At 34.6% G+C, this 57671-nt stretch carries 49 protein-coding genes (1 of these 49 running past the window's edge); 37 read left to right on the top strand and 12 right to left on the bottom strand.

Translation table 11 applies throughout. The annotated features are described in order from the left end of the window. Positions 1-431: the final stretch of a catalase/peroxidase HPI gene (gene katG / locus E0I26_RS14605; protein ID WP_131917180.1), read on the top strand. The gene continues 1819 nt to the left of window position 1, outside the view; 431 of the gene's 2250 nt are visible here — the last part of the coding sequence; the start codon falls outside the window, past its left edge; the stop codon is at positions 429-431. A gap of 219 nt (positions 432-650) precedes the next feature. Here katG and E0I26_RS16535 read toward each other — a convergent pair whose 3' ends face one another. From E0I26_RS16535 to E0I26_RS14575, 6 genes are all read right to left on the bottom strand, one after another. Then, complete coding sequence (locus tag E0I26_RS16535) at positions 651-1058, bottom strand: hypothetical protein (protein ID WP_165929458.1); 408 nt, start codon at positions 1056-1058, stop codon at positions 651-653. A gap of 271 nt (positions 1059-1329) precedes the next feature. Next, entirely contained in the window at positions 1330-2016 is a 687-nt protein-coding gene (locus E0I26_RS14595; protein ID WP_131917179.1) for a hypothetical protein, read from the bottom strand. A gap of 294 nt (positions 2017-2310) precedes the next feature. Continuing rightward, positions 2311-3306 carry a PorP/SprF family type IX secretion system membrane protein gene (locus E0I26_RS14590; protein ID WP_131917178.1) on the bottom strand — a complete coding sequence of 332 codons (996 nt, stop codon included), beginning with the start codon at positions 3304-3306 and terminating at the stop codon, positions 2311-2313. Between the two features lie 10 nt (positions 3307-3316). Further along, complete coding sequence (locus tag E0I26_RS14585) at positions 3317-10948, bottom strand: PKD-like domain-containing protein (RefSeq protein WP_131917177.1); 7632 nt, start codon at positions 10946-10948, stop codon at positions 3317-3319. A 236-nt stretch (positions 10949-11184) separates the two neighbouring features. Then, the gene (locus E0I26_RS14580; RefSeq protein WP_131917176.1) at positions 11185-12765 is read right to left on the bottom strand and encodes an NADP-dependent glyceraldehyde-3-phosphate dehydrogenase; all 1581 of its coding nucleotides are present in this window, start codon (positions 12763-12765) and stop codon (positions 11185-11187) included. 61 nt (positions 12766-12826) lie between these two features. Next, a complete protein-coding gene (locus tag E0I26_RS14575) occupies positions 12827-13138 on the bottom strand; it encodes a rhodanese-like domain-containing protein (protein ID WP_131917175.1) in 312 nt (103 codons plus the stop codon). Between the two features lie 284 nt (positions 13139-13422). Between E0I26_RS14575 and E0I26_RS14570 the strand changes: the two genes are divergently transcribed. From E0I26_RS14570 to E0I26_RS14540, 7 genes are all read left to right on the top strand, one after another. After that, positions 13423-14049, top strand: coding sequence for a Crp/Fnr family transcriptional regulator (locus E0I26_RS14570; protein WP_131917174.1), 627 nt, complete (start codon positions 13423-13425; stop codon positions 14047-14049). Positions 14050-14117: 68 nt separating this feature from the next. After that, positions 14118-14906: a sulfite exporter TauE/SafE family protein gene (locus E0I26_RS14565; protein ID WP_131917173.1), complete on the top strand. Its 789-nt coding sequence runs from the start codon at positions 14118-14120 to the stop codon at positions 14904-14906. 80 nt (positions 14907-14986) lie between these two features. Next, on the top strand, positions 14987-16402 hold the full coding sequence (locus E0I26_RS14560) for an MBL fold metallo-hydrolase (protein ID WP_131917172.1): 1416 nt from the start codon (positions 14987-14989) through the stop codon (positions 16400-16402). 23 nt (positions 16403-16425) lie between these two features. Further along, a complete protein-coding gene (locus E0I26_RS14555; RefSeq protein WP_131917171.1) occupies positions 16426-17262 on the top strand; it encodes a methyltransferase domain-containing protein in 837 nt (278 codons plus the stop codon). Positions 17263-17288: 26 nt separating this feature from the next. Continuing rightward, complete coding sequence (locus tag E0I26_RS14550) at positions 17289-17495, top strand: hypothetical protein (RefSeq protein ID WP_131917170.1); 207 nt, start codon at positions 17289-17291, stop codon at positions 17493-17495. Then, positions 17488-17790 (top strand): thioredoxin, encoded by a 303-nt coding sequence (gene trxA, locus E0I26_RS14545; RefSeq protein ID WP_131917169.1) that lies wholly within the window; start codon positions 17488-17490, stop codon positions 17788-17790. The genes E0I26_RS14550 and trxA overlap by 8 nt, the downstream gene beginning before the upstream one ends. 148 nt (positions 17791-17938) lie before the next feature. After that, positions 17939-18685, top strand: a complete 747-nt coding sequence (locus E0I26_RS14540; RefSeq protein ID WP_131917168.1) for an LOG family protein — start codon at positions 17939-17941, stop codon at positions 18683-18685. Between the two features lie 38 nt (positions 18686-18723). Here E0I26_RS14540 and E0I26_RS14535 read toward each other — a convergent pair whose 3' ends face one another. Together E0I26_RS14535 and E0I26_RS14530 are read right to left on the bottom strand one after the other, a co-directional pair. Further along, positions 18724-20838 (bottom strand): PAS domain-containing hybrid sensor histidine kinase/response regulator, encoded by a 2115-nt coding sequence (locus E0I26_RS14535; RefSeq protein WP_131917167.1) that lies wholly within the window; start codon positions 20836-20838, stop codon positions 18724-18726. Between the two features lie 121 nt (positions 20839-20959). Continuing rightward, a complete protein-coding gene (locus tag E0I26_RS14530; protein ID WP_131917166.1) occupies positions 20960-21445 on the bottom strand; it encodes a hypothetical protein in 486 nt (161 codons plus the stop codon). Positions 21446-22107: 662 nt separating this feature from the next. Between E0I26_RS14530 and E0I26_RS14525 the strand changes: the two genes are divergently transcribed. The 16 genes from E0I26_RS14525 to E0I26_RS14450 all read left to right on the top strand — a co-directional run bounded on the left by E0I26_RS14525 (position 22108) and on the right by E0I26_RS14450 (position 37888). Then, entirely contained in the window at positions 22108-22563 is a 456-nt protein-coding gene (locus E0I26_RS14525; RefSeq protein WP_131917165.1) for a MarR family winged helix-turn-helix transcriptional regulator, read from the top strand. Between the two features lie 13 nt (positions 22564-22576). Beyond that, the gene (locus E0I26_RS14520; RefSeq protein WP_131917164.1) at positions 22577-23209 is read left to right on the top strand and encodes an NAD(P)H-dependent oxidoreductase; all 633 of its coding nucleotides are present in this window, start codon (positions 22577-22579) and stop codon (positions 23207-23209) included. Positions 23210-23236: 27 nt separating this feature from the next. After that, positions 23237-23806, top strand: coding sequence for a YceI family protein (locus tag E0I26_RS14515; protein ID WP_131917163.1), 570 nt, complete (start codon positions 23237-23239; stop codon positions 23804-23806). Between the two features lie 248 nt (positions 23807-24054). Continuing rightward, entirely contained in the window at positions 24055-25332 is a 1278-nt protein-coding gene (locus tag E0I26_RS14510) for a hypothetical protein (RefSeq protein ID WP_131917162.1), read from the top strand. Between the two features lie 420 nt (positions 25333-25752). Beyond that, the gene (locus E0I26_RS14505) at positions 25753-27153 is read left to right on the top strand and encodes an anthranilate synthase component I family protein (protein ID WP_131917161.1); all 1401 of its coding nucleotides are present in this window, start codon (positions 25753-25755) and stop codon (positions 27151-27153) included. A gap of 87 nt (positions 27154-27240) precedes the next feature. Then, positions 27241-27807 (top strand): anthranilate synthase component II, encoded by a 567-nt coding sequence (locus E0I26_RS14500; RefSeq protein WP_131917160.1) that lies wholly within the window; start codon positions 27241-27243, stop codon positions 27805-27807. Positions 27808-27880: 73 nt separating this feature from the next. Beyond that, complete coding sequence (gene trpD, locus E0I26_RS14495) at positions 27881-28873, top strand: anthranilate phosphoribosyltransferase (protein WP_131917159.1); 993 nt, start codon at positions 27881-27883, stop codon at positions 28871-28873. A 56-nt stretch (positions 28874-28929) separates the two neighbouring features. Continuing rightward, a complete protein-coding gene (gene trpC, locus E0I26_RS14490) occupies positions 28930-29709 on the top strand; it encodes an indole-3-glycerol phosphate synthase TrpC (RefSeq protein ID WP_131917158.1) in 780 nt (259 codons plus the stop codon). A 52-nt stretch (positions 29710-29761) separates the two neighbouring features. After that, positions 29762-30463, top strand: coding sequence for a phosphoribosylanthranilate isomerase (locus tag E0I26_RS14485; protein ID WP_131917157.1), 702 nt, complete (start codon positions 29762-29764; stop codon positions 30461-30463). Positions 30464-30467: 4 nt separating this feature from the next. Next, positions 30468-31649, top strand: a complete 1182-nt coding sequence (trpB, locus tag E0I26_RS14480; RefSeq protein WP_131917156.1) for a tryptophan synthase subunit beta — start codon at positions 30468-30470, stop codon at positions 31647-31649. Between the two features lie 275 nt (positions 31650-31924). Next, positions 31925-32686, top strand: coding sequence for a tryptophan synthase subunit alpha (trpA, locus tag E0I26_RS14475; RefSeq protein ID WP_131917155.1), 762 nt, complete (start codon positions 31925-31927; stop codon positions 32684-32686). Between the two features lie 234 nt (positions 32687-32920). Next, a complete protein-coding gene (locus tag E0I26_RS14470; RefSeq protein WP_131917154.1) occupies positions 32921-33571 on the top strand; it encodes a DUF4145 domain-containing protein in 651 nt (216 codons plus the stop codon). A 502-nt stretch (positions 33572-34073) separates the two neighbouring features. Beyond that, positions 34074-34673, top strand: coding sequence for an REP-associated tyrosine transposase (locus E0I26_RS14465; RefSeq protein ID WP_131917153.1), 600 nt, complete (start codon positions 34074-34076; stop codon positions 34671-34673). A 225-nt stretch (positions 34674-34898) separates the two neighbouring features. Then, positions 34899-35339 (top strand): GNAT family N-acetyltransferase, encoded by a 441-nt coding sequence (locus tag E0I26_RS14460; protein WP_131917152.1) that lies wholly within the window; start codon positions 34899-34901, stop codon positions 35337-35339. Positions 35340-36042: 703 nt separating this feature from the next. Further along, entirely contained in the window at positions 36043-36642 is a 600-nt protein-coding gene (locus E0I26_RS14455) for an REP-associated tyrosine transposase (protein ID WP_131917151.1), read from the top strand. Between the two features lie 730 nt (positions 36643-37372). Then, complete coding sequence (locus tag E0I26_RS14450; protein ID WP_131917150.1) at positions 37373-37888, top strand: GNAT family N-acetyltransferase; 516 nt, start codon at positions 37373-37375, stop codon at positions 37886-37888. A 120-nt stretch (positions 37889-38008) separates the two neighbouring features. On the opposite strand, the gene E0I26_RS14445 is transcribed toward E0I26_RS14450, so the two are convergent. Continuing rightward, positions 38009-38566, bottom strand: coding sequence for a DUF4494 domain-containing protein (locus tag E0I26_RS14445; protein ID WP_131917149.1), 558 nt, complete (start codon positions 38564-38566; stop codon positions 38009-38011). 212 nt (positions 38567-38778) lie between these two features. Between E0I26_RS14445 and E0I26_RS14440 the strand changes: the two genes are divergently transcribed. From E0I26_RS14440 to E0I26_RS14425, 4 genes are all read left to right on the top strand, one after another. Beyond that, on the top strand, positions 38779-39405 hold the full coding sequence (locus E0I26_RS14440; RefSeq protein ID WP_369869774.1) for a TetR/AcrR family transcriptional regulator: 627 nt from the start codon (positions 38779-38781) through the stop codon (positions 39403-39405). Further along, positions 39395-40726 (top strand): TolC family protein, encoded by a 1332-nt coding sequence (locus E0I26_RS14435; RefSeq protein ID WP_131917148.1) that lies wholly within the window; start codon positions 39395-39397, stop codon positions 40724-40726. Before E0I26_RS14440 ends, E0I26_RS14435 begins: the two co-directional genes overlap by 11 nt. Before the next feature lie 11 nt (positions 40727-40737). Then, on the top strand, positions 40738-41817 hold the full coding sequence (locus E0I26_RS14430) for an HlyD family secretion protein (protein WP_131917147.1): 1080 nt from the start codon (positions 40738-40740) through the stop codon (positions 41815-41817). A gap of 79 nt (positions 41818-41896) precedes the next feature. Continuing rightward, the gene (locus E0I26_RS14425; protein ID WP_131917146.1) at positions 41897-43480 is read left to right on the top strand and encodes a DHA2 family efflux MFS transporter permease subunit; all 1584 of its coding nucleotides are present in this window, start codon (positions 41897-41899) and stop codon (positions 43478-43480) included. Positions 43481-43508: 28 nt separating this feature from the next. On the opposite strand, the gene yaaA is transcribed toward E0I26_RS14425, so the two are convergent. Continuing rightward, a complete protein-coding gene (gene yaaA, locus E0I26_RS14420) occupies positions 43509-44267 on the bottom strand; it encodes a peroxide stress protein YaaA (RefSeq protein WP_131917145.1) in 759 nt (252 codons plus the stop codon). 166 nt (positions 44268-44433) lie between these two features. On the opposite strand from yaaA, the gene E0I26_RS14415 reads away from it, so the two are divergent. The 4 genes from E0I26_RS14415 (at position 44434) to E0I26_RS14400 (ending at position 47522) form a co-directional block, all read left to right on the top strand. After that, the gene (locus E0I26_RS14415; protein WP_131917144.1) at positions 44434-44955 is read left to right on the top strand and encodes a GNAT family N-acetyltransferase; all 522 of its coding nucleotides are present in this window, start codon (positions 44434-44436) and stop codon (positions 44953-44955) included. Between the two features lie 3 nt (positions 44956-44958). After that, the gene (locus E0I26_RS14410; protein ID WP_131917143.1) at positions 44959-46236 is read left to right on the top strand and encodes an MFS transporter; all 1278 of its coding nucleotides are present in this window, start codon (positions 44959-44961) and stop codon (positions 46234-46236) included. Between the two features lie 26 nt (positions 46237-46262). After that, positions 46263-47036, top strand: coding sequence for a sulfite exporter TauE/SafE family protein (locus tag E0I26_RS14405; protein WP_131917142.1), 774 nt, complete (start codon positions 46263-46265; stop codon positions 47034-47036). 75 nt (positions 47037-47111) lie between these two features. After that, a complete protein-coding gene (locus E0I26_RS14400; protein ID WP_205728804.1) occupies positions 47112-47522 on the top strand; it encodes an iron chaperone in 411 nt (136 codons plus the stop codon). A gap of 24 nt (positions 47523-47546) precedes the next feature. Here E0I26_RS14400 and E0I26_RS14395 read toward each other — a convergent pair whose 3' ends face one another. Next, a complete protein-coding gene (locus tag E0I26_RS14395) occupies positions 47547-49079 on the bottom strand; it encodes a SulP family inorganic anion transporter (protein WP_131917141.1) in 1533 nt (510 codons plus the stop codon). A 391-nt stretch (positions 49080-49470) separates the two neighbouring features. Here E0I26_RS14395 and E0I26_RS14390 point away from each other — a divergent pair, with 391 nt between their 5' ends. Further along, positions 49471-50889 carry an amidohydrolase family protein gene (locus E0I26_RS14390; protein ID WP_131917140.1) on the top strand — a complete coding sequence of 473 codons (1419 nt, stop codon included), beginning with the start codon at positions 49471-49473 and terminating at the stop codon, positions 50887-50889. Between the two features lie 265 nt (positions 50890-51154). Continuing rightward, positions 51155-51943: a transglutaminase domain-containing protein gene (locus tag E0I26_RS14385; RefSeq protein WP_131917139.1), complete on the top strand. Its 789-nt coding sequence runs from the start codon at positions 51155-51157 to the stop codon at positions 51941-51943. Between the two features lie 295 nt (positions 51944-52238). Here the strand turns inward: E0I26_RS14385 and E0I26_RS14380 are convergent, their stop codons facing one another. Next, entirely contained in the window at positions 52239-54707 is a 2469-nt protein-coding gene (locus E0I26_RS14380; RefSeq protein WP_131917138.1) for a zinc-dependent metalloprotease, read from the bottom strand. 360 nt (positions 54708-55067) lie between these two features. Between E0I26_RS14380 and E0I26_RS14375 the strand changes: the two genes are divergently transcribed. The 3 genes from E0I26_RS14375 (at position 55068) to E0I26_RS14365 (ending at position 57657) form a co-directional block, all read left to right on the top strand. Continuing rightward, on the top strand, positions 55068-55595 hold the full coding sequence (locus E0I26_RS14375; protein WP_131917137.1) for a hypothetical protein: 528 nt from the start codon (positions 55068-55070) through the stop codon (positions 55593-55595). 295 nt (positions 55596-55890) lie between these two features. Further along, entirely contained in the window at positions 55891-56709 is an 819-nt protein-coding gene (locus E0I26_RS14370) for a hypothetical protein (RefSeq protein ID WP_131917136.1), read from the top strand. Positions 56710-56850: 141 nt separating this feature from the next. Then, positions 56851-57657, top strand: a complete 807-nt coding sequence (locus E0I26_RS14365; protein ID WP_131917135.1) for a hypothetical protein — start codon at positions 56851-56853, stop codon at positions 57655-57657. Positions 57658-57671: the final 14 nt, after the last annotated feature.

The raw sequence follows: 57671 nt of genomic DNA, 5'->3' as shown, positions 1-57671 counted from the left end.
AGACAAAATATACTGTTTCAGCAGAAGAAATGTTAGTTGACAAAGCACAATTATTAACTTTGACAACGCCGGAAATGGCAGTTCTTGTTGGGGGTATGCGTGTTTTAAGCACCAACTTTGATCAGTCTCAAAACGGTGTTTTCACAAAACGTCCAGAGGCGCTTACAAATGATTTCTTTGTGAACCTACTTGATTTAGGTACCACTTGGAAAGCAGTTTCAGAATCTGATGATGCCTTTGTAGGAAGTGATCGTATAGCAGGCGGACTAAAGTGGATTGGAACTCGTGTCGATCTTATTTTTGGTTCTAACTCAGAGTTAAGAGCGCTTGCGGAAGTGTATGGTTATAGTGATGCTCAGGAAAAGTTTGTGAAAGACTTTATAGCTGCTTGGACTAAAGTGATGAACTTGGACCGTTTCGACTTGGTTTAATTTTAGTGTTTTATAATTTGTTTAAAAAGGTGGTCTGGCAACGGATCACCTTTTTTATTTACAATTTGATTTGTTGCTTATTTTGCCTAAACAAAACTCAATCTTTCACTTCATTCCGCCTCACACTTAAATGTTAGTAACCAACATAAAATACTGATTTAAAATTTCTTAATTTTATATTTATTTCAGCACTGAAATTGCCATATTGCCAAACTGCGGTTAGTGGCTGGCATTATTAATTTTAGGATTGTTTTTTAATTTTCTTTTAAAGGAAAGAATCATATAAATAATAAGGCTTAAAGAAAGGATTACTATTGTAATAAACTTATGAATTCCTAAAAGAGGAATACAGATCATTATTCCAATACAAAAAAACAAAACTGCTAGAAAGTCAATTTTATTTTTTCTAAATCTCATAGTTATTAGTACAATTAAAGTGGCAAAAAAATAGATTATACCCTTCACTGCATCTCCAAATCCATCATGAAGCCTATAATTATCATTATCAATTATTCTATCAACTAATACCGGTAATGTGTCGCCGAGTATGATTAAATTTAAAAATATTAATACAAGAAATTGCCCTCTATTTATTTCAAGATTATTTTCTTTTGGTGAATTTTTCATACCTGTTTTTTTATGCTTGTCACTAACTCATATATATCAGCCATAAAGTGGCACTAATCCAACCGGTTTGGATGGCTTCGTGCCATTAAATAGCTTTTGCTAAAGTATAGATAATTAACCACAATAATCTATACCTACAAATCTAAAAGTTTCGTTATTCATTACTTTACGGTTTCCCGTAAACCAACTGTTTTAATTAAAAAAAACTAAACCCCATAAAAAACCGTCTTATTTCAATAAATAAGACGGTTTCTTTATATTTTAAAACGTATCAATAATCCGTTATCTTATAAAAAAACATTTGTGGAGCGCCTTCAACACCGGCATCCATCATCAGTTTCTTCTTTGCTTCGGAGGTGATGTTTTCTTTTGCTTTTTTCATATCCGTAATGGCAAATACCAGCGTCACCATATTAGGATCATCTATACTTCTGGCCATTCCTCTGTCTATGAATCCTTCTTCCATTCTTTTGGCAGTTCCTTCGGCATCGTATACTTTGAGCCAAGCATCAAAATCTTTTACACGATGCGTCACCATCAATCGGTCTTTCTGATCAATCGGTGTGTCGTCATTTCGTATTACCTCATAATACGTAAATTCAGGTTTACCGGTAACCCCGGCTTTTTTCATCGTCTCTTTCAGATTGGGAAGCACACTAAACTCTTTTGCTTTTTGGACATCATTAATTTTATCTATTATCATAATCATATTCGCATCGTCAATTCCTCTTCCTACCATATAATGTGAGATTCCATACACCATTCGCATAGAATCATGTGCATCATATTCCTTTCTCCATTTTTCATAATCCGCTATTTTATGCTTTATTCCAATTACTTTAAAAGGTTCAAATACAGCAACAGCAGTAGCAGTATCTTTAGGCATAACTTCTTCAGGTTCTGTCTTCTCCGTTTTATTGTTTTTACAAGATAAAAATGCAACGGTAAAAACTAACATCAAAACTGGTTTCAAAAAAAATTTAATGTTTTTAATATTACTATTTTTTAAGTTATTTTTATTACGTAAATATAATAATAAATACTGATAATCAGATTATTACAAACTAATTAATCTTTAAAAACAAATATCAAAACACGTGTTGACAGTCCTTTTTCACTTTTAATTTCTCCATAAAATAGAGTTTATTCTAAACAGAATCCCATAAAAAAAGCCGGCTCGAAAAAACGAGACGGCTTAAATTTTTTTGATCAAAAGATTACAAAATATAATCGGTATTAATGAAATTAAAGATCAATAATAATTGGGACAACCGAAACATTTTACTTCTAAATCAAATAGATAAATTACTGATAGCTCAAAAATTCCGCCTGTTTTTCCTATTTTAGAAGTATTAAAATCATACGAATAACCAAATTTAAAATGTTCGTATTGCAACCCTCCAAAAGGGTTCACGGAAGTTAAAAAATGGCTGTTATTCGCTTTTTTTCCGGGATTTGTGGCGGCACTAACTCCAAAGAAAAACTTCTTAAAAACCAGTCCTGCACCTAAATCAAATCGGCTGTATTCTCCTTGAGTCATATAGTTGGACGTCACGAGCATTTTTGTTTCATAGGGTAAATAGGTGATATCAATATAATCTCCCAATAGGAGTTCATAGCCTGCATTGGCAGAAAAAAACATTTCTAAAGGCACATTTCCATTGGACGCAAAAGATATATTGGGCTTATTAATGTGTTTTAGAGCAACTCCTGCCCAAGCATTTTCATTATTAAAAAGCATTCCTGCTGAGAAATCAAAGAAATTCACTTTGTCATTCAGCAAAAGCGGATCTACGCTCGATGTGTTAATAGTGCCTTGACCAATATTAATTTGATCTTCTAAAACAATATTCTGAAAACCATAAGACTTGTTTCCAAAACCAACTTCTATTGCGGGTCTAAAAAACCAATCGTCCGTTATTTGAACCCGATACGCATAATTAAGATTGATCTGAGTGAAATTATAATTCGTAAACTTTTCTCTGTGATTCAAAATACTTACTCCAATTCCGCTGTTTGCATTTTCCAACCAAGTATTGACAAAACCAAAATCCGTATCAACCCTGAAATTCAAATCTGGCCATTGGGTTCTGTGCAATATTCCTGCTTTGGTTGTTTCTAAAAACCCTGTAAATCCTGGATTCAATGTTTCGGGAACCATGAAATATTGTGTAAAAATGGGATCTTGTGCTTTTACATTTAAAGAAAAACATAACAAGATTATAAACGGGACTATTTTTATTTTCATTTTGATATTCTTATTTTATTGATGTAAAAGGACCGTTTTCATTTATTATAGTTCCATAAAAAGTAGTGCCTTTTACTTTATAATAATAATTACCGTTTTCTGAGTCCTTCCCTTTTACTTTTCCATCCCAGCCGTGAATTGTCTCCCCTTTCTCTGAATATATTAATTCGCCCCAAGTATTATAAACATCCAACTGAAGCGATTTTAAACCTGTAAACATAGGTTTGAAAGTTTCATTAAGTCCGTCTCCATTGGGCGTAAATCCATTCGGGCTAATCAACTGATATCCCTTTTCTATTGTTAATGTTATAGTCTGTGTATATATGCATCCAAAAGCGTAGGTAACGGTTTGAGTTACGATATAATTCCCTTCTTTGACAAAAGAATGAATTGGATTTTCTTCATTGGAAACACTACCATCCCCAAAATCCCAAGCCGTGCTGATATAATCCCCCGTCGCGGTATTCGTGAATTGTATAGGATCAACGATGGAATAAATCCCATAAGTTGAAAAAGCATAAGAACTTACCGTGAAGGAAGGTGATCCTAGTTTTGGAATAGCAACATTGAAGCTGTAATTGGCTGTACAACCCAAATTATCGGTAACACCCAAAACAACCGTTCCATTTTGATTGGTGTCCATCATTTCATTATTGGCTCCGCTTACAGTTCCGCTCGACCACGATAATTGATAAGGAGGTATTCCGCCTGAAACTTGAGCTACAAAGCTTTGTTTTACATATTTGGTTTCACAATTAAAATCGGTTTTTGTTTGTATTCCAATTACAATCGGTGGTTGTCTGTTTATAGCATTCTGGATTGATTTTGTGCAACCTCTGGCATCAGTAACAGATACCGAATAATTTCCAGCAGGAATAGCTGTTAAATCTTCCGTTGTGGCACCGTTTGACCATGCGTATGTAAATGGCGGCGTTCCACCGGCAACCAGCAGATTTATAGCGCCACTATTGGCATCATTACAATCGAAAGCATGAATTACATTGGCCGAAAGCACCAAAGTTTGCGGTTCGATTATGACAAAAGTTTCGGTAATTGTACATGGTTTACCATCACTAATTGTTACTGTATAAGTTCCTGGTCCTAAATTATTTCTAGTCAAACCGGCCGTACTTCCATCACTCCATACGAGTGCCAGCGGAGCAATTCCCCCTACTAAATTTAGATTTATACTACCATCATGCGCTCCAAAACAAGAAATTTGTTTCACTACCGGATTTATGGTAAAAATTGGCGCTTCGGGTATGTTTACATTAAGTGTTTTTACACAATCATTAACATCCGTGACTGTAATCAGATAATCCCCAGCCGAAAGGTTGTCCTGCAATAATCCACCTCCCAAATTACTCCATTGAATCGCATAAGGTGCAATTCCTCCTGAAATCAATACTTTTATGGAAGCATCATTTCCTCCATAGCAAATTATTGGGGTTGTGGTTGTCGTAATAACAATCTCCGTTGGTTGGGTCAATATAACAGACAACGTTTTAAAACATCCCGAATTATCTGTTACTGTAAGATCATAAGTTCCTGCCAGTACTTTACTCAAATTTTGATTGGTACTGGTAAAACCGTTTGGACCTGTCCAAGCATAATTATAATCAAAAACGCCAGAAGAAATCTGGATTGGGGTTCCTCCTACCGTATTTACTGTTATCGCTCCGGTTGCCGCTCCGAAACACAAAACATCCGTTTGACCAACCCAATTTAAGGCTAAAACTGGCGGTTGGGTTATCGTGAAAGTGGCCGTTTCTGGTCCACAATTATTGGTGTCCAAAACCGAAACAGTATATTCCCCAGGAGCCAAATTAGACAAATCTTCGGTGTTTGCAAATGGTAAATTATCTTTAGTCCAAGTATAAGTATAATTCGTCGTGCCCCCTGTTACGGTAATAGCAATTTTACCGTCGGCATCCCCAAAACAAGTAATATCTTTTTCTTGATTCGTGGTGATGACAATGGGCGGGTAAACCGTTATCGAATAGCTAAATGGTGCTCCCTGACATGAAACGCCGTTATTCTCTAATGTCGCAGTTGACGAAAAGATTACAATAAGCGGACTTGTTGTTGTATTAATAAGATTCATAACCGGGATTGTATTCGTACCAGTCGGAGATGTTACCCCCGTAATTCCTGCCGGAACGTTGGCTGCCCAACTAAAAGTTACATTTCCAGTAGTTCCACTAGTTAAAACAACGGGCAAAGTTTCAGTTCCGGTACAAATAGCCTGATTGGCTCTAGAAAAGGCAACCTTTGCAGATGGATTTACGGTAACCACTACTGTAAACGGTGTACCTGTACAAGTCCCAGACTTGGGCGTTACCGTGTAAGTAGCCGTTGCTAATTGGTCTGTTACGTTAGTGAGTGTTTGGCTAATAGAATTTTGATTCACACTTTGCGCTGAGCCACCCGTTATTGCTCCAATTGGACTTACAATAGGAGAACTCCAACTATAAAGTGTGTTAGCAGGAACAATAGTACCACCTCCATTCTGAGGAATAACATTAAAAGTATTCGCATTACATATTGTAGCGGTTTGAGAATTTATCAGTGGTACCGGGTTGACAGTAATGGTGTAACTATAAACCGCACCCTGACAAATTACTCCTGAATTTAATTCGGCTTTTACCGAATAAGTAACTACAATAGGTGCATTTGTAGTGTTCGTTAATGTTTGAACAGGAATAGGATTCCCTCCACTTGTTACAACTCCTGTAATTCCTGCGGGTTGAATTGCGGTCCATGAAAAAGTAGTTCCCGCTGTTGTACTATTTAAATTTACACTTGCGCTTGAGGAACCAGAACAAATCATTTGATTTGGCTGAGAAAAAGTAACTGCCGGCGATGGGTTTACTGTTATGGTAAATGTTTTTGGAGTTCCAAAACAACCGTTCAAACTTGGTGTTACAGTAATTGAAGTTGTTATTGGATTTATTCCATTGTTAATTGCTGTAAATGCTGGAATATCTCCTACTCCACTTGCTCCAATTCCAATAGTTGTGTTGGTATTTGTCCAATTATAAACAGTACTTGGAATTGTACCAGTAAAAACAATGGCACTGGTTTGAGAACCATTACAAACTTCTTGATTAACTGGTAAATCTACTGTCAGAGTTGGGTTCACAGTTATGGTAAATGTTTTTGGAGTTCCAATGCAACTTTTGCCTCCATTGGTAAAAATAGGTGTTACTTCTATAGTCGCCACTATTGGAATTGTAGTTGCATTTGAAGCCGTAAATGAAATATCACCCGTTCCCGTTGCAGGTAAATTGATACTGCTGTCTGTGTTTGTCCAAGAATAGGTTGTTGTTCCTCCAGTATTTGCACTAGCAAAAATTACTGAAGCTGCTTGGTTATTACAAACCACCTTATCCAATGGCTGAGTTAGCTGAGCCGTTGGGTTTACGGTTATTTCATATTTATATATTGTTCCTGAACAAGAAACCCCATTATTCTCTAATGACGCAGTTGCAGAAAAGATTACGATAAGCGGATTTGTTGTTGTATTATTAAGATTTTGAACTGGGATTGTATTTGTACCTGTCAGAGAAGTTATACCCGTAATTCCCGCTGGAACATTAGCCGTCCAACTAAAAGTTACATTTCCAGTCGTTACACTAGTTAAATCAACGGGCAAAGTATCTGTTCCCGTACAAATGACCTGATTTCCCTCAGAAAATGCAACCTTTGCAGAAGGATTAACGGTAATAACAACTGTAAACGGATTTCCACTACAATTCCCTGATTTTGGTGTTACCGTATAAGTAGCCGTTTGAACTGCATCCGTACCATTAATTAATGTCCCACTAATCGTTGTTTGATCTACTAATGCAATGCCTCCTGTTACTCCTCCTGTTACTGTTGGAGCTTCCCAAGAATAGCTTGTACCTATTGGTACAATATTTCCACTGCCATCCAAAGGAGTTATAGAAAATGAAGTGTTCGTGCAAATCGTTTGGGTTTGTGATGTTGTGATAATTGGATTACTATTTACAGTAAATGTTACCGTTTTTATACAACCATTGGAATTTGTATATGTAATTATTGTCGTTCCGCCCGATACTGCTGTTACTAATCCCATATCACTAACTGTAGCAACTAAAGGATTCGATGAAATCCAAGGTGTAGTTGCGGCTGCTGTTCCTAAACCTGTTAATTGTGAGGTCAAACCAATACAAGCTGATAAAGTACCTCCTATTGTGGGTTCAGGGTTTATTGTAACTGAAACTGATTTAATTATAGAGCAGCCGTTCAAATTAGTTCCTTTAATGTAGTAAGTTCCTGAACCAGTAATCGCAGATGGTGTTGACAATACTGTTGTTGCTGATGCATTAGTCCAATACGTGAAATCCAATCCTGAATCAGATCCTGTAGTTATAGCGCTTGAGGATATATCAACGGTGGCAGGAGAACAAACGGCTAAGGGATCTGTAATACTTAAATTGGGTAATCCATTTACGTTAAATAACAAATCGACTGTGCAATTATTACTGTTTTTATAAGTAATTGTTGTTGTTCCTACAGCTATACTTGTCACTAATCCTGTAGCACTAATTGTAGCTACAGAAGGGTTTGAAGACACCCAGGTCAAACTTGTAGCCGCTGAAGCTGAACCTGATAATTGTGTAGTAGTCCCTACGCATCCCTTTGAAGAACCTGTTATTGTAGGAAAGTCATTTACAGCGAATGTTGTATTTACTTTACATCCATCCGAATTTGTATAAGTAATGTCAGTAGTCCCTGCCGATACTGCTGTTACCAATCCCGTAGCACTAACTGTAGCAACTGTAAGATTTGAAGATACCCAAGGGGAACTAGAGGAGGCTGTTCCTGAACCCGTTAATTGAGATGTTAAATTGACGCAAGCGGATAAAGTGCCCGTAACCGTTGGCAAAGCATTCACCGTAAAAGTGGAAGTGACCGTACAATTATTTAAGTTCTTATAGGTAATTGTCGTTGTCCCTACCGATTTAGCAGTTACTAGTCCTGTACTACTAACCGTTGCAACAGTAAGATTTGACGATACCCATGGCGAAATCGAAGCCGCAGTTGCTGAACCCGTTAATTGTGAAGTTGCGTTGATACATGCTGATAAAGTCCCTGTAATTGAAGGTAAAGCATTTACTGTAAATGTTTCACTTTTTGAACAACCATTTGAATTGGTATAAGTTATTGATGTAGTACCTATTGCTATTGCTGTAACTAAACCGGCACTACTTATTGTTGCTATACTAGGATCTGAAGAAAGCCAAGGACTACCTAAAGCTGGTGTTACTGAACCCGATAATTGCGAAGTTGTACCAATACAAGCATATAAAGTACCTCCTATTGCAGGTAAAGCATTTACCGTGACTGTAACCGGTTTTATTATTGGACAGCCATTTGTCTTGGTTCCCTTAATATAATACGTTCCTGATGCCGTAATCGCAGATGGAGTTGACAATGCTGTTGTTGCAGATGCATCAGTCCAATACGTGAAATCCAATCCGCTTTCAGAACCCGTTGTTATTGCTGGCACTGTAATATCTACGGTTGAAGGCGAACAAACGGCAATAGGACTATTAATAATTAAATTTGGTAACTCTTTTAATGCAAAAGTAAAAACAGCTTCATTTGTTCCTGCACAATTACCATTAACTTTTACTTTTATAGTATACATTTTAAAAGCATTGAAAATTATTTTAGGATAGACGCTGGAAGATGAAGTCCCGCCAGTATAAGTATAATCTGCTGAAGTAACTCCTGTCCCAGAAATTGTCCAATCATAAGTTGTTGGTGCGTAAGGTGCCGCACTATAAATGGGTTTTATAGAGGACTGGGTAAAATCGAGCGTATAATTAACTGGATTTGAAACACATTGCAAAAGCGAAGTTGGCGTAAAACTAACCGTAGGATCACCAAATACTTCTATTTCTTTTGGTGTCGAAGATCTAGTTCCGCAAGAATTGGTTATATTTAAAGTTACCGTATAAATACCAGGCTGTGTAAATTTTATTTTGGGATTTTGTGAAGTTGCAATTGTTGGGGCTGAAAATGAAAATCCAGATGAAGTCGCTGGAGTTCCTGATTTTGGAGTTACACTCCAATTATAAGCCAGATCCTGACAAGGAAGACTCGAAATAGCTGAGGTATCCGTAAATTCTATCTCGGTTCCAGCACATATAGGTGATGCTGGAGCATTTGTAAATGTTGGATTGGGAACAGTTTCTATTTTTATGGTTTTGATTTTTTCTGTTGTCGTAGTACATCCTGCACCAGCATTTTGAGCATTTAATTTAATTGACCAACAACCAGATTCATTAACCTCCGAAGCTGGAATTATTAAATTGCCATTAACAATCCAAGATGAAGAAGGAGAGACAGAAACATAAGAGGAACTACTTGGTTTTTTATAATACCAAAAATATTTCGCGTTATTTAAACAAGTACTAGTACCATATTGACCAAGAGTTGTTGTATTATTAGAACTAATAGCAGTATTTATACATTGGTTTGGACTGACAGTAAAGTCTGCTATTGGAGCTTTGTTGGTATTAACTTTTGCAATCTTACCATCACCATTTTCATAATATTCATTGCAATAATTTGCATTTAAATTTGATTTATAAATCCCTTTATTAAAAAGCTTCGTTTTAACTTCATAATAACCAGTCCCTACAGAAGAAACAGCCCCACAAGAAACGGTATTAAAAATATGGGAAATATTATTATTACTCAATAATTCAGCTTGAGTAAAATATAATATTGGAGAACCATCGCCAAAATTCATGCTATATTTTGAACCCATGTAATTTCTACCAATTCCACTTTGATCAGTTACAATAGTAAATCCAACATTATTTCCGACACAAACAGTTTCAGAGGACGAATTGGTTAAACTAGTGGCATTTCCATGAAAAATGAAAATATTACTAAATATTGATAAAACACCAGATTTTTCGGATTCTAATTCAAAAACATAGGTTCCAATATCCAAATTATCAGGTATTTCAAAATTCCAAGAACCATCAATAGGTATATTGGTTATGGATGAATTATTAATATTAATTAAATTTACAGAATAAACTGCTCCACTTATAATATTACAAATTATATTAGTTCTTCCATACGTGTTAATGATACTGGTATTCGAATTAGCAGCCACAGTTAAATCTCCAAAAATATTATTCGAAGGAGAGCATTCACCCAAACATGTAAATTCACTATTAGTATTATTATCCAAATTGGATTTAAATTTAGGTACCCCAATTCCACTCCCTGCGACTACATTAAAGCTTCCTGTTTCAATTGTAACAACAGGGTTTGTAGAACGAATCCTTAACTTATAACTCCCCGGAGCTAAAGTAGCTGGCAAAGTTCCATTTACAACTGGCACATAAAACTCCGCTAAATCATTTAAAGTTGTTGGTGTAGTAAATAAACCTCCAACATTAGATAACTCTAAAATAAAATGATTGTTTAAATCGAATATTCCTGTTGGGTTTATTATTACAGATACTCCAGAACCAGCGTTATAATTGGTCGTATTGTTAAATCGAATTAAATTAATTGTTTGTGATTGAACACTTGGAATGAAAGAAAATAAAAAGATAAAAAGAAAAATAATCCTGTAAAGTTGTTTCATAGTTGTATTTTAAATAATTGTCCAAAATATTTAATGTAATTTCCATGTAGAAAAAAAGACAATTCCCACAAATGTAATGCAATACTTCTTCATTACTTTACGGTTTACCGTAAGGACGTGCTATTTTTTTATTATTTAAATTTCACTGAGAAGAGAATAATAATTCCATGCCAGAATCCCATAAAAAAAGCCATCACGAAAAAACGAGACGGCTTAAATTTTTTAATCAAAAAAGATTACAAAATATAATCGGTATTAATGAAATTAGATTCTTTACTGCTCAATAATTCCTGCAAAATAGCATTGTTATACTCATTGTCTTTAGACGCAACAAAGGTTCTAATCGAGAATGAACGCAAGGCATCGTGAATACTCAATGTTCCTACAGCCGAATCTTTTCGTCCTGTAAAAGGGAAAACATCCGGTCCTCTTTGGCAAGAACTGTTTAAGTTTACTCTACACACTAAATTTACCAAAGCATCAATAAGTGGCGCAATAGTTTTGATGTCTTTTCCAAACAAACTTACTTGTTGCCCGTAATTTGATTCGGCCATATCGTTCAAAGGCTCTTGAATGTCTTTGAAAGAAATAATAGGTACAACCGGGCCAAATTGCTCTTCGTGATACACACGCATTTCTTTATTTATAGGAAATAAAACTGCCGGAAAAATATAATTAGACGAATGCTTTCCTCCTTTTTCATTGATTATTGCAGCACCTTTACTGGTAGCGTCATCAATCAATTCCTGGATATAAGCCGGTTTTTCTTTTTCTGGTAAAGGCGTCAGAAACACGGATGCCTCCCACGGATTACCAAAAACTAACGCATCAACTTTGGCAGCAAAACGTTTGTTGAACTCATCTGCAATAGACTCATGTACATACAACACTTTCAAAGCCGTACAACGCTGTCCATTAAACGATAAAGAGCCCGCAATACATTCTTGGATAGCCAAATCTAAATCGGCATCCGGAAGGATTATCGCAGGATTTTTTGCCTCCAAACCTAATATCAAACGCAATCTGTTTTTATTCGGATGTTGGTCTTGTAATGCAATCGCTGATTTGCTGTTTCCTATCAAAGCCAAAATATCTACTTTTCCGGATTTCATTATTGGCGAAGCCACTTCACGTCCGCGACCATATACAATATTGATGGCTCCTTTTGGAAAACTGCTTCTGAAAGCTTCCAACAAAGGTGAAATCAATAAAACGCCATGCTTTGCTGGTTTAAAAATTACCGGATTTCCCATAATCAAGGCAGGAATCAGTAATGAAAAAGTCTCATTTAACGGATAATTATAAGGTCCTAGACATAGAACAACGCCAAGCGGTCCTCTACGAACCATGGCATTTATTCCTTGCACTTTAGAAAAATGAGCGCTGCGGCTGTTTAATTCTTTTAAGCTGTCAATGGTATCATAGATATATTCTACGGTTCTGTCAAATTCTTTTTCGGAATCACCCAACGATTTTCCAATTTCCCACATCAATAATTTGACAACTTCTTTACGGGTTGTTTTCATTTGAGTAACAAAATTTTCCATGCATTTGATACGATCCGTAACTTTCATGGTAGGCCATAATCCTTGACCGTTATTATACGCTGCACTAGCCGCATTTACTGCTTCCAGCGCTTCGGCTTCTCCCATAAACGGGATTGAACCTAAAATAGTGGGACCGTAGGCTTCAGTGGATGAAATTGTTGAAAAAACAGGCGTGGTCTGACCTTCCCATTTTTTTAATTCTCCATCAACTAAATACGTATCTTGATTCAATAATGTTGTAATCTTAAATTCTTCTGGTATTAAACTCATACTAATGGATATTATATTTATAATTTAAATAAATACAAAGAGGCAATTGCCTCTTTCTTTTTTATGGTTCAACTACTTCTCCATCCCATTCTATAATGCCACCAACTAAGTTGTACGTATTTTCAAAACCCAGCTCATTCATTATTTCGCAGGCTTTTGCACTTCGCATTCCGGAGCGGCAATACACATAATAGTTTTTTGTTTTGTCTAACGCTTCAATTTCGGTTATAAAACCTTGTCCCAAATGAATATCAATATTAATGGCATTGGCTATAATTCCTTCGTTAAATTCGGCTTCGGTTCTCACGTCTAAAATTACTGCGTTTTCGTCAGTTTCAAATTGAGAAACCCAATCTTCTTGTGTTAAATTCATAGTGATGTTTTTTGTAAAAATACAAAGTTTTTAGCTAACAATAAACGTACGATTTGTTAATTGGATAATATTTATAAGAAAACGTTTTCGCAAAACATTAACTATCAAGAAACTATAAATTTAGTGCTTATTTTTATTAAATCAGTCTATTAAATCCATAGGAAATAAGCAAACAATATTCAATCAATCAAGTACTTGTCACTATTTTTAGTCGAAAAATTACCCACTTTTTTTCGAGTTTTTTAAACTACTTTTACAGTACAAACGATAGAAAAAAGACCAAAATGCTTGATCCGATAAAGAAAATATTTTCTTCATTTTCTAATGAATTAGCGAAAGAAATTGAAACGAATGCCACCATTCATTCCTACCAAGCGGGTGATATTATCATACGAACTGGACAGTACATCAAAAACACTGTTTTAGTAATTAGCGGGAAAATAAAGATTTATCGCGAAGATGAAAATGGAGGTGAATTTTTCATGTATTATTTGCAACCCGGACAAGCCTGTGCCATTTCTATGATTTGTGCCACCAAAAACGAAAAAAGCCAAATAATGGCTAAAGTAGTCGAGGATGTTGAATTGATAATGGTCCCACTTCCTTTAATGGACAAGTGGATGATGCAACACCGCAGTTGGTATGAATTTGTAATTAATTCTTATCGCAGTCGTTTTGAGGAAGTGTTGGAAGTTATTGACAGCATTGCATTCCGGGCAATGGACGAGCGCTTGGAATTTTATTTAAAACGCCATGCAGACGCTTGTGGCTGTAAAGAATTGAAACTGTCCCATCAGGAAATCGCATCTGAGTTGAATACCTCAAGAGAAGTAATTTCCCGTTTGTTGAAAAAAATGGAACAACGCGGTATCGTTTCCTTACACCGTAATAACATTGAACTTTTAAAATAAAATCGGCTCAATGAAGTCCATTTCCTGTAAGTAAAATTACCAGGGAAGTTGCTTCAAAAAAAATTAAGATGGAATATTTAGGCTATTTTGCTTCAATTATTATTGGACTTTCATTAGGATTAATTGGAGGTGGTGGATCTATACTTACTGTTCCTATTCTGGTTTATCTCTTTAAAATAAATCCTGAAAATGCTACCAGTTATTCTCTATTTATAGTGGGAATTACAGCTTTATTTGGATGTATTAGCCACTATAAAATGGGGAATCTTAAAATTAAATCGGCATTATACTTTGCCATTCCTTCGGTTTTTTCGATACTGATAATTCGAGAAGTCATTTTCCCAAAAATAGCGGCAACAATTTTCTCCATTGCTTCCTACCAAGTATCAAAAAATTTCCTGATAATGATTGTTTTTTCAGTACTCATGATAGCAGCCGCAATATCTATGATACGCAAAACAAAAACGGTAACAAGTCTACCCAAAACAAATTACACACAACTGGGACTAATTGGATTTTTAGTTGGAATTGTAACTGGATTTTTAGGTGCCGGAGGTGGATTTTTAATCATACCTGCATTATTGTTTTTTGCTAATTTACCAATGAAACAAGCCGTTGGCACCTCATTATTAATTATCTTTATAAACTCTAGTATCGGTTTTGGCGGTGATTTGTATATTGGTACACCTATAGATTATTCATTTTTACTGATGATTTCAAGTATGGCTTTTATAGGAATGATTATTGGCATCAAGCTTTCAAAAAAAATAGATGGGGCTAAACTAAAACCAATCTTTGGTTGGTTTGTATTAGTAATGGGCATTTATATAATTACCAAGGAACTATTCTTCAAATAAAAATTTTATGTAACAATTGTCACAGTTTATCCTAAAAAACAAAATTATCTTTGTACAATAAAATAATAAATAGTATTATCATGCAAATAGAACAAATATATACCGGATGTTTAGCACAAGGAGCTTATTATATTACTTCAAATGGCGAAGCGGCAATTATTGACCCGTTACGTGAAACCCAACCCTATTTAGACCGATTAGAAAGAGACGGCGTTACATTGAAATATATTTTTGAGACCCATTTTCATGCTGATTTTGTATCCGGTCACGTTGATTTAAGCCGTCAAACTGGCGCTCCAATTGTTTATGGTCCAAATGCAACTTGTGAATTTGAATGTATTTCTGCTAAAGACGGGCAGGAATTCACCATTGGAAACATCAAAATAAAAGTATTACACACTCCGGGACATACCATGGAAAGCTCCACTTTTTTATTGATTGACGAAAACGGAAAAGACCATGCCATTTTCTCGGGAGACACTTTGTTTATTGGAGATGTGGGAAGACCTGATTTGGCCCAAAAAGCGGCAGATATGACACAAGAGGAATTAGCGGGAATCTTATTTCATTCCTTAAGAGATAAAGTGATGACTTTGGCTGATGATGTTATTGTTTATCCGGCTCACGGTGCAGGAAGTGCCTGCGGAAAAAATATGAGTAAGGAAACAGTATCTACTATTGGCAACCAAAAAGCTACGAATTATGCGTTGCGTGCGAATATGACTGAAGCCGAATTTACACAAGAAGTTACCGAAGGTTTATTGCCTCCTCCAGCCTATTTTGGAATGAATGTGGCGATGAATAAAAAAGGATATGACAGTTTTGAAAACGTATTGCACTTAGGAATGCGCGCGCTATCTGTAGTCGAATTTGAAGTGGCTGCCGAAGAAACCGGAGCCTTAATTTTGGATACCCGAAAAAACGGAGAATTTGCCAAAGGATTTATTCCCCAATCCATAAACATTGGAATTGATGGTGATTTCGCTCCTTGGGTAGGTGCTTTAATTGCCGACGTAAAACAACCCATTCTAATTGTTTGTGAACTGGGACAAGAGGAAGAAACCGTTACGCGTTTAAGTCGTGTGGGTTTTGATAATTTAATAGGTCATCTGAATGGTGGTTTTGATGCTTGGGCAAAAGCTGGAAAAGAAATTGATACCGTACATAGAATCACAGCCGAACAATTTGCTGCAGCAGTGAAAATTGGCGAAAGCAAAATAATCGATATTCGTAAAGAAAGTGAATATTGCGCGGAACATATTGAGGAATCCTACAGCAAGCCATTAGCGGTCATCAATGAATGGATAAAAGATATTAATCCAAAAGAACATTTTTACCTGCATTGCGCGGGTGGATACCGCAGTATGATTGCGGCTTCGATACTGGAAGCTCGCGGTTTTAGAAATTTCACTGAAATTGAAGGCGGTTTTAATGCTATTGCAAAAACGGATGTTCCAAAAACGGATTTCGTTTGCCAAAGCAAAGTCTTGAAATAAAAGCAATTTCAAAAAATCAAATTATGGAAGATATAAAATGTTGTGTAGTTTCCTGTGATAAACCGCTTGACGCAGCCTATTGGGAAGCGCAATACGAAGCCAAAACCACCGGTTGGGATTTAGGCAAAGTATCTCCGCCCATACAAACGTATGTAGATACGGTTACTGATAAAAATTGCAGTATTTTGATTCCCGGTTGTGGAAATAGTTATGAAGCCGAATATCTTTTGGAGCAAGGATTTACAAATAGTACCGTAATCGATATTGCGCCAACACCAGTGGCAGTTTTAAAAGAAAAGTTTAAAAACAATTCTAATATTCAGATTATACTGGGTGATTTCTTTGAACATCAAGGGAAATATGATTTGGTTCTTGAACAAACTTTTTTCTGTGCTTTGCCTCCTACAATGCGCCAAAAATACGTGTGGAAAATGCATCAACTTTTGGCTGATGAAGGAATTCTAGCGGGACTACTGTTCAATAGAACGTTTGAATCCGGCCCTCCTTTTGGCGGAAGTAAAGAAGAATATGAAAAGCTTTTTGCAGCCGCTTTTGACTTTTTGAAAATGGAAGTATCTGAAAATTCAATTGCACCAAGAGCGGATTCAGAATTGTTTATCGAACTGAAAAAGAATAATCAGGTTGTGGTGAATTTATATGAATTTGAAGGCATTACGTGCAGTGGATGTATGGAAACCATCACAGAAAAATTGATTGCAATTGACGGTATTTTAAATGTAAGCATGAACAGTACTTTTGCAGAGGTATTGATTGTCAGTAAAAATGAAATTGCAATCCAAGCATTGCAACATGTGATTTCTTATGATGAGAAGTATAAAATTAAAAAAATAAATCCGTAAAACTAAATTCCTTTTTTCGAAAAAAAATGAAAGAGTTATTATTTACAAATTGGCATCTAATGCGCTTGGTTCGCCTGGCATTTGCCTTATTTTTATTTGCTCAAGCCTATATTTTAAAAGAATGGATGTTCATTGGTTTTGGACTATTTTTCTTGATTCAGGTCGTTTTTAATTTAGGTTGTGGCTCTAATGGTTGTACTATTCCTAACACTAAATACAATAAAGATGAGTAATTTCGATACGATTATCAATTCAGGCAAACCGGTATTAATAGACTTTTTTGCCACATGGTGCGGACCATGTAAAATGCTAAGTCCCATTTTGAGAGAAGTAAAAGAGAGTTTGGGAGAAAACGTTTCCATCATCAAAATTGACGTGGACAAAAACCAGCAAATTTCAAGTCAGTATCAGGTTCGTGGGGTTCCAACGATGATTTTATTTCAAAACGGAAAACAGTTATGGAGACAATCCGGTGTGTTATCCAAAGAGGAAATTATCAAAATTATTTTGGAGAAAAGCAATAAATAGCTAAAAGTACTGGTGTCATAGGTCTTGATTTTGGATATAATTATTGGATTATACCCCAACTGCTTATGTTATTTTTTAAGTGGCATTTTAGTTTTGTTTTTATACAACCAGAATTTAACTCTTTTTTTTCCTATCTTTAATAATCACTATGGAAAAACCACGCCAATATAGACTTTCAAGATCCGAATCTTTATTTGTTAGAGGACCTTTGACACGATTAAAAAACTTGTTTTTCACTTTCAAAGTTCAATACAACTTTATTAGAGCTTTTCAAAAAATGCATTTTATTGGCCCGTGTGTTACTGTTTTTGGCTCTGCCCGATTTGGTCCCGAAACTGCGCATTATAAAAATGCAGAGCGCATTGGTGCCGAAATAGCAAAATTAGGTTTTACAGTAATGACAGGTGGCGGTCCGGGAATTATGGAAGCTGCAAATAAAGGCGCTTATGAAGCGGGAGGTTATTCTGTTGGGTCTAATATTGTTCTTCCGGTGGAACAAAAACCAAACCCTTATTTGCACAAATGGATTTACATTCCTTACTTTTTTGTAAGGAAAGTTATTTTAGTGAAATATTCCTATGCTTTCATTGTTATGCCAGGCGGAATAGGCACTCTCGACGAATTATTTGAGGCACTGACCTTAATTCAAAATAAAATAATCAATAATTTTCCGATAGTAATTTTTGATACCGTGTATCATAAGGAGCTGTATCATCATATTCAAGTCATGTCAAAAAATGAAAGTATAAGTCCTGAAGATATGAGCCTTTTATTTATCACTGACTCAGTAGAGGAATTGGTAGCGCATCTTAATAAACATGCTATCAAAAAATTTGGTTTAAAAAAGTATGAGTATAAGCGTAAATCGTGGTTTGGAGAAAAAAGAAAACAGTAAGTATCAAATGAAACTAGTTAAAAAAAAATATTTGACTATTATTTCAACCACTTAAACAGTATTTTTTCTAAACTGGATCTTATAATAGGTTTGCAAACATAATCATCCATTCCTGACGCTAAACATTTTTCTTTTTCACCTAACATTATTCCGGCAGTCAAGGCTATTATGGGAATATTATTGTATTTTTTTAATTGTTTAATTTCGGCAGTAGTTTCATATCCATTTTTACGAGGCATTTGGATGTCCATTAAAATCAAGTCCAGATTCTCTTTTTTATACAATTTAATGGCTTTTTTACCATCGGAGGCTTCTAATACTGTACTGCCCGGAAGTATTGATTTAAGTAATGTTTTTACCAAAAGCATGTTTATTTTATTGTCCTCGACTACTAATATTTTTTTGTTCGATAAATTTCCAATAGAAGAAATATTCTCTTCTTTTTCAACATTATTATTTAAATCTTTTGAATCATATTCATGATTTGATTTTTCTAATTCAACGGTAAAGAAAAATTCACTTCCTTCTCCATAATGACTATTCAGCTCTAACTTGCTGTTCATTAATGCTAAAAGTTGGTTTGTAATAGTCAGTCCCAAACCAGTACCTCCAAATTTTCGCGTAATTGAACTATCTTCCTGCATGAAAGAATGGAATATTTTTTCTTGATTTTCTTCTTTTATTCCAATGCCTGTATCTTTAACCGAAAATTTTAAATGACATTGATTTTCATTTTCAGAAGTAACCGTGTTGCTAATATTTAATTCAACAGAACCTTCTTTCGTAAATTTCAACGCATTCCCTATCAAATTCACTAAAATTTGTTTCAATCGTATGGAATCCACTAATACATAATTGGGAACCGTTGCGTCAATATTTAGGATTAGAGCTATTTTACTTAAGTCTGCATGATATTTGAAAATATCGATTACATGATGGATCAGTTCAAAAAGATTAACTTCTTCGATATTCAATTCAAATTTACCCGATTCAATTTTTGAAAAATCCAAAATATTATTAATAATCTCAACTAATATTGTAGCTGATTCATGAACTGTACTCATATACTCCGTCTGATTTTCATCCAGATTTGTTTTCATCAACAAATCAGTAAAACCAATGATTCCGTTCAAAGGAGTGCGAATTTCATGACTCATATTAGTCAAAAAACTGGATTTTGCTTTATTAGCCGCTTCGGCTTGATCCTTGGCTTTAATCAATTCAATTTCTAACTTTTTTAACGCTGTAATTTCAATAAAACTGATTACTACTTCAGCTATTTCTCCTGAATTATTAAATACAGGAAAACCATTTATCAGAAGCCATTTAAAAGAAGCATTCTCGTTTTTTTTGATTCCAATTATAAAATTTTTTATTGGTTTTTTAGTATTTAAAATTTCGATTACCGGATAATTCTCCTGAGCCAAAGGTTTATTATCTTCTTTTATACATTCCCACACTGGATTAAAAATCTGTTTCCCTTTCATCTGATCATTACTCAAACCAATCAGTTTCGATGCTTTAGGATTAGAAAAAAGTATCGAAGTGTCCTTATCATGCAAGATAATCCCAACATCAAGATTGTTTAATAATTCTCTATACCGCTCTTCACTTTCTCTAAGAGCAGATTTGGTTAATTTGAGTTGTGTAATATCTACCGTGGTGATGAGAGCTTCATTTCGATTTTCAGAAAGAACAGCAGTGAGGTAAACATTTATGGCAAAATTGTTTTCTAAAAGCAATTTAACTTCACAAGATCCTTTTAGATTCGTATTGAAAACAGTATCCAAGAATTCATTGAAGATTGGTTTTGTATCATCAGAGACAAAAAACCCAAATTGACTGTTTATTAATTTTGATCTTTCTTTTTGTAATAATTGAGAACCGGTAAGATTGAGTTGCGTTATTTTTCCAGAATTTGTTAGTGTAAAATAGCCTGAAGGAGCAAAATCATACAATTCAGTATATTTTTGCGTAGCCATTTCAGCTTGTTCTTTGGCTAAAATAAGTGCTTCTTTTTGCATCTCCAATTCTATCTGATGAACTTCTAATTCATGGATCAGTTTTAATGTTTCCACTTCTGATAGTTTAGAATCAGCTATTGAATGTTTTTGTTGTTGTAATTCTCCCCCCTTACTTTCAATATTTTCCATAAGTATTATCTTTATAAAGACTACTGTTTTTATTCCCTGACAATTGAAAATTAAATACCTATTCTTTTACTTCTGTAGTGGTATATCATTTATAAAAAACTAAATATTTCTGTAATTATGACTAAAAACCAAACTGACAAGCGCTGTATTCCCTTTTTTTGTAGTTCATTTTTCTATTTCCATGAAACCTAAATGAAAACAGTACGATTTTATTTAGGTCCTTTTCACTTTTAATCAGTGTTTTAGGAACCCAATTTATCTCAAGAAAATAGTTGAGTAACGCAATTAGTTTATTGGGGAGTTCTTTTGAAGAAGAAGAAACAATAACAGCTATAGCACCTTCAATTGTATTGCGGTGTACGCTCTTAAATTTTGCCAAAGCAGGATCTTTGACAAGTGTAAAACCATTTTTTTCTTTATCGGATCCCATTCCAAAAAGAATGATTCCAATATTTTTTTCTATTCTATCTAATGGCTCAAGTTCGCCTGCTGATGCTCCAATACCAATTATTGGAAAATCACTGTTGTCGGCAATAGACAAGCTTGAATTTAGTTTCAAATCAAGAATTTCGCCTTCCCCTTGGCTAATTTGATTATTTTTTACCATCTCGAAATTAGAATTTCTATACTTTATTATTAGTTAAGTCGTATTGTTGTTTCAATAATTGTCCTTTTTAACTTTGATTACTATGCAATTGTCAATTCTATTTGCTTTCAATAACTAAATTGCTTTTGCAAAAGTAAAAATGATTAGAAGCTCATTGCCCTTCCACAAAAAATCATTGAAATTTAACAACTGTTTACCTTTTTAAAAAATAGATTGAAATTTAACACTACGCCTAATTACATATTTCTATTAAATTTGCCACTATTTTAGTGTTAATTAAAATAATTAACTAAATATACTCTTAAATGACTATAAATTTAATAAAAAAATATTTTTATTACAACTAAACACAAAACTAAATAGATAAACATTCTTTAAAAAAATCAAGAGGTAAGAGTACTCCTTTACAATTTTAATCAAAATTTACAGTACACTTCAAAGTGTTAAACCAAAATAATATTTTCGGCTTAGTTTTTGCAAACCATTTATTTAAAATTAGGAGAGCTAGTTTATATTTTTAAACTTTATTTGAACCTGAAACTATCGCAAAGCAAATTCCTGAATTGCGTACTACAATAAAATTAACAAAAGAATAACACACGTTTGTATATACAAATAAAAAATGTGTTACATTTGTACCAACAAATTACATGTATACAAATATGAAAATTGAAGATGTATTAAAAAGTACTATTGCCTATGATAATTCAAAAAGAATTATTCTGAATGTTTTGTACACTCAAAATGTAATTACAGACAATTTTAATGAAATATTAAAACCCTATGAATTATCAGGGGAGCAATATAATGTGTTACGAATATTAAGAGGCCAGAAAGGAAATCCTGCAAACATGTGCGTTATTCAGGAACGAATGTTAGCCAAAACGAGTAATACTACCCGATTAGTCGATAAACTATTATTGAAAAAATTTGTGACTCGAAATGTTTGCCCTGAAAATAGAAGAAAAATAGAAGTTTTAATTACTCAAAAAGGACTTGATGTTTTAAAAGAATTGGATCCTAAAGTAATGGAACACGAGCAGTTTTTTTCTAAAAATTTGGACTCGGAAGAATTAGAACAATTAAATCAATTATTAGAAAAGTATAGAAATCAATAAACATAAATTAATAATGAATAATTTCCTAAACAATCAAAATTGGAGATACGCAACAAAAAAATTTGATGCAGCAAAAAAAATCTCTACCGAAGATTTGAATATATTAAAAGAAGCCATTCGTTTGAGTTCTTCCTCTTATGGATTACAGCCTTATAAAGTTATAATTGTTGAGAATCCCGAATTAAGAGCAAATCTTCAACCAGCAGCATGGGGACAATCACAAATTGTTGAAGCTTCACATCTGATTGTCTTCGCGAATGAAACCAAAATAGACGATTCGGCTATAGATGATTATTTAAAAAACATGAGTGAAACCAGAAATACTCCAATGGAAGCTTTAGCAGGCTATGGGGCGTTTATGAAATCTAAAATTACTGCTCTGACAGCCGAAGAAAAAAATATTTGGTCAGCAAAACAAACTTATTTAGCTTTGGGAAATCTTTTGAATGCTGCTGCTGAACTTAAAATTGATGTTACCCCAATGGAAGGATTTGTCCCAGCCCAAATAAACGAAATTTTAGGATTGGATAAATTAAACCTAAACGCTTCTTTAATAGCTACCATTGGTTACAGACACGAAGAAGATGCAACCCAGTTTTACAAAAAAGTCAGAAAATCACACGAAGAATTATTTATTACACTATAATTATTAATTAAAATCAAATTTAAACACATGAAAAATTTCAAATCAATTGCATTAGCATTAGTAGTAGTTCTATCTACTTTATCAGTAACAGCGCAAACTAAAAAAATTGACGCTTCAAAAAGTACAATCAACTGGACAGGAAAAAAAGTAACTGGACAACATGAAGGTGCAATCAATCTTAAAGATGGTGCATTAGTTTTCAAAGGAAAAAAATTAATTGGTGGTACATTCAATGTAGACATGAATTCAATCGTAGTTACTGACTTAAAAGCAGGTCAAGGTAAAGAAAAATTAGAAGGTCACTTGAAAGCTGACGACTTTTTTGGAACGGATAAATTTGCAACAGCAACTTTAGTTTTCAAAAAATTAGTTACTAAAGCTCCTAATGTATACACTGTAACTGGAGATTTAACAATTAAAGGTATCACTAAACCAGTAACTTTTGATTTAACTACAACTGCTACTACAGCTTCTACTAATGTAAAAATTGACAGAACAAAATACGATATTAAATATGGTTCTGGAAGCTTCTTTGAAAGCTTAGGGAACAAAGCAATCAATGACGATTTCGATTTGGCAGTAGCCTTGAAATTCTAATTTCATCTCAAAATAATATCTTAAAACCCTAACAAGCAATTGTTGGGGTTTCTTATTTATAGTCCATCGCGTAATTCTTGCAAAAAAAAGATCTTTTTTCAATTCAAAAAGCAATTTTAATACTCCTGTATTACTTCAGAGGTAACTATTCTTAAAATTTACATTCCTTCATTTATAATAACAATCAAATAATATAGAGCCTTTATTGATTTAACACAGTCACTATAATTTTGAAAATAAAAATAGCCATGAAGAAAATAGCTTTTATTGTAATTTTAAGTTTAATAAATAGCCCATTTGCAAATGCTCAAGAAATAAAAGGAATCAACGGTCAAACCAATTGGATGAATAATTGGACGAACTTTAAACCCGCAATTACCGAATACAGAGATGCTACCATTATACTGACCGGAACAATTAGTCAAGATCTAAAACTTGATAAAAAAAATACCTACCTCCTAGTTGGGGTCGTGTATCTTGCCAATAACGCCGTTTTGACCATTGAACCAGGAACGATTATTAAAGGAGATCTTGAAAGCTGTGGCACACTTGTCATTACAAAAGGATCTAAAATCATGGCTGAGGGAGAAGAAACAAATCCAATTATTTTTACTTCCAATAAAGGTGTTTCTGAAAGAAAACCTGGAGATTGGGGTGGTATTATACTACTTGGAGAAGCTCCCATAAATAAAATAGGAGGCGTTAATTTCCTCGATTTTAACCTAGACCCTATGATGTGTCAATATGGCGGACAGAATTTAGAGAGTAATTCCGGAATATTAAAGTATGTTCGTATCGAATATGCGGGCAGAAAACTAAATGCATTAAAGGAATTAAACGGATTATCGTTGGCAGGAGTTGGTTCAAAAACAAAATTTAGTTTTATTCAAATTAGTTATTCCAATGATGATTCTTTCGAATGTTATGGCGGCGAAATCAATTTCAACAATCTAATTTCATTTAGAGCTACTGATGATGATTTTGATTTTACCCAAGGAGTACAATGTAATATCAGTAATAGTATCGCCATCCGTCATCCGTATTCGTGGGACAGTTCAAAGTCTAGATGTTTTGAAATTGACTCCTATGACAAAGTCGAATACGCAGATTTCACAAAAAAATTAACCAAAATTACCGCCAATAATATTACATTGGTAAATACCGAAGAAAATAATCAAGGACTGGTGCGAGAATCGATTCACGTTAAGGAAAAAAGTTATCTAAACCTAAGCAACAGTGTTATTTCTGGATTTAGTCCATTTATACTATTAGACAACAAAATAGCTAATATTTCTGAAAATTTAACGAAAATTAATCTGCAACATATACTCATTAACAATTGTACCGCTGGTATTCAAAGTGAAGATGTTACTAATAATCCCGAAATAATGAATTGGTATCGCAATGATAATTTTTATTTGCAGTATTCCAAAATCAACAACCTCGATTTATTTGTTGAACCAAACATTAAAAAGAATCCCGATTTCAGAATCAAAACAAACCAAAATTTAGCAATCGAAAATTAAATAATGCCATTTTATTAACCTTCTGTTAATCAAAAATAGTATAGCTGTCCGTATCTTTTTTTGTAACTTTGATTAGATAAAACAATTTATGATGAATTTGAACTGAATGTTGTATTAACATCCTAAACCAAATAAATTTAACAAAAAACGCAAAAAAATAAAGATTTTTTTCGAATTATTATATACGAATACTCAAATTACATTTATATCTTTGTATCAATAAAAAAATTATGAAAACAATTTTAAACAATACTTGGTGGTGGAACAATTTACGTCAGTCGTCGTGAACTAAGCTCCTATAGTATTATTAAAACTATAAATATAAAAGGCTTGTCATCACGACAGGCCTTTTTTTTGTTCCAATTTTTAATCAATTAGTACTGACAAGTCGAGACTTCTCTCTATCAAACAAAAAACAAAATGAAACCTTTTATACTAAAAACAAACTATAAGCAAATCCTTGCCGATACAATTACTCCAGTAAGTGTGTATCTCAAACTTCGCGATAAATTCCCTAATAGTTTATTGCTGGAAAGTAGTGATTATCATGGCAATGACAATAGCTTTTCCTATATCTGTTGTAACCCGATTGCATCTATAAAAATTGAAAACGAAATCATTCACAAGAGTTTTCCTGACGGAAAATTTGAGAAAATTACTATTGATGCCGACACCAATATTCCAGAAGTAATCCAAGAATTTTCAGGTCAATTCAAATCAGAGAAAAACAATTTCAAATTCATAAATAATGGCCTTTTTGGTTATATCTCTTATGATGCCGTTCGTTATTTTGAAAAAGTGTCCATTGCCAAAAAAGAAAATAGCAACACCATTCCCGATGTGTATTATGCGGTTTACCAAAATATAATTGCCATCAATCATTTCAAGAATGAAGCCTATATTTTCTGTCATAGTTTGGATGGAAAAAACAACATTTCAGAAATTGAACAATTATTGCAATCCAGAAATATTGCTTCTTATAAGTTTACAAAAGAAGGAGAAGGATTTTCGAATCTAACTGACGAAGAATTCAAACATAATGTGGCTTTGGCCAAAAAGCATTGCTTTAGAGGTGATGTGTTCCAATTAGTTTTATCCAGAAGGTTTACCCAAGGTTTCAAAGGCGATGAATTTAATGTATATAGAGCATTGAGAAGCATCAATCCTTCGCCCTATTTATTCTTTTTTGATTATGGAGATTTCAAAATATTTGGTTCTTCACCCGAAGCCCAAATTATTGTCAAAAACCGTAAAGCCGAGATTCATCCTATCGCAGGAACTTTCAAAAGAACGGGTGATGATGAAAAAGATGCCATTCTTGCCAAACAATTATCCGAAGACAAGAAAGAAAATAGCGAACATGTGATGTTGGTTGATTTGGCTCGAAATGATTTAAGTCGAAATGGTCACCATGTCAATGTTGAAAAGTACCGAGAAGTTCAATTTTTCTCTCACGTAATTCACTTGGTTTCAAAAGTAACGGGACATTTACACCCAAAAGCCACAACGATGCAAGTTGTCGCCGATACTTTTCCGGCAGGAACATTGAGCGGCGCTCCAAAACACAGAGCCATGCAACTGATTGAAGAATACGAAAAAACCAATAGGAATTTCTATGGTGGTGCCATCGGTTTCATGGATTTTGAAGGAAACTTTAACCACGCCATTATGATTCGGACTTTCTTGAGTAAAAATCATCAATTGCATTCCCAAGCGGGAGCCGGAATTGTAGCCAGTTCTGATGAAGAAAGCGAAATGCAGGAAGTGTATAATAAATTGAGGGCATTGAATGCCGCTTTGGATTTAGCGGAAACAATTTAGACTTAAATAAGACATAAAAAGCTAGGAGTTAGATGTTAAGCGTGAGAAACGCATAACTCTTAACCCTTAACATATAACTTAAACAAAATGAAAAAAATATTAGTCATAGACAATTACGATAGTTTCACTTACAATTTAGTGCATTATCTCGAAGATTTAAATTGCGAAGTAACCGTTTATAGAAACGATGAATTTGATATTGATGAGATAGCTATCTTCGATAAAATATTACTTTCTCCAGGACCCGGAATACCGGATGAAGCAGGATTACTGAAAGAGGTAATCCGAAAATATGCTCCAACCAAAAGTATTCTTGGTGTGTGTTTAGGACAACAAGCCATAGGCGAAGTTTTTGGAGGAACGCTATCAAATCTTGAAAAAGTATATCATGGCATAGCAACAATGATAAAAACCGTAGTAGATGATGAACTTTTGTTTGAAGGATTAGGAAATGAGTTTGAAGTGGGACGCTATCACTCTTGGGTGGTTGATACTAATTTACCAGATGTTCTGGAAGCGACTTCATTCGACGAAAACGGTCAAGTCATGTCCTTGCGTCACAAAACATTTGATGTTCGCGGTGTACAATTTCATCCCGAAAGTGTTTTGACTCCAAATGGAAAAAAAATATTAGAGAATTGGGTGAAAAATTAGTCATAAAGTCAAATGTCATAATGTCGAAAGACTTTAAGACCTTCGACTTTCAACTTTAAGACATATTTAAAAAATGAAAAATATATTAAACAGACTGATCAATCATGAAATACTTTCTCAAGAAGAAGCAAAAAATGTATTGGTTAATATCTCCAACGGAAGTTATAACACCAGCCAGATAGCTTCTTTCCTTACCGTTTACATGATGCGAAGTATCAGTATAGAAGAGCTTGCGGGCTTTCGTGAAGCGTTATTGGAACTGTGTATCCGTGTGGATTTATCAGGGTACAATACCATTGATTTATGCGGAACCGGTGGTGATGGTAAAGACACTTTCAATATTTCAACTTTGGCTTCATTTGTGGCTGCCGGTGCAGGAATAAAAGTGGCAAAACACGGAAATTACGGGGTTTCATCCATTTCCGGATCCAGTAATGTGATGGAAAAAATGGGAATCAAGTTCAGTAATGACACTGATTTTCTGGAGAAATGTATGGACAAAGCCGGAATTTGTGTTTTACACGCACCATTATTTCATCCAGCTATGAAAAATGTGGGTCCAATTCGAAAAGAACTGGCTGTAAAAACATTCTTCAATATGTTGGGACCAATGGTAAACCCATCTTTTCCAAAAAATCAATTAGTCGGTGTTTTCAATTTAGAAATGGCCCGAATGTATGCCTATTTGTATCAAAATACCGATGTAAATTTTACCATCTTGCATTCGCTTGACGGCTATGACGAAGTTTCCTTGACAGGACCTACAAAAACAATTACCACTTCAATGGAAGGAATGCTAAATCCGGAAGATTTTGGTGTTCGTCTTTTGCTGCAAAGCGAAATTGAAGGAGGAAAAACCATTGAAGAATCAGCACAAATATTCACTAATATCATTGCCGGAAAAGGAACTGAAGCCCAAAACAATGTGGTTTGTGCCAATGCCGGAATGGCAATAGCAACGGTTACTAAATGCACACCGTTGGAAGGTTTTGAATTGGCAAAGGAAAGTTTGTTCTCCGGAAAAGGACTAAAAGCTTTACAAACATTACAAGAATTGAGTAAATAATAAATACAATCGTTTAACCAAATTACCGATTAAACGATTAACCAAATAAACAACAGATGAACATACTCGATAAAATTATAGTTGACAAAAAAAGAGAAGTCATTCTCAAGAAATCAATCATTCCCGTTTCGCAATTGGAAGCTTCAGTTTTCTTTGAAAAAAAGACTATTTCTTTGAGCAATAATTTAAGAAACAGCACATCAGGAATTATTGCAGAACACAAACGCCGTTCGCCTTCCAAAGCAGAAATAAACTATAGTTTTACGGTGGAAGAAGTAACAAAAGGCTATGAAAATGCCGGTGCATGCGGGATTTCAGTTTTGACGGATGGAAAATATTTTGGTGGTTCTTTGGACGATTTGCTTTTGGCTAGAGCCACAGTAAATATTCCTTTATTGCGAAAAGAATTCATTGTAGATGAGTACCAAATCTTGGAAGCCAAAGCACATGGAGCCGATTTGATTTTGCTTATCGCAGCGGTTTTAACGAGAGAGGAGATCAAATCATTATCTGAATTTGCTAAAAGTTTAGGGCTGGAAGTTTTACTGGAAGTTCACAATCAGGAAGAATTGGAAAAATCGATTATGCCCACATTAGACATGATTGGTGTGAACAATCGAAACCTAAAAACATTCGAAGTGAGTTTGGATTTCAGCAAGCAATTGGCAGCACAAATCCCAGATGAATTTGTAAAAATTTCCGAAAGCGGGATTTCATCCATTGAAGCGATTAATGAACTAAAACCTTATGGGTACAAAGGATTCCTGATAGGGGAAAACTTTATGAAAACGGATAATCCCGGTAAAGCAGCAACCGAATTTATTTCTCAACTATAAAAAGTAACCCTGTTAGGGTTAAAACCCTAACAGGGTTAAATACAAAAACGATATGAAACTCAAAATCTGCGGCATGAAATACCCCGACAATATACTCGAAGTAGGCTCGCTCCTACCCGATTATATGGGATTTATATTCTGGGAGAAATCAGCTCGGTATTTTGATGGTGTGATTCCAGATCTACCAAAATCGATTAAAAAAGTGGGCGTTTTTGTAAATGCTTCCCAAGAAGAAATTCTTGAAAAAATTGCAAAATACGATTTGCAAACCGTTCAATTGCACGGACAGGAATCGGTTGAATTTTGTGCTGATTTGAAACAAGTTTTGAAAGATGAGAATGGGAAACAAGTTCAGATCGAAATTATAAAAGTATTCTCTGTTGATGATTCTTTTGATTTTGAAGTATTGAAACCATTTGAAGCCGTATGTCATTATTTTCTTTTTGATACCAAAGGAAAATTACCCGGCGGAAACGGAACCATATTCGACTGGAAAGTATTAGAAAAGTATCCTTCAAGCAAACCATTTTTCCTGAGTGGAGGAATCGGAATTAATGAAATCGACGCCATAAATGAAATTTCGAAAACCAATTTACCCCTTTACGCCATTGATGTAAACAGTAAATTTGAAATAGAACCCGGATTAAAAAATATAGAATTATGTAGAAATATACGTAGAGACGCACTGCAGTGCGTCTCTACAAAACGCGTCTCTACAACGTGCGTCTCTACAGATAACAAAATAAAAAAATAAAATTATGTCATACCACGTCAACGAAAAAGGCTATTACGGAGAATTTGGAGGCGCTTACATTCCTGAAATGTTATATCCAAATGTGGAAGAATTACGTCAAAATTATTTAAAAATTACAGCAGATCCTGAATTTCAGGCAGAATTTGACGCGCTGTTAAAAGATTATGTAGGTCGCCCTACGCCTCTTTATTTTGCAGAGCGTTTATCCAAACAATACAACACCAAAATCTACCTGAAAAGAGAAGATTTATGTCATACCGGTGCCCACAAAGTGAACAATACGATTGGGCAAATTTTGTTAGCCAAACGTTTGGGTAAAAAACGAATCATTGCCGAAACCGGTGCTGGTCAGCATGGCGTTGCAACAGCAACCGTTTGTGCATTAATGGGATTGGAATGCATCGTGTATATGGGCGAAATCGATATCAAGCGTCAAGCGCCAAATGTGGCTCGTATGAAAATGTTGGGTGCCGAAGTGCGTCCGGCGCTTTCGGGTTCAAGAACCTTAAAAGATGCCACTAACGAAGCCATTCGCGACTGGATTAACAATCCTGTTGACACCTATTATATCATCGGTTCTGTCGTTGGTCCACATCCTTATCCCGATATGGTGGCGCGTTTCCAAAGTGTCATTTCTAAGGAAATCAAAGAACAATTATTAGAAAAAGAAGGCCGCGAAAACCCTGATTATGTGATTGCTTGCGTAGGTGGTGGTAGCAATGCTGCCGGTGCGTATTATCATTTTCTAGACAACGAAGACGTGAATATCATTGCGGTCGAAGCAGCAGGATTAGGAGTCGATTCTGGCGAAAGTGCCGCTACATCGGCATTAGGGAAAGTAGGTGTTATTCACGGTAGTAAAACCCTGTTGATGCAAACTCCTGATGGCCAAATCACCGAGCCGTATTCTATTTCGGCAGGACTGGATTATCCGGGCGTTGGTCCTATGCACGCTAATTTATTCGCTACTGGCAGAGCGCAATTTATCTCGATTACGGATGACCAAGCCATGCAATGGGGATTAAAATTATCTAAAATGGAAGGACTCATTCCCGCTATTGAAAGTGCGCATGCCTTTGCCGTTCTAGACGAAATGAAATTCAAACCGGAGGATATTGTAGTCATCAATCTTTCCGGTCGTGGCGACAAAGATTTGAATACCTATATTGATTATTTCAAATTATAATTGGGTTTATCCTGAATTTATTTCAGGGCGTTACCCCGCAGAAAAAGCGGGGTCGGGCTGTACGCTATATCTTTTATGTCCCGAAAAAACGGGACATAAAAGGATGCCGCTTCCATCCCTAACGCAAACCTCCGCTTCGCAAAGTCTCCGACTTTGAGAAGGTGATAAACGGTCTCCGACCGCATTAATAAAAAGAAGGTCGGAGACCTCAAAAACATCCTCAAAGTCTTAGACTTTGCGGAGCTAAAAAGATAAAAACTTATACAGAATAAAAAATGAACCGAATAAATCAAAAATTACAAGAAACCAAAAAGATACTTTCCATCTATTTCTCTGCGGGATATCCTAACTTAAATGATACCGTACAAATCATTCAGGATTTAGAAAAAAGCGGTATCGATATGATTGAAATAGGATTGCCGTTCAGCGATCCATTGGCTGATGGACCAACAATTCAAGCCAGTTCCACACAAGCGTTGCACAACGGAATGACAACTCAAGTGTTGTTTGACCAATTAAAAGATATTCGTAAAACGGTTTCAATTCCTTTAGTGATTATGGGGTATTTCAACCCGATGTTACAATACGGAATCGAAAATTTCTGCCAAAAATGTGCAGAGATTGGAATCGACGGATTAATCATTCCTGACCTTCCGGTTGATGTGTATGCCGATGAATATAAAGCTACTTTCGAAAAATACGGATTGAAGAATATATTCTTGATTACGCCACAAACTTCTGACGAGCGCATCCGTTTTATTGACAGCGTATCCGATGGATTTATTTATATGGTAAGTTCGGCGAGTGTTACGGGATCACAAACTGGTTTTGGAAGCATCCAAGAAGATTATTTCAAACGCATTGCAGGAATGAATCTAAAAAATCCACAAGTAATTGGTTTTGGAATCAACAATGCGGAAACCTTTAATCAAACTACGCAATTTACTAAAGGAGCAATTATAGGTAGTGCTTTTATTACGCATTTAACCGAAAACGGAACTGGAAAGATTGCCGATTTTGTAAAAGCGATTCGATAAACAACTTCTTTTATATAAAATTAAACGGCGTTTAAAGTTCATTTAAATGCCGTTTTTTTGTGGTTTAAACAATTGTACATCTAGTCATTTATAAGATTATTTTTATATATTAGCGTAACGAATAAGACTGACGTTATTCGACCTATCTACCTAATTTTGGGGTGATAGGTAGCAAAACCTCAGACCTATACACTAGTTAGCGGAAAGACCCAACAACTAAATAAATTATAAGATATGGCGAATGTTAATAGTTCAAATGGTATATACGCAATAGATGGTCACCCTGATGAGTGTCCTTATTGCCATAATAAAATAACCCCAGTAAGTATTTACAGTTTTCAAAATCCAAAAACCCGCCTATTAGACGTTTTACAAAAATGTCCAAATGAGCAATGCTCGCAGACTTATATCGCATACTACTCGCATATTGGAGGTAGTTCTTTTGGTTACATTGGACAAACTACGCAGGGAAGTCTCATAGGAAAGGTTTTTTCCCAGACTATCATTGAAATTTCTCCTGCTTTTAATACGATTTATAATCAGGCTTTTACTGCAGAACAACAAGGCTTAGATGAAATTTGCGGTGTTGGTTATCGCAAAGCATTGGAATTTCTAATTAAAGAATATGCAATTAAAAATAAACCCGAAAAGAAAGATGCAATTGAAAAGAAACTTCTCGGATCTTGCATTGCAGAATATGTGGACGATAATAGAATTAAAGCAGTTGCAAAAAGAGCGGTATGGTTAAGAAATGATGAAACACATTATATAAAAAAATGGGAAGGAAAAAATCTTGAAGATTTGAAAAAATTAATTGAATTAACTGTTCATTGGATTGAAATGGAAGTATTATCCAAGAGCTTTGAAGAAGAAATGCCGGAATAGTCCTCCCCGCTCCGCAAAGTGTCTCTTCGAAGAGTACATAACGTTATCGTGGATGCTGCGCAAATGTCTCTGACTTTGCGCAATTTCCTAAACCAGTAATTAAAACAAAACGCAACAAAGTCTCTGACTTTCATCGTCTTAGATTAAAAAAAACCAGCTCTTCAAAGAATACATAACATTATCGTTAATGCTGCGCAAACGTCTCTGACTTTGCGCAATTTCCTAAACCCGCTCCGCAAAGTATCTCCCCGCTCCGCAAAGTGTCCCTATAAATAAATAAATTTCTCGTAAATGCTGCGCAAATGTCTCGCCAGCTCCGCAAAGTGTTCTTCTAAAAAATAAATTTCTCGTGAATGCTGCGCAAATGTCTCTGACTTTGCGCAATTTCATAAACTTGATAAGAAAACTAAAAAACCATAAAGTCTCTGACTTTCATCAACTTAAATTTAAAAACACAAACAAGTCATTAAAATCGTTATTTTTATATTAAAAATACGTCAAGATGAAAGAAGGCTATGTAATTCGGGATCAGACTTTACCACATTATATTACGGCAACCGTTGTCGATTCGATAGATATTTTCACTAGGCAAACCTACAGAGACAGTATAATAGAATCTTTGGATTACTGCATAAAAAACAAAGGAATGATTTTGTATGGCTATGTCATTATGAGCAATCACATTCATTTAATCATTCAATCTCAAGATGGCAAATTATCAGATTTGATAAGAGATTTTAAAAAATTTACCGCAAAAAATATTTTAGATAAAATCCAAGCCGTACCAGAAAGCCGAAAAGAATGGATGCTGGAACGCTTCAAACTAGCAGCAGAAAAGCATACAAGAAACAAAAATTATCAATTTTGGCAATACGGAAATCATGCAGAAGAGATTTATAGCAATAAATTTATGTGGTCTAAATTAGATTACATTCATCTGAATCCAGTAAGAGCCGGTTTAGTTGAAAAGGCTTCACAATATATTTATTCCAGCGCAAGCAATTACATAAACGATTCCGGATTATTAAAAATAGAAAAGGCCGATAATCCTATAATTAATGTTTTGGATTCGAATGCTTTTGTAAAATACAATCAGCAATGAAATGGCATTCAAAAGTCAGAGACTTTTAAGGCCATGCTACTTTAAACATATGCTGAAAATTACGCAAAGTCAGAGACATTTGTGCAGCATATGCAACAAACACTTCTGCTCCGCAAGTTGTTCTTCTAAAAAATAAATACATTCTACAATACGGATTGGGTAAAATTTAAAGTTTGTTTTGTACTTTTAAAACATACTCATTTACCGAACACTTAAATTACTATAATGAATTATCACTTTAGAAAAGCGGAACTATCTGAAATAGGTCCAATATGGGAGATTTTACAACAAGCTATACAACGCCGAAAAGAAGACGGCAGTAAACAATGGCAAGATGGCTACCCAAATCCAGAAGTCGTACAAAAAGATATTGAAAAAGGAGAAGGGTTTGTTTTGGTTGAAGGAGAAACTATCATCGGTTATAGTGCGGTACTAATCAATGACGAACCTGCCTATGCGACTATTGAAGGAAACTGGCTAACGAATGGTGATTTTGTAGTACTGCATCGCGTAGCTATTTCTGAAAAGTATTTAGGTAAAGGCTTGTCTAAAATGATTCTCAAATACATAGAAGATTTTGCGCTAAGCAATAACACCCGCTCCGCAAAGTGTCCCTGTAAACACATAAATTTCCCCCGCTCCGCAAAGTGTTCTTCTAATAAATAAATTTCTCGTAAATGCTGCGCAAATGTCTCTGACTTTGCGCAATTTTATGAACTTGTCATAAAAACTAAAACCCCGCTCCGCAAAGTGTTCTTCTAATAAATAAATTTCTCGTGAATGCTACGCAAATGTATCTGACTCTGCTCTACAACATGTTTTTTTTTAAGCATTCAAAAGTCAGAGACTTTTATGACACTACTAATTTAAACAGAAGCTGAAAATTGCGCAAAGTCAGAGACATTTGCGCAGCATATGCAACAAACACTTCTACCTCGCAAGTTAATCTTCTAAAAAAAATACCCCGCTCCGCAAAGTGTTCTTCTAAAAAATAAATTTCTCGTGAATGCTGCGCAAATGTCTCTGACTTTGCGCAATTTCATAAACTTGATAAGAAAACTAAACCGCTCCGCAAAGTGTTCTTCTAATAACTAAACTTCTCATAAATGCTGCGCAAATGTCTCTGACTTTGCGCAATTTCCTAAACTTGATAAGAAAACTAAAACGTCATAAAGTCCCCGCTCCGCAAAGTGTTCTTCTAAAAAATAAATTTCTCGTGAATGCTGCGCAAATGTCTCTGACTTTGCGCAATTTCATAAACTTGATAAGAAAACTAAAACGTCATAAAGTCTCTGACTTTTGAATGCTTAAATTTAAAAACACAAACAAGTCATTAAAATCGTTATTTTTATAGTAAAAATACGTCAAGATGAAAGAAGGCTATGTAATTCGGGATCAGACTTTACCACATTATATTACGGCAACTGTTGTCGATTGGATAGATATTTTTACCAGGCAAACTTACAGAGATAGTATAATAGAATCTTTGGATTACTGCATAAAAAACAAAGGAATGATTTTGTATGGCTATGTTATTATGAGCAATCACATTCATTTAATTATTCAATCTGAGGATGGAAAATTATCAGATTTGATAAGAGATTTTAAAAAATTTACCGCAAAAAATATTTTAGATAAAATCCAAGCCGTACCAGAAAGCCGAAAAGAATGGATGCTAGAACGCTTCAAACTAGCAGCAGAAAAACATATAAGAAACAAAAATTATCAATTTTGGCAATACGGAAATCATGCAGAAGAGATTTATAGCAATAAATTTATGTGGTCTAAATTAGATTACATTCATCTGAATCCAGTAAGAGCCGGTTTAGTTGAAAAGGCTTCACAATATATTTATTCCAGCGCAAGCAATTACATAAACGATTCCGGATTATTAAAAATAGAAAAGGCCGATAATCCTATAATTAATGTTTTAGATTCGAATGCTTTTGTAAAATACAATCAGCAATGAAATAGTACAAAAGTCTGGAGACTTATAAATGTTTATAGCATTTAAGGCTATTTTAATTAGCGCAAAGTCAGAGACATTTGCGCAGCATACACAACAAACACTTCTGCTCTACAACATGTTCTTTTAAAAAAAAGTATTCAAAAGTCAGAGACTTTTATGACACTACTAATTTTAACATATACTAAAAATTGCGCAAAGTCAGAGACATTTGCACAGCATACGCAACATATAATTTGGAAAGCAAGAGTGAAATAGTATTCAAAAGTCAGAGACTTTTATGACACTACTAATTTAAACAGATGCTGAAAATTACGCAAAGTCAGAGACATTTGCGCAGCATATGCAACAAACACTTCTGCTCTACAACATGTTCTTTTAAAAAAAAGTATTCAAAAGTCAGAGACTTTTATGACACTACTAATTTTAACATATACTAAAAATTGCGCAAAGTCAGAGACATTTGCGCAGCATACGCAACATATAATTTGGAAAGCAAGAGTGAAATAGTATTCAAAAGTCAGAGACTTTTATGACACTACTAATTTAAACAGATGCTGAAAATTACGCAAAGTCAGAGACATTTGCGCAGCATATGCAACAAACACTTCTGCTCCGCAAGTTGTTCTTCTAAAAAATAAATACATTCTACAATGTGGATTGGGCAAAATTTAAAGTTTGTTTTGTACTTTTAAAGCACTCGCATTAACCGAAAAAACTCAAATTACAATAAATGAATTATCACTTTAGAAAAGCGGAACTATCTGAAATAGCTCCAATATGGGAAATTTTACAACAGGCAATCCTGCGAAGAAAAGAAGAAGGCAGTAAGCAATGGCAAGACGGTTATCCAAATCCAGAAGTCCTACAAAAAGATATTGAAAAAGGAGAAGGATTTGTTTTGGTTGAAGGAGAAACTATCATCGGTTATAGTGCGGTACTAATCAATGACGAACCTGCCTATGCAACTATTGAAGGAAACTGGCTAACGAATGGTGATTTTGTAGTACTGCATCGCGTAGCTATTTCTGAAAAGTATTTAGGTAAAGGCTTGTCTAAAATAATACTCAAACACATAGAAGATTTTGCGCTAAGCAATAACATCTACAGCATAAAAGCGGATACTAATTTTGACAACATCGTCATGATGAAAATTTTTGAAAGTTTGGGCTATACCTACTGTGGCGAGGTATATTTTAGAGGAAGCTCCAGAAAAGCATACGAAAAAGTATTAGCGAAACAGGACTAATTGAAATTATGAAAAACTTAGGGTTACAATTAAAAAACCGCAAATTCGCAAATAAAAATAGTTAGTAACTGTTTCTATAATGTGCAAATTTGCGGTGAGTTTTTTTAAAAACGACTTGTCTTAAACTGCAGCTTCTTCTTCAGGAGCCGTTTCAAATTCCATATGATCCACTATTTCTACTGCTGCTTCCGGTTTAGAACCTTTGAGCGCATTGAATCTTTCTAATTGTTCGAGTTCTCCTTCTTCCCCACTGAAATAAGGAAAAACATCCATAATAGGAGATTCCGAAATAGCAGGTATGGTATAATCGCCCATCGTGCCTTTCATTACACTGGTGGTGTTATCATAAGCCTCTTTTACATCGTTAGCCTGCACTAATAAATACATATTGGTCTTACGTTCTTTACCGCTTTCTTCGTCATACGCCAATAATGAAACTTTAGATCGAAACCAACGATCCGCATTTTCGAAAGGATGAATCTCAGCATAATTGGCCACTTTTATATTCGTGATTTTAAATTCCTCACTGATATACGCCGACATCTCTTCATTGATTCTGCTTTCGGCTTCCGTATAGGATAACGCGTCTACCAAGTACGGTTCTGTCGTAATCTTTTGTCCGCCAGTTTCATCCGTTTTTCTATATTTTACTTTGCATTCGTACCAAGTTGTGCCCATTTCTTTTTTTTTAAGGATGTCAAAGATAGATTTAAAAGGAAAAAAAAAGCATCATTCCTAAAATAGATATTCACAATTTCAGATGAAGATTGGTGTTGCTATAAACTTCATTCTGGTTCTATTTACAGTGTTAAAATTATGTTAAACAAAAACTAAACAGTTGTTTAAATTAAACACTTGTTTAGTTTTGTTTTTGAAAAAATTAAATTCCATTGAAAAGTAATTTTAACGACAAACAAATTCAAATTCTCGAAGTTGCAGAAACGCTTTTTGCAGAAAAAGGATTTGATGGTACTTCCATTCGAAACATAGCAAAAGTGGCAAAAATCAACATTGCCATGGTTTCGTATTACTTTGGTTCCAAAGAACGATTACTGGAATCGCTTATTGTTTACAGAACTTCGGATCTTAAAAATCAATTAGAAAATTTATTGCAGGAAGATCTGGAACCTATTGACAAAATCAATAAGCTGATTGAATTGTACATCAATAGAATCAATAGCAACCGAGGAATATACAGAATTTTACACTTCGAATTTACCTCTAAAAAGAGAGAACAAAATCTCCAGGCTTTTTCTGAATTAAAAAAAGGAAATTTAAAATCCCTTGAAACCATTATCGAGGAAGGTCAGAAAAAAGGCATTTTCAGAAAAGACGTTATTATTCCGCTTATTACACCTACAATTTTGGGTACTTTCTTTCATTTTCACATGAATAAACCTTTCTTCGAAAATTTATTAAACTTGAAAACCGAAGATTTATACAACAATTACATCAAAACCAATTTGACAAAGCACATTCAACAAACTATAAAAGCACTTCTGATATATGAAAGTTAGTCAACTCATGCTCTTCGGGATTTTCTTTATTGGAATTTCATCCGTAGCAGCACAAGAAAAAACAAGTTTAACATTGAACGAAGCCATTAATTTGGCTTGGACCAAGAGCAATGAAGTTACTCTGGCCAATACAAAAGTAAAAACTAAAAAGTACGAGCTGCAATCCACAAAAAACAATCAATATCCTGATTTGAAACTATCGGGTCAATACCAAAGATTGGCAAATGCATCGGTAGATTTTAAAATAAATCAAAATAATTCCGGTTCACAAGAACCGCTTCCTATAGTAAATCAATTGATGATTGGACAGTTGAACGCCAGTGTTCCTGTATTTTCTGGTTTTAAAATCCAAAACAGCATCAAAGTGTATGAGAATCTTTATGAAGCTGAAATGGCAACAGCATCACAAACAAAAGAGGAAATCGCTTTACGGGTTATTGATTATTATGCCGGTTTATACAAAGCACAAAAAACAATTGAACTGCTGAAAGAAAATCAAAAAAGTGCACAACAACGTGTAAACGATTTTATCGAGTTAGAAAAAAACGGAATTATTCCTAAAAACGACCTTTTAAAATCACAATTACAAGCCTCAAAAATCCAATTGTCATTAGACGAAACGAATAATAATTTAAAAATCATTAATTTTTATTTGGTTACGCTTTTAAAATTAAATCCAGACACCAAACTAGAGATTCGTGAAAGTGATTTTATTGATTTTCAAATGACCAATATCCCAACAAATGAGTTGCCGGCATTAGAAAATCGTAAAGATTTAGAAGCCATTCGATTTCAGGGAAAAGCAAGCGAAGCCAATATCAAAATAGCTAAAGGATCTTATTATCCTGCAATTGCAATCATTGGCGGTTACACAGCATTAGACTTGAGCAATGTTATCACCGTACAAAATGCGATGAATATTGGTGTGGGTATTTCCTATGATTTGAGTGCCATTCTTAAAAATGGAACGCTGGTAAAACTGGCTGAATATAAATTTCTTGAAGTACAAAACGCTGAGGCCATACTAACGGATTATATCAAAGTTCAGGTTCAAAAAGCAATTGAAGATTACGATTTGGCTTTAAAACAAAATGTAGTTTACGGACAGGCAGTAGAGCAATCTTCAGAAAATTACCGAATCATAAAAGACAAATATGACAACGGACTTTCGGATACGAATGATTTACTGGAAGCTGATGTGGAGCAACTAAGTTCTAAAATCAATAAAGCATTGGCGAAAGCAAATACCATTCAAAAATACTACGAGTTACTGTCGGTAACTGGACAATTATCTCAAACCTTTACTATTTCAAAAAACTAATCATACCTACCATGGAAAAGAAAAAAACAAATACAAAATTTATTATTATCCTAGTGGCTTTGGTAGTTTTAGGTGGAACTTACGGAACTTATAAATACATGCATTCCTTGGCTCACGAAGAAACAGACGATGCGCAAATTGAAAAAAACATGAATCCTATTATTCCAAGAGTTTCAGGATATGTGGATAAAGTGTATATCAAAGACAATGATTTTGTAAAAAAAGGCGATACCCTTTTTACTATCGATAAAAGAGATTACCAATTAAAAATTGAAGAAGCCAATGCTGCTATGATTGGCGCTGAAGGCAGTTTTGAAGTTTCTAAAGCGGATATTGGAAGTGCTTTGGCTAACATTTCAGTATCTGATGCTAATGTGCAATCAGCGGGTGGAAATATCGAATCGGCAAAAATTAGACTGGATCGTATTACGAGTGATTACAACAGATACAACAATTTGTACAAAAGCCATTCGATTACAAAACAACAATACGAGCAAGCTTTGGCTGCAAAATTGGAAGCAGAAAGTCAAGTACGCGTTTTACAACAACAACAGAGAGCAAGTGCTTTTCAAAAATCGGTAATTGTAGCCAAATCGAAAGTTTCAGACAAACAAACTGAAGTGGCCGCTGCCAATATCAAAAGAGCCAAAGCGTTACTTGATGCGGCAAAATTAAATTTGACTTACACTTCTGTAACTGCTGCGATTGATGGCCAGGTTTCAAAAATTGACATTCAACCGGGACAATTAGTGCAACCGGGACAATCGTTATTTTATATTATCAATAACAAAGAAGCTTGGGTAATTGCTAATTTCAAAGAAACGCAGTTGAACAAAATGGTCATTGGTCAAAAAGTTACCGTAAAAGTCGATGCGTATCCCGGATATGATTTTCAAGGTTCAATCACTTCGTTCTCACCTGCTACAGGCTCACGTTTTTCATTACTTCCTCCTGATAATGCTACTGGAAACTTTGTAAAAACAATCCAAAGATTACCCGTTAAAATAAGTTTGAACACCTCTAATGATCCTGAAAAAATAAAATTACTTCGCCCGGGAATGAACGTGGATGTAGATGTACATTTAAAATAAATTCACTCTTTTGATGATTTCTAAAATGTCAGAAACGGCAATATTTTTAAGAAAATGATAGTTTACACTTTAGTATAAAATGGTACAAACAGGAGAAGATGATTTAGTAGAATATGGCTTTAGAAGAGTCATAATTACCATTACAGCCGTTCTTTGTGCTATGCTTGAAATTGTAGATACTACAATTGTAAATGTAGCTTTAAACAATATGCGAGGCAGCCTTGGTGCATCACTTACTGATGTGGCATGGGTTATCACTGCTTATGCTATTGCAAATGTGATTGTGATTCCTATGACCAGTTGGTTGTCACAACAATTTGGGCGTCGAAATTATTTTGCGGTTTCCATTATTATTTTTACCGTCGCTTCCTTTTTATGCGGTAATGCCAATAATATTTGGGAATTAGTCACTTTTAGATTCATTCAAGGATTGGGTGGTGGCGCTTTATTAGTAACTGCGCAAACGATAATTACCGAGAGTTATCCTGTTGCCAAAAGAGGAATGGCGCAAGCTATTTACGGAATGGGAGTTATTGTAGGGCCTACTCTTGGACCGCCTTTGGGAGGTTATATTGTAGATCATTTTTCATGGCCTTATATCTTTTACATCAACATTCCTATCGGAATTATCGCTACTTTACTGACGCTGTCTTTTGTAAAAAGCCCTAAATACGGGGATAAACTAAAAGCCAGTCAGGTCGATTGGTGGGGGATTTTTCTTTTAACGGCTTTTATTGGCTCCTTACAATATGTTTTGGAACACGGTCAACAAGACGATTGGTTCAATAATAATACGATTGTTCTGCTTTCTGTTATTTCTGTTTTTGGTTTGTTGCTCTTTATTTGGAGAGAACTCACTTATAAACATCCCATCGTAAATTTAAGGGTTCTAAAAGATACCAACTTGAGAATAGGAACCATTATGTGTTTTATTCTAGGTTTCGGATTGTATGGTTCCACCTTTATCATCCCTATTTACACACAATCCGTTTTAGGTTGGAGTGCTTTGGATGCCGGTTTATTGTTAATTCCAAGTTCTATTACTACTGGAATTATGATGCCATTCATTGGTAAAATGATTCAGCGTGGCGTACCACAAGCGTATATGGTAGCTGCAGGATTTTTATTGTTTTTCTTTTTTACGTATTGGATGCAACAGGTCATCACACCAGATTCTGGTGAAGAACATTTATATTGGCCATTGATATTAAGAGGAATTGGATTGGGATTGTTATTTGTTCCTATTTCTACACTTTCATTATCCACTTTAAAAGGAAAAAGTATTGGTGAAGGAGCCGCTTTTACGGGAATGATGCGACAATTGGGAGGCTCTTTTGGTATTGCCATTATTACCACTTTTATTGCCCGATTCAATCAGGAACACCGTGTAAATCTTATTTCGCATCTCAATTCAACTTCTTATGAAGTACAAAAAACAGTGCAACAGCTAAAAATGGGATTCATGTCCAAAGGCTATTCTGAAAATGAAGCTTTGGCAAAAGCCTACAAAGCCATTGAATATAAAGTAATGGTACAAAGTTCCGTACTCTCTTATATGGACATCTTTTTATACTTAGGCGCGTTATTTTTATTTTGTATTCCTTTTATACTTTTGATAAAGAAAGGGAAAAACAAAATCAATCCTGCCGATGCAATGCATTAGTAAAGACGCGATTAATCGCGTCTCTACGCTATCGTGTAAAAACCAAATGATTTCCTTCCGATACATTAGCATCAAATTGATAGCCATCGTAATTGAAACCTTTTAAATCTTCAATCGTTTTAGCATCGGTATCGATAATATAACGCACCATCATTCCCCTTGCCTTCTTGGCAAAAAAACTGATTATTTTTAGTTTTCCATTTTTGTAATCTTTGAATTCCGGAGTGATTACAGGAACTTTCAACGCCTTGACATCAATTGCCGAAAAATATTCATTGCTCGCTAAATTGACAAACAACTCGTCTTTTTCAAGCTCTTTATTTAAAGCTTTAGTAACGGTTGGCTTCCAAAATTCATATAGGTTTTTGCTTTCGCCAATAGGTAATTTGGTTCCCATTTCCAGACGGTAGGCTTGAATCAAATCCAATGGTTTCAGCAATCCGTACAAACCGGATAGTATTCTCAAACGATCTTGTAAAGCTTCTAACTTTTTTTCAGAAATCGAATAGGCATCTAATCCAATGTACACATCCCCATCAAAAGTATACACTGCCGGACGTGCATTTGAAGTTGTAAAAGGTGTTTTCCAATCTTGATTTCGCTTCCAGTTCAAATCAGCCAGTTTATCCGAAATACTCATTAAATCCGATAAATCAGCGGGCTTTTTTTCTTTTAAAACTTTGTGAACTTGTCGCGATTCTTTTAAAAATAAAGGTTCGGTGTGCAATTGAGTGGGTAACTGTTTGTCAAAATTTAAGGACTTGGCTGGCGATATTACAATTTTCATACACAATACTCTTTCGAGCTCTTTTTATTAATTCTTCCAAAAGTACTAATTGAAATCAAGAAATCAAGAATCTTTAAATTGATTTGTTTAATAGTGCCATAGATAATGAAAATTGTTTCCTAATTTAATTATTTTTGAGTTTAAAATAAACTACACTTCCATAATTATGAACCCAATTGAAATTAGAAAAGCGACACTATCTGATCTGGAAACAATCCAAAATATAAGTATCCAAACTTTTAAAGAGACTTTTGCCGCAGTAAATACGCCCGAAAATATTGCCAATTATGTAAAAGAAAGTTTCAATTCGGAACAATTAACAACTGAATTGAACAATGTAAACTCCCAGTTTTATGTAGCGTATTCGAATGCAGAAGCCGTTGGTTATCTAAAAATAAACTTCAGTTATGCCCAAACTGAAACCATCAACGGAAATGCTTTAGAAGTGCATCGAATTTATGTTTTACAAACTTTTCATGGAAAAAATATTGGCCAACTGTTGCTTGACGAAGCAAAAAAGATTGCACAACGTACTGGCGTTGATTATATTTGGCTCGGTGTCTGGGAAGAAAATCACAGAGCACTTCGATTTTACACTAAAAATGGATTTGTTGTATTTGACAAACACGTTTTTACGTTAGGAAATGACGAACAAACCGATTTATTGATGCAACTTTTAATCAAATAATACATGACCAATACGTTATCCTCCGAAACAGAAAAGCCAGTCCGAATTTTGAACGCTGCCGTAATTGTAGCCGCGCTGGGTTATTTTGTTGATATTTATGATTTATTGCTTTTTGGAATCGTTCGTACTGATAGTCTAAAAGATTTAGGAATAACCGGTGATGCAATTCGAAATCAGGGGGAATTTTTGATTAGTATGCAAATGTTCGGAATGCTTTTTGGCGGTATTCTTTGGGGAATATTAGGCGATAAAAAAGGGCGTATTTCCGTTTTATTTGGTTCTATCTTGATTTATTCGGTGGCCAATATTGCTAACGGAATGGTGACCACAGTTGATGGATACGCGTTCTGGAGATTGATAGCAGGAATTGGTCTTGCGGGAGAATTAGGCGCCGGAATTACTTTGGTAACCGAAAGTTTGCCCAAAGAAAAACGAGGCTACGGAACGATGATTGTAGCATCAGTTGGTGTTTCGGGTGCTGTGGTTGCTTATTTAGTCTATCAGGTTTTTCAGGATTGGCGTTTGTGTTATTATGCCGGAGGCGTTTTAGGACTTCTATTATTGTTTTTACGAATCAGTATTTCTGAATCAGGCATGTTCAAAAAAGTACAAGAAAGCGAGGAGAAGAAAGGCGATTTCCTTTCTTTATTTACCAATAAAAAACGCTTTTCAAAATACATACAATGCATTCTTATCGGAATTCCGTTGTGGTTTTTGGTAGGCGTATTAATAACTTTCTCTCCGGAATTTGCCAAAGCACTGGGCGTTCAGGGTTTTGAAACGATTGCTGCAGGAAAAGCTATCGCTTGGTGTTACGGTGGATTGGTTTTTGGCGATATTGCCAGCGGATTGTTAAGTCAGTGGCTGAAAAGTCGAAAAAAAGTGATGTACTTGTTTCTGACGTTTAATCTGATTATGGTTTTTATGTTCCTAAATGCATTTGGAATTTCAGCATCCACTTTTTATCTTCTTTGTTTTATTATGGGCTTCTCTGTAGGCTATTGGGTATTGTTTGTTACTATTGCAGCGGAACAATTTGGAACCAATATTCGTGCAACCGTTACTACGACTGTTCCAAATTTTGTTCGGGGTTCGTTGCCGCTGATTATTATCATTTATGGTTTTTTCAGAGACACTGTTTTTGATGGAGACATCTTGAAATCGGCCATGATTGTTGGAACACTATTATCGGTAATTTCAATTTTAGCACTTTGGAAATTAAAAGAAACCTTCCATACGGATTTGAATTATTCCGAAAACGAAACGCAACCTTTCCTATAGCTTTCTTATTTAAAATCTAAAATGAAATGGAATACATCATCATTTGTCTCGCTGCATTAATAGGTTCCGGTTTGACATTATTTTCTGGATTTGGTCTTGGAACGCTACTTGTTCCTGTCTTTGGGCTATTTTTCCCTATCGAAATGGCTATTTTACTTACTGCAATAGTTCATTTTCTAAACAATCTTTTTAAATTATTTTTATTGGGGAAAAGCGCTAATCTAAATGTAGTTTTACGCTTTGGGATTCCAGCAATTATTTTTGCATTTCTTGGTGCTTATGTACTTTCTTTATTGACAGATATGCAACCACTAACGGATTATCAAATAGGAAATCACACTTTTGAAATTATGCCAATAAAACTGATTATTGGAATTGTGTTGTTATTTTTCTCTCTATTTGAAGTTGTGCCAAGTTTTGTCAATTTACAATTTGACAAGAAATACCTTCCTGTAGGAGGAATTTTGAGTGGTTTTTTTGGTGGTCTTTCCGGAAATCAAGGTGCTTTAAGAGCCGCTTTTTTGATAAGAGCTAATTTATCCAAACAATCTTTCATTGCAACCGGTGTGGTAATCGCTTGTTTAGTGGACATTTCCAGACTAACTGTTTATTCCAAACAAATACTGAATAATCAAAGTCAATTTGATTACACTTTACTGACTCTAGCCACACTTTCAGCATTTATTGGAGCTTATTTTGGCAATAAATTACTAAAAAAAGTTACCTTAGTAACCATTCAAAATATAGTGACTTTTATGCTTATTCTATTTGCTATTCTATTGATAATTGGAATTATTTAAACTTAAAAACAGATTTTTTAAATTCAAATTAGAGGACAATGGCTTTTACGTATTGATTAGAAAACTAATTTAAGAATGAAAAATAATTCAAAAATCAAAATAGCTATGACTAATTTCACTGACAATAGTAAAGGCAATGATGTTGACAACTATTTAATTAAACTGCCAGAAAAGCAAAGAGTTACTTTAGATAAATTACGAAAAATCATTAAAACAGTAGCGCCAGAAGCGGAAGAGTTTATTAGTTATAAAATGCCTGCCTACAAATTTCATGGTATGTTGTGTAGCTTTGCTGCATTTAAAAATCATTGTAGTTTTTATCCATGGAATGCAACTACTGTCGAACAATTTAAAGACGAATTAAAAGATTTCAGTTTAGCCAGTGGAACCATCCGTTTTACTCCTGAAAAACCAATTCCTGAAGCACTTTTAAAGAAAATTATTCAAGCGAGAATGAAGGATAATTTAAACAAGTCTAAAAAATAACGGAATAACAACAAATCCTAAAAACTAATCGGCAACAATTTTATAAGTAGGATCTTCCAGAATATTTACGTCTATCACGGTATCGGCATTTTTCAATAACGCTCTGCAATCTGCACTTAAATGTCGCAAATGAACCGTTTTATTGAGCTTGGCATACCGTTCCGTAATTTTATTCACGGCATCAATCGCACTCATATCAGTAATTTTACTTTCTTTAAAATCAATAATTACTTCGTTTGGATCATTGGAGACATCAAATTTCTCTGAAAAAGCAGTTGTTGATCCAAAAAATAAAGGACCGTATATTTCATAATGTTTCACTCCTTTTTCATCCATATATTTCTTGGCTCGAATTCTTTTGGCACTTTCCCAAGCAAAGACCAAAGCAGAAATAATCACTCCAATTAAAACGGCTAAAGCCAAATTATGCAATACAATAGTTATCAATGCCACTAATACTCCAACAAAAATATCGTGTTTTGGCATTTTATTGATGATTCTAAAACTCGCCCATTCAAAAGTTCCTATTGCCACCATAATCATAACACCAACCAAAGCCGCCATAGGCAATTGTTCAATTATTGGGGCACCAAATAAAATAATTCCAAGTATGGTTAACGCAGCAATAATTCCCGACAATCGCGCTCTGGAACCAGCCGAAAGATTCACTAAAGTTTGAGCAATCATAGGACAACCGCCCATCCCGAAGAAAAAACCATTCAAAATATTCGCACTCCCTTGCGCAATGCATTCTCGATTTCCGCTTCCTTTTGTTTCGGTGATTTCATCCACTAAATTCAATGTCAATAAGCCTTCTGTCAATCCAACCGAAGCCATGATTAACGCGTACGGAAATATAATTTGCAACGTTTCGAAGTTTATGGGAATATTAGGGATATGAAATGGCGGAAAACCACCACTTACTGAAGCGATATCACGTACAGTTTTGGTTTCGATGCCAAGGAAAAAAACCAATGCAAACACCACAATAATAGCAACTAATGACGCTGGAACTGCTTTAGTCACTTTTGGAAAAAATAATACAATTCCAATTGTCAATGCAACCAAACCCAGCATAATCAACATGGGACTTCCAGAAAGCCACTCACTTTGTCCGTTGACGATGGTTTTGAATTGTTCCAATTGTGACATGAAAATAATAACCGCTAATCCATTCACAAACCCAAACATTACGGGTTGCGGTACTAAACGAATAAATTTCCCGAGTTTAAAAACGCCAACTAAAATTTGTAAAATCCCCGCTAAAGCAACTGCTGCAAAAACATATTCTATCCCATTTGATTTCATTAAAGCGATTAAAACAATCACGGTTGCTCCTGCTCCTCCCGAAACCATTCCGGGTCGACCTCCTAATATTGCAGTAACCAACCCCATTATAAAAGCGGCATATAAACCTGCTAACGGTGGTAATCCAGCCAATATTGCGAAAGAAAGTGACTCTGGAATCATGGTCATGGCGACGGTTAATCCTGCTAAAATTTCCGTCTTGTAGTCAACAACTTGCTTAAAATCAAATAATTTAAAATATTTTTTCATGTTTTAGATAACTTGGTATGTCAATAGTGCTATTGGGATTTATAATATCAAATCCCGGTAGAAGTCAATTTATTAATACAAAATTGTATTAATAAATTGATGCAAAGGACTTATTCAAAGTAGTATAACTGAGAAAAAAATCAGACTTGTTTTTCAAAGAGTGGCAAAAATAAAACTTTTTATTCGATGTGTAAAATAGAAATCGGAATTGCGTAAATTTGGCAAAAATTTATCTTTACTTGAAATGTTCCTTAAAATTTATGAATTTGTACCCTAAATAAGTGGTATAAATTATAATAAATTGATTTTGACAATCATACATTAGTTAAAAATACTCGCATATTAATTGAAAGAGCTGGCAAAACCATCCTTTCGATAAAAATTTAAAAACATGAAATTAATTTATACTTTCCTTTTAATAACGGTACTAAATAGTACATATTCTCAAGCTCCAAATGACTATTTTGAAAAAATCAGAAACAATGAAGCGGAACTAACCGCTTTCTTTTCACAGATGCCAAAAGGCGGCGATTTACACCACCACTATTCCGGTTCTATTTATGCTGAGCCCTTATTACAACGTGCCATTGCTGATGATTTTTATCTCAATACCGAAACGATGGATGTTTTAAAAGAAAAACCATCAACCGGAAACTGGGAACAATTTTCGACGTTAAAAAGTAACGGAACATTAGACGTATACAAGCAAAAAATCATGCAAAAATGGTCTGTAAAAGACTATAATCATGTGGATTACCCATCAGATAAATTATTTTTCGAATCCTTTATGAAGTTTGAACCAGCCATCAAAGGAAATTTTGGACAAGGTTTATTGGAACTAAAAAACAGAGCCATTTCAGAAAATGTCAGTTATATTGAAACGCAATTATCTACAATTCCAACTGCAATGAATACGGATGATTTGACGCAATTCAATTCCAGATTGCGAAAATTAGCTTTGGCAAAAGACGAAAAAGCAATTCTAAAATCATTGGATTCTGTTTACAATTCTTTACTGAAAAAAGATGCTGAATCCTACGCCAAAGAGTTCAATACCAATTTTGTGGCAAAGCTTCACAAGGACCTTAAAATTGATGACAAACAATTTACGATGCGATATCAAAATTTTGTATTGCGTTTCATGGAACCCGTAGATTTATTTAAAAATCTCGTAATTGCATTTATTTCGGCAGATGAAAGTCCGCTGATGGCAGGAGTTAACATTGTTTCTCCGGAAGATGGTGAAACCTCGATGAAAGATTATTGGTTGCACATGGTCATGTTTAAATACTGTCATTCCCGCTATCCAAATGTAAAATACACGATGCATGCCGGCGAGCTGACGCTTGGTTTGGTACAACCGGAAGAACTGACTTGGCATATTGGCGCAGCCGTTTATACTGCAGGAGCCAACCGTATCGGTCACGGAGTAGATATGGCGTACGAGAAAGATTCGTATAATTTATTGCGTTATATGGCGAAGAAAAACATTCCTATCGAAATTAACTTAGTGAGTAACGAATTCATTTTGAAAGTGAAAGAAAGTCGTCATCCGTTGACTTTGTATAAAGATTTTGGCGTTCCCATAGTAATCAGCACAGATGATGCAGGTATTTTACGCACCAATATGACCGAGCAATATGTTTTGTTAGCCAAAAGATACAAAGACGTTTCCTATTCAGATATTAAGCAATTTGTTTACAACAGCATTAATTACAGTTTTATAAAAGAAGCAGCCGTAAAAAAGCAATTGCTTAAAGATTTAGACACCCGATTTAAAACTTTCGAAGCGAATTTTCCAATGAAATAAACTATTTATAAAGATAAAAAGAAACTCTTAATAATGGTTTTTCCTTTAAAAATATAAAAAACAAAGTCCCTGTCCCGATTGCTATCGGGAGGGGCTTTTTTTATGCTTTTTGATTGTTTTATTTTAAGGCATTTTTTACTTTTCGAGTTATTATTTTTATTATATTTGACACAACCTACTTGATTTACAAATAGTTAAAAACAAACTGTTTGCAAATAGCATTTCTTTATTTTAATTGTTTACAAACATGATAAATTATTGAAAAATGAGTAGATCTTTAATCTGGTATTGCCGAAGACATCCGTTACTATACAAAATACGGTTTAAGTTACTTTCTAAAAAGGCCACTTTTGATAGGATTGAAAGTTTTTGTTACAATAACTTAAACAAAACTACAGAAATACCCGAAATTTATTTTGAACTAAATCCATTAATTTTCGTAAAAAAAGAAGCTGTAACAAGTGATCTTGATAAAGCGAAAAAGATAGCCGTTTGGTTGAGAAACTATATAAAAGGAGGCCCTGGATTAGGTAAATCCTCAGATGCAACCCTAAGAAAAATGATAAACGGTGAAGGTGGCGTTTGCAGCGATTTTTCTCAAGTCTATAATAATTTCTGTGTCATAAACGATTTAAAAGTAAAAGAATGGGGATTGAAGATCGTATCAAACGATCCTAGCATTAAAGGTGGACATGCTTTTAATGAAATCTATTCCAATGAATTAAAAAAATGGGTTTTAATTGATGTTTCTAAATCAGTTCTTTTTTATCCCATAAATCAAACCGTTCCCTTATCGGTTTTTGATTATATCCAATTAAAAAAGGAAAAACAAGAAATCTGTTTTTCCAGTTTTAACGAAAAAACGATAATGGACAATAAAAGAATAACCGATTTGTATATCACTTCTAATCCTTCTCCTTTTGTGATTACAAATTATCACAACAAAACCTATGACTCCTATTTAAATACTCTAAAATTCCTGCCAGGACCTTTCACTCACGGATTATTGTTTCTTATTGGAAAAAGCTATTTTTTTGAGTTTCCTATTCATTAATCAATTTATCGCATCTCTTATTCCAAGTTATAGCAATAAAAAAATCCGCTCGAAAGCGGATTCCTTATTGTAATAGAATAACCCTTTGGGTGTAATTAGTTTTTAATTATAATTTTCGTCAGTTCGAGTGATTTTCGTCAGAAAATCGTATCGAGAACAAGAAAATTTTGAATTAAAAACAATTCTCGTCCCGATAGCTATCGGGACATTTTTTGTTCCGTTTTACTCCACAAAAAACACTCGAACTGACGTTTTGAATAATTACACCCAACGGTAATAGAACACTGAAATTTTATTATTTTGGGTTTAAGATCATGTCGATTCTTTTAATCGCATCTTCATAATGGTATTTTGTTTCTGCATTTACAGCTCTGGTTCTAGCAACTGATAAAGTGGATTTTAAACTTGTCAATTCGCCTCTGACCAATGCTCTCACATCCGATTGCGCCACATTATAATAGTCCGAAGGGCGACCCAATTTAATTTCTTCTTTCATCAGATAACTCATTCTTTCAATATAGGCACGTTGTAAATTTCTTCTGTAAATAGTCACATTCGAACCTAAACTGGCTTCTTTCCAAATTCCTCTGCGCATATCACCCAGTAAATCCAACGCTTTATAATTAGCAGTACCCATTATTTCTGCATCCATTAATCGGCCAATACGCTCAAAACTCATCACATTATTCAAATGTCTGGCTTGTAAATTTCGGAAACGCTCTGTGTACCCGGAGTAATCAATGTTTTTCAACGTACTCACATTCACCAACCACGTTGGAGAAGCAAAAGCGTTGGCTTGCAACCATTGCATCGCTTCTTGCTGCTTTGCTTTTGGCACAATATCATAAATACTTCCCTTTTGGTTTGGCTTTTTGGTAGTTTCATAAACACCTCCAACATTGGTCACCACATGCCCTACATACCTGCTCCATACATCCATCATCTCTTTGTACAACTCATCTAAATCCTCGTAATTGTTAGTGACATCACTGGTCCATTCTGATAAATGCGCCGCAACATATTGCAAGTTTCTAAGTCCGTAAGAACCTGCTTTCATTGAATTATTTCCAATATCTTCCGTTTGTGAAGACGGATCAAAACTGCTGCTTTGTTTCCCGTATTTATAGATAGGATTTTCGGCTTTTTCCATAATCCATTTGTCTAATGTCGGCACTTCAACCTCAGGTGAAGTCGCATTTGGAATAACTCTGTACCCCCAATTAGTGGCATAATGATCGTAAGGCCCCATTTGGCGGATAAAGCGAACGTTTTTATCTCCCGGTTGTGCGATGTAATTAAAACGGGCATAATCCATCAAACTGGCTGCGATTCCGTTTTTCTGTGTAAAATCACCATTTCTGTAATTTTCAGTATCATAAGCGCAACTTGCCCCCATATTATGAGGAAAACCAAGAGCATGTCCCACTTCATGGGCGATAACCATGCGCATCATTTCACCCATTTCTTCATCACTTGTATTTAATGTTCTTGCTGTAGGATTTGCAGCTCCTGTTTCCAATAAATAGCGATTTCTGTACGAACGCAAATGGTTGTGGTACCAAATCACGTCGCTCTCGATAATTTCTCCCGTTCTGGGATCAGAAACGCTGGGTCCAACGGCATTACGCGTCGTGCTCGCCACGTAACGAATCACCGAATAACGGATGTCTTCCGGGCTGAAATCAGGATCTTGTTCTTTCAATGGTGCGTCTTTGGCGATAATTGCATTTTTAAAACCAGCCGTTTCAAAGGGCTTTTGCCAATCTTCAATTCCTTGTTTGATGTACTTACGCAATTTTTCAGGCGTGGCAGGATCTAAATAATACACAATAGGTTTGATTGGTTCCACCAGTTCGCCTTTTGCGTAAGCGACAGGATCTTTAGGTTCCAATCTCCAACGTTGGATATACGTTTTACTGTCAGATTTTAATTCATTACTCCCGTAATCGATTTGATTCATCGTAAACCATCCCACGCGCGGATCAGCCAATCGGGGTTGCATTGGTTTTTCAGGCAATAAAATCATCGACTGATTCATTTGGATGCTTATCGTTTCTGAATCCTCCTGAACAGGCGGTTTAGAAGCGTTGTAGGTGAAATCCTGAATCACTTCAATGTTCATTGGGAAACTTTTCATCGTATTGATAAAACTGCGGGAATCATCCATTCCTTTGACTTTATAGGTTTCTCTCATTTCTGCCGATAAACCGCTGATCGCTTTCACATCGGTGCCATAAAATTTAGTTACATCAATCACCGTATTTGCGGAATCTTTGCTGAAGGCTACGATATCAAAAGCAAATAAGGTAGGCTCATAATTATTGGATTTCACCGAAATGCTGATAGGCAAACTGTCATTGGCAACAGCACTGAATGATTTTATCTTGATAAGGATTTTATCCTGAAAACGCTGCCAAACAATCAATTGTTCATTGGTTTCGGAACCTGCATTTACGTATCCGCCGCCTAAATTAGAAGGCAGTTTAGACAAACGACTTACTAAAAGCATGTCTTTATCCAAGTATTTATTGGGGATTTCGAAGAAATATTTTTTATCTACTTTGTGTACCGTAAACAATCCTTCGTCTGAAACGGCGTCTTTAGTAATTACCTTGCTGTACTCCTTGATGGTGGGTTCCGGTTTCTTTTCGGGAGGAGGAACTACAGCGGCATTTTTATCTTTTTTCTTTTTTGACTGTGCAAATTGGGTGGCAGGCATGAGCATCGCTGCAGCGATTGCAGTTAAAATGAAAAATTTCTTCATTTATTGGTTGTTTAATGGTTAATCAATATCAAAAATAAATTTTAGCGCCAGCAAATTGAATAGTATTCATTGGTTTAACTTTTAATTAACAACCGTTCTGTTTCTTGTTGCACATTTCATACAGGAATCAGTAGCAATGTTTTTATGAAATGATTTTTTGCTTGATTTTAGCAGATGAAATTAGTTTTAAGAAATCGATTTATTTGTGAGAATAATTAGATTATATTTGAGAAATAAATACTGACGATTGTCAGACATAGCAACCCACTTTTGGGTGGATAAGTCGTACGTTGTCAGACGTATAAATAAGTTATACGTCACTTTCTAGCGACAGAAAAACGAATAAAAATCAATAAAATTATGATAAAACCGATTCGAATTACATTTTTTTATCTACTCATTATAACATCACTTTTTTTTAATTCTTGTAATAATTTAATTCCAACCGCTTTTTGGAAAAATTTTGAGAGCGATTATATAGTTGAAAACATTAGCGACCAAGGTCCATATGGCGGACATAGAGCAATGTATTGGAAAACAGAATCTAAAAAAACTTTTAAATCTGAAAAAATAATAGCATTTGCTAAAGAAAATGGATGGACTTTGACAGGAACTGAAAAGTTTAATTCAGAAAGTATGAAAGATTGGAAAGAAAATGGAAAATCTGTTTTTCCTCTGACTTCTCAAGGTTTTAAGCCCGAATTATTGGAAGATAATATATCTAAAGATTTTCCTCGATGGATTAATTCAGATATTACAGTATATAAATTTAAAACAAATTTTGTAACTATTGAACCAGGAACCGATAACTCGATTGAAGAAAATGGTTTTGTCATAATTAACAAAGACGGAAATGAAATGAGCGTTTATAATTTATGGGGAGAATAATATAGTAAATAAAAAAAGCGAACGCATAACAGCTACTACAACGGATTTGGGCAATAGGCTTAATGGAAAGTTGGTTTTGTATTTGGGAAGATTTGGCAAATCCGAAAAACGGGCTTAATTTAGTCCCAAACCCGCTGTAGTACCGGGACGTTGGTGGCAATAACCTCCGTAGAAGAAGCTTAAGCAACTTTAATTAGGAAGACGTAAGCTAGGCAGAATATTTTAAAATATATAAAAAGTAGCCTGAAAATAGCCAAAATTTAGACGAAATAACTGGTGACGAAACCTTACTACTATGAATGCATTAGAAAAATACAACATAAAATTCATTAATAAGATAGTTGATGGCAGAGTTTATAAAATTGCCACAGGAGGTCTTGGATATATTCAATCAATAAAAAGTGTTTCAGCTTTAAATGAATATATTGATATGACAACTACTACAATTAATGGTGATTTCAGTTCTATAGAAGAAGATCCAGATGTTAGCAGTAGTTATGAAGTTGCTTTTCTCACTCCTAATGGAGTTGAGGTAATGGACCGTGATGTAGAAAATGTTATTGATGTAATCCCTTTACAAGATTTCAAAGAAATGTTAGTTGGTTGGAGAGATTTTTTATTAACACCACCATTAAATGGTGAATATGGTATTGAAAGATCCTTAAAGCAAAAAGAAATCAATCCTGATGAATTTGATACCCTAATAGAAGTGGCTAAAGATAAAATTTTAGAACATCAATTAACAACATACCCTAAGCAAAATAGAAGAGTATTCATTCTATGGCTCTCTTTGTTTGTAGCATTTCTTCTTTTTTTCCTCATTATTCTACCATCATTAAATATTGCTAATGGAATAATCCCGCTTTCAATAGTGGGGGCAATGGGTATAAGTTTTTCTGGATTTAAATCTATATTGTATTATAAAAGTTGGAAAAAAGACTTTATCGAAAAAGTGGGGAAACCAAAATTTGATTTGCAAACCTATTTTCTAATATCTAGTTTACCAACTATTTTATTCTATTTTTTAATTTCTTGGAATTTTATAAGCGGTCCAGGCTATAATCTATATAAACTAGGCATAACCAGTAAAGTAATAAAATCTTTACTCCCATGAATACTTTTAAAAATAGAAATAAAATATTGGAATAGAAATTTACTCTTGCACAACTAGCGTGTTGTTACAGCCCCCAACAGCTACTACAACGTTAGGTGCTATTTTCACAGGACTTTTGAGAAATTAAGAAATAATAATTATATGGAAAATTCAGAATACAATCCTTATGTATTGGTCTCGTTTGAAAAACAAAACGACAACAATTATATTCTTGGAATCTTACCAATTAACTATGATGAAAATTATTACTACGAAATCCATATCAAAACCGAATATCCATATGTAAACAATATTAAAGAATCAATTGGTAGTTATATCTATGTTGATTTAATCTCTAAAAACCTTATGGAAATCTATACAGGAGAATATTACGAAGAGAGTTGTAGTGATGGTGATTTTGAGTACATTTCTTATGATTACAAAAAAACAGAAAAAGAAAATAAGATTAGTTGGAAACCTAAATTTCTCTACTTAAAATCTGAATTTAAAAAACTATTCGATTCTAAACTAAAACCATACGAATTAACCAGAAGAATGGTTATTGATAATTATCGAAGTGTCTATCTAGAAGAGATTGAAAAGTGTAGCAAAGAAGAAATCGACAAACTAAATAAGGGTAGTTTCTGGCACTCCATCTATCAACTCTTTGAATATAATCCATCTTGGGATAGTTTTAATAAACTAATAGACCCTAACTATCAATATTATCCGCCGACACAAAAAGATTGGGAAGTTGAATATTTAGAGTTGGAAAAAATATATAATCATTTAAAAGTTATTGAAACTGAAAATTATGCAGTCATTAAAGTACATATGGTTGAATTATATAAAAGAGCATTTAATCGGATGTTACCAAATTTGAAGTATAATAATAAAGAAATTGACGAAAACATATTTATAGATTTTTTTAATGTTATTATGGGAAAATTAAATCAGAAAGAAAATTGAAAAAAACAGCACCT

Source organism: Flavobacterium rhamnosiphilum (assembly GCF_004349195.1).
Classification (GTDB): domain Bacteria; phylum Bacteroidota; class Bacteroidia; order Flavobacteriales; family Flavobacteriaceae; genus Flavobacterium; species Flavobacterium rhamnosiphilum.
Note: the sequence above shows the minus strand (reverse complement) of the source record. Positions and strands in the feature narration are given on the sequence as shown.

Excerpts from the sequence above, each read along its gene's own strand:
- E0I26_RS14435 (WP_131917148.1), top strand. The coding sequence starts at position 39,395 with ATGAAAGTTAGTCAACTCATGCTCTTCGGGATTTTCTTTATTGGAATT.
- E0I26_RS14380 (WP_131917138.1), bottom strand. The coding sequence starts at position 54,707 with ATGAAGAAATTTTTCATTTTAACTGCAATCGCTGCAGCGATGCTCATG.
- E0I26_RS14450 (WP_131917150.1), top strand. The coding sequence starts at position 37,373 with ATGAATTATCACTTTAGAAAAGCGGAACTATCTGAAATAGCTCCAATA.
- E0I26_RS14505 (WP_131917161.1), top strand. The coding sequence starts at position 25,753 with ATGAAACCTTTTATACTAAAAACAAACTATAAGCAAATCCTTGCCGAT.
- E0I26_RS14525 (WP_131917165.1), top strand. The coding sequence starts at position 22,108 with ATGAAAATTGAAGATGTATTAAAAAGTACTATTGCCTATGATAATTCA.
- E0I26_RS14410 (WP_131917143.1), top strand. The coding sequence starts at position 44,959 with ATGACCAATACGTTATCCTCCGAAACAGAAAAGCCAGTCCGAATTTTG.
- E0I26_RS14515 (WP_131917163.1), top strand. The coding sequence starts at position 23,237 with ATGAAAAATTTCAAATCAATTGCATTAGCATTAGTAGTAGTTCTATCT.
- E0I26_RS14415 (WP_131917144.1), top strand. The coding sequence starts at position 44,434 with ATGAACCCAATTGAAATTAGAAAAGCGACACTATCTGATCTGGAAACA.
- E0I26_RS14375 (WP_131917137.1), top strand. The coding sequence starts at position 55,068 with ATGATAAAACCGATTCGAATTACATTTTTTTATCTACTCATTATAACA.
- trxA (WP_131917169.1), top strand. The coding sequence starts at position 17,488 with ATGAGTAATTTCGATACGATTATCAATTCAGGCAAACCGGTATTAATA.
- trpD (WP_131917159.1), top strand. The coding sequence starts at position 27,881 with ATGAAAAATATATTAAACAGACTGATCAATCATGAAATACTTTCTCAA.
- E0I26_RS14560 (WP_131917172.1), top strand. The coding sequence starts at position 14,987 with ATGCAAATAGAACAAATATATACCGGATGTTTAGCACAAGGAGCTTAT.
- yaaA (WP_131917145.1), bottom strand. The coding sequence starts at position 44,267 with ATGAAAATTGTAATATCGCCAGCCAAGTCCTTAAATTTTGACAAACAG.
- E0I26_RS14485 (WP_131917157.1), top strand. The coding sequence starts at position 29,762 with ATGAAACTCAAAATCTGCGGCATGAAATACCCCGACAATATACTCGAA.
- E0I26_RS14425 (WP_131917146.1), top strand. The coding sequence starts at position 41,897 with ATGGTACAAACAGGAGAAGATGATTTAGTAGAATATGGCTTTAGAAGA.
- E0I26_RS14570 (WP_131917174.1), top strand. The coding sequence starts at position 13,423 with ATGCTTGATCCGATAAAGAAAATATTTTCTTCATTTTCTAATGAATTA.
- E0I26_RS14585 (WP_131917177.1), bottom strand. The coding sequence starts at position 10,948 with ATGAAACAACTTTACAGGATTATTTTTCTTTTTATCTTTTTATTTTCT.
- E0I26_RS14595 (WP_131917179.1), bottom strand. The coding sequence starts at position 2,016 with ATGTTAGTTTTTACCGTTGCATTTTTATCTTGTAAAAACAATAAAACG.
- E0I26_RS14455 (WP_131917151.1), top strand. The coding sequence starts at position 36,043 with ATGAAAGAAGGCTATGTAATTCGGGATCAGACTTTACCACATTATATT.
- trpA (WP_131917155.1), top strand. The coding sequence starts at position 31,925 with ATGAACCGAATAAATCAAAAATTACAAGAAACCAAAAAGATACTTTCC.
- E0I26_RS14555 (WP_131917171.1), top strand. The coding sequence starts at position 16,426 with ATGGAAGATATAAAATGTTGTGTAGTTTCCTGTGATAAACCGCTTGAC.
- E0I26_RS14430 (WP_131917147.1), top strand. The coding sequence starts at position 40,738 with ATGGAAAAGAAAAAAACAAATACAAAATTTATTATTATCCTAGTGGCT.
- E0I26_RS16535 (WP_165929458.1), bottom strand. The coding sequence starts at position 1,058 with ATGAAAAATTCACCAAAAGAAAATAATCTTGAAATAAATAGAGGGCAA.
- E0I26_RS14535 (WP_131917167.1), bottom strand. The coding sequence starts at position 20,838 with ATGGAAAATATTGAAAGTAAGGGGGGAGAATTACAACAACAAAAACAT.
- E0I26_RS14385 (WP_131917139.1), top strand. The coding sequence starts at position 51,155 with ATGAGTAGATCTTTAATCTGGTATTGCCGAAGACATCCGTTACTATAC.
- E0I26_RS14460 (WP_131917152.1), top strand. The coding sequence starts at position 34,899 with ATGAATTATCACTTTAGAAAAGCGGAACTATCTGAAATAGGTCCAATA.
- E0I26_RS14550 (WP_131917170.1), top strand. The coding sequence starts at position 17,289 with ATGAAAGAGTTATTATTTACAAATTGGCATCTAATGCGCTTGGTTCGC.
- E0I26_RS14400 (WP_205728804.1), top strand. The coding sequence starts at position 47,112 with ATGAAAAATAATTCAAAAATCAAAATAGCTATGACTAATTTCACTGAC.
- E0I26_RS14470 (WP_131917154.1), top strand. The coding sequence starts at position 32,921 with ATGGCGAATGTTAATAGTTCAAATGGTATATACGCAATAGATGGTCAC.
- E0I26_RS14390 (WP_131917140.1), top strand. The coding sequence starts at position 49,471 with ATGAAATTAATTTATACTTTCCTTTTAATAACGGTACTAAATAGTACA.
- E0I26_RS14500 (WP_131917160.1), top strand. The coding sequence starts at position 27,241 with ATGAAAAAAATATTAGTCATAGACAATTACGATAGTTTCACTTACAAT.
- E0I26_RS14540 (WP_131917168.1), top strand. The coding sequence starts at position 17,939 with ATGGAAAAACCACGCCAATATAGACTTTCAAGATCCGAATCTTTATTT.
- E0I26_RS14520 (WP_131917164.1), top strand. The coding sequence starts at position 22,577 with ATGAATAATTTCCTAAACAATCAAAATTGGAGATACGCAACAAAAAAA.
- E0I26_RS14530 (WP_131917166.1), bottom strand. The coding sequence starts at position 21,445 with ATGGTAAAAAATAATCAAATTAGCCAAGGGGAAGGCGAAATTCTTGAT.
- E0I26_RS14370 (WP_131917136.1), top strand. The coding sequence starts at position 55,891 with ATGAATGCATTAGAAAAATACAACATAAAATTCATTAATAAGATAGTT.
- E0I26_RS14465 (WP_131917153.1), top strand. The coding sequence starts at position 34,074 with ATGAAAGAAGGCTATGTAATTCGGGATCAGACTTTACCACATTATATT.
- E0I26_RS14590 (WP_131917178.1), bottom strand. The coding sequence starts at position 3,306 with ATGAAAATAAAAATAGTCCCGTTTATAATCTTGTTATGTTTTTCTTTA.
- E0I26_RS14565 (WP_131917173.1), top strand. The coding sequence starts at position 14,118 with ATGGAATATTTAGGCTATTTTGCTTCAATTATTATTGGACTTTCATTA.
- E0I26_RS14580 (WP_131917176.1), bottom strand. The coding sequence starts at position 12,765 with ATGAGTTTAATACCAGAAGAATTTAAGATTACAACATTATTGAATCAA.
- trpB (WP_131917156.1), top strand. The coding sequence starts at position 30,468 with ATGTCATACCACGTCAACGAAAAAGGCTATTACGGAGAATTTGGAGGC.
- E0I26_RS14510 (WP_131917162.1), top strand. The coding sequence starts at position 24,055 with ATGAAGAAAATAGCTTTTATTGTAATTTTAAGTTTAATAAATAGCCCA.
- E0I26_RS14575 (WP_131917175.1), bottom strand. The coding sequence starts at position 13,138 with ATGAATTTAACACAAGAAGATTGGGTTTCTCAATTTGAAACTGACGAA.
- E0I26_RS14405 (WP_131917142.1), top strand. The coding sequence starts at position 46,263 with ATGGAATACATCATCATTTGTCTCGCTGCATTAATAGGTTCCGGTTTG.
- E0I26_RS14445 (WP_131917149.1), bottom strand. The coding sequence starts at position 38,566 with ATGGGCACAACTTGGTACGAATGCAAAGTAAAATATAGAAAAACGGAT.
- trpC (WP_131917158.1), top strand. The coding sequence starts at position 28,930 with ATGAACATACTCGATAAAATTATAGTTGACAAAAAAAGAGAAGTCATT.
- E0I26_RS14365 (WP_131917135.1), top strand. The coding sequence starts at position 56,851 with ATGGAAAATTCAGAATACAATCCTTATGTATTGGTCTCGTTTGAAAAA.
- E0I26_RS14395 (WP_131917141.1), bottom strand. The coding sequence starts at position 49,079 with ATGAAAAAATATTTTAAATTATTTGATTTTAAGCAAGTTGTTGACTAC.